Source organism: Roseobacter sp. MH60115, from assembly GCF_015644665.1.
Taxonomy (GTDB): Bacteria; Pseudomonadota; Alphaproteobacteria; order Rhodobacterales; family Rhodobacteraceae; genus Roseobacter.
In genome coordinates, this window is the sequence record NZ_JADOBQ010000006.1 from 228,017 (window position 1) to 281,735 (window position 53,719).

Here is a 53,719-nt window from a genome sequence, read left to right on the forward strand (position 1 = left end):
CTCGGCGTCGATCTCGATGAGCTGCTGATCAGCCAGCCCGATACCGGCGAGCAGGCGCTCGAAATCACCGATACGCTGGTCCGCTCCGGCGCGGTGAACATGGTCATCGTCGATTCCGTGGCCGCGCTGACCCCGAAGTCCGAGCTTGAGGGCGATATGGGCGACAGCTCCGTCGGTGTGCAGGCGCGTCTGATGAGCCAGGCGATGCGCAAGCTGACCGGGTCGATCAGCCGCTCCAACTGCATGGTCATCTTCATCAACCAGATCCGAATGAAAATCGGTGTGATGTTCGGCTCGCCTGAAACCACGACAGGCGGCAACGCCCTGAAATTCTACTCCTCGGTGCGTCTCGACATCCGCCGCATCGGCGCGCTCAAGGACCGCGACGAGGTGGTCGGCAACCACACCCGTGTGAAAGTGGTCAAGAACAAGGTCGCCGCCCCCTTCAAGCAGGTCGAATTCGACATCATGTACGGCGAAGGCATCTCCAAGATGGGCGAACTGCTCGACCTCGGCGTGGCGGCTGGCGTCGTGGACAAATCCGGCTCCTGGTTCAGCTACGGTGACGAGCGGATCGGGCAGGGGCGTGAGAATGCCAAAAGCTTCCTGCGCGAAAACGTGCAGATGGCGCTGGAGATTGAAGACAAGATCCGCGCGGCGCATGGGCTTGATTTCGACATGCCCGCGCATGAACGCAAGGAAGATGACGACATTCTGGAAGCCTGACCTGACCAGACGCGACGGTCCGACAACCGGCGCGACCGTCTCAGAACATTCTCAATCGGGGCGTATCATCACGGTACGCCCCGTTTTCATCCGCAATCGCCCGTGGACAGCCGTCAGCGGGCGGGCTATTTGACGCAAACCGGTAAACACGCTCAAAGGCCCGCCATGCAAACGCTGAACGATATCCGCTCTACCTTCCTGTCCTATTTCGACAAGCAGGGTCACGCGGTTGTACCGTCGAGCCCCTTGGTGCCGCGCAACGACCCCACACTGATGTTCGCGAACTCCGGCATGGTGCAGTTCAAGAACCTCTTTACCGGGGTGGAGACACGTGACTACAAACGCGCCACAACCGCGCAGAAATGCGTGCGCGCGGGCGGCAAACACAACGATCTCGACAACGTCGGCTATACCGCACGCCATCATACCTTCTTTGAAATGCTGGGGAATTTCAGCTTCGGCGACTATTTCAAGGCGGACGCCATCAGGTTCGCCTGGGAGTTGATCACGCGGGATCTCGGGATCGACAAGAACCGGCTCTATGTCACCGTCTACCACACCGATGAGGAAGCGGCGGAGATCTGGAAGAAGATCGGGGTCCCGCAAGACCGCATCATCCGCATCGCAACCAATGACAACTTCTGGATGATGGGGCCAACGGGCCCTTGTGGCCCCTGCACGGAGATTTTCTACGACCACGGGGATCATATCTGGGGGGGACCTCCGGGCAGTCCTGAAGAGGACGGCGACCGGTTTGTGGAAATCTGGAACCTCGTTTTCATGCAATATGAGCAGTTCGAGGACGGCACGCGGCGTGATCTGGCCGCGCAATCCATCGACACGGGCATGGGGATCGAGCGCGTTGCCGCGCTGCTGCAGGGCACCAACGACAATTACGCCACGGATCTCATGCGCAACCTCATCGAGGCCTCGGCCGATGCCACCAGCACCGACCCCGACGGCCCCGGCAAGACCCATCACCGGGTGATTGCCGACCATTTGCGCTCCACCTCTTTCCTCATGGCCGATGGCGTGATGCCGAGCAATGACGGGCGGGGATATGTGCTGCGCCGGATCATGCGTCGCGCCATGCGGCATGCGCATCTGCTGGGGGCAAAAGATCCGCTGATGCACCAGCTGGTGCCCGCGCTCGTCCGTCAGATGGGGGCCGCATACCCCGAGCTTGGTCAGGCGCAGAGCATGATCGAACAGACCCTGCTGCAGGAGGAAACGCGGTTCCGTCAGACATTGGATCGCGGCCTGAAGCTGCTGGATGACGAACTGGCAGGGCTTGCCGAGGGTGCGGATCTGCCCGGTGCTGCGGCGTTCAAGCTTTATGACACCTACGGATTTCCGCTCGATTTGACGCAGGACGCCCTGCGTGAAAAGGGCCGGGCGGTGGACACCGACGGCTTCGATGCCGCGATGGCAGAGCAAAAGGCCAAGGCCCGCGCGGCGTGGGCCGGGTCCGGCGAAGCGGCGGATGCGAGCATCTGGTTCGATCTGGCGGATAAACACGGGGCCACGGATTTCCTCGGCTATGATACCGAGATCGCCGAAGGCGTGGTCCTGGCGATTGTCGAGGACGGCAAGGAGATCGATGCGCTGACAAGCGACAGCCCGGCCTGGGTCATTTTCAACCAGACACCGTTTTATGCAGAGTCCGGCGGGCAGGTTGCGGATCACGGGTATGTTCGCGTCCTGGAGGGCACGCATGAAGCCTCCGAGACCCGGTTTCTGGGGCAGGTCAGCGATGTGCAAAAGCGCGGTGACGGGCTCTTTGCCCATTATGTCTCGGCGGAGGCGGGCACGTTGAAAGCCGGGGACGCCATTCAGCTAGAGGTCATGCACGCCCGCCGCACATCCATTCGGGCCAACCACTCCGCCACACATCTCTTGCACGAAGCGCTGCGCGAGGCGCTGGGAGACCACGTCGCCCAACGCGGCTCACTTAATGCCGAGGACCGGTTGCGGTTTGATTTCAGCCACACCCAGGCCCTGTCGCAGGAAGAGCTGGACCGTGTAGAGACCGACGTGAACCGCTACATCCGCCAGAATGCTCCGGTCGATACGCGGATCATGACACCCGATGACGCGCGGGCGCTTGGCGCGCAGGCGCTCTTTGGCGAGAAATACGGTGATGAGGTGCGGGTGGTCTCCATGGGGCGCAAGGACGGCTCCGGCAAGGGCACCGATGGGGACACCTATTCGCTGGAGCTTTGCGGCGGCACCCATGTGCGCCAGGCCGGCGACATCGGCGCTTTCGTGACCCTGAGCGACAGCGCCAGCAGTGCCGGTGTCCGCCGGATCGAGGCGCTGACCGGGGCGGCGGCCATGAGCTATCTGCGGACGCAGGATCACCGGCTGGCCGAGGTTGCCCTTGATCTAAAGGCGCAGCCTGCCGATGTGCCCGACCGGGTGCGCGGTCTGCTGGAAGAGCGGCGCAGCCTTGCCAATGAGGTTGCCCAATTGCGGCGGGAACTGGCGATGTCCGGCGGCAGCGGAACAGCCGCCCCCGAAGCGCGGGACGTCGCTGGCATTCCCTTTATCGCCCAGGTTCTGTCGGGCGTAACGGGCAAGGATCTGCCCGCGCTGGTCGATCAGTTCAAGGACAAGATCGGGAGCGGCGCGGTCTTGCTGATTGCCGATACCGGTGACAAGGCTGCTGTGGCCGCCGGGGTGACCCAGGATCTGACCGACAAACTCTCAGCCGTGGACATCGTGAAGTCGGTTGTGGTCGAATTGGGCGGCAAGGGCGGCGGCGGACGCCCCGATATGGCCCAGGGCGGCGCACGCGACGTGGCCAATGCAGATGCCGCGATTGCAGCGGCGGAGCAGGTTTTGAAAGGATAGCCCGATGGGAGCACTCTGGATCGCACATGTCACCGTCACCGACGATGAGGCATATGGCAAATACGCAGCGCTTGCGACCGAAGCGATTGCCGCCCACGGCGGTCACTTCATCGCGCGCGGCGGCAGGTTCGTGCAGCTTGAGGGGCAGGCGCGCCCACGCAACGTGGTGGCAAGGTTTCCGTCCGTCGAGGCGGCCGAAAACTGCTATAACTCTCCAGAATATCAACGGGCGCTGAGCCACGCACGCGATGCGTCCGAGCGGGAATTGATGGTCATCGAGACCTCCGAAGACTAAGCTTCCCAAGCCTGACACGAAGTGTCCGCGCGCCTGACCGCCATTCAGACCTCCGACGGTGGGTTTGACGAGCCATGGACAGCGGTGGAGACCAAAGACGCGACGCGCTGCTATATCATCAAGATTGATGACGACGATCTGGCTGAGGATAAGACACCAATGCGGTCTTTGTGCCAGCCTATCGTGATGGGCGGCGCCGTCCGGCCAATGGAAGGCCGGGCAGTTTTTGGGCGGTCGGTATGATACAAACACGGCATCCTCAACGACGTGAACAACTATCGTCGCAGTTCCAAACCGCAGAAAATGCACTCGCCGTACTTCAACAAGAAAGCCAATTCGTTGCTTGATACCCTATAAAACCTTGGCTGATCTGCAGGCCTTGGCTGCCCCGGGCGGTTTCATGGAAAAAAAGATCAGATATGCAGGGCCCATAAGGCACCAAAGACCTCCCCAGCCAGAGCAAAAGCCTTAGAAGATTGCAGTCGAGTAGGCGGAACCTCTCCCCATGCCCTCTCGGAAGAAAGAGGCGACGCAGAGAAGCCGAAGAGGAAGTAACGCTCAGCTGGCCTTGGCCATGCGTTTGCGTTCATGCGGGTCCAGATAGCGTTTGCGCAACCGGATCGCGTTTGGCGTGACCTCGACCAATTCGTCGTCGTCGATATAGGCGATGGCCTCTTCCAGCGACAGCGTCATTGGCGTGGTCAGCCGCACGGCTTCATCCGTGCCCGAAGCCCGCACATTGGTCAGCTTTTTGCCCTTGAGCGGGTTCACTTCCAGATCGTTCTCGCGGCTGTGTTCCCCAATGATCATACCGGTGTAGACATCCGCTTGGGCGCCGATCATCATCTTGCCGCGCTCTTCGAGGTTCCAGAGCGCGTAAGCCACGGAGGAGCCGTTTTCCATCGAGATCAGCACACCGGCACGGCGTCCTGGGATCGAACCCTTATGCGGTGCCCAGCCGTGAAACACGCGGTTCAGCACGCCGGTGCCGCGCGTGTCGGTCAGAAACTCGCCATGATAGCCGATCAGCCCGCGCGACGGCACATGCGCCACGATCCGGGTCTTGCCCGCACCTGCCGGTTTCATCTCCACCAACTCGCCCCGCCGCGCACCGGTGATCTTCTCGATCACAGCGCCGGAATATTCATCATCCACGTCAATCGTGGCTTCTTCGATGGGCTCGTGACGCTGGCCGTCGATGTCCTGAAACAGCACCTGCGGGCGGGAAATGCTGAGCTCGAACCCTTCGCGACGCATGTTCTCGATCAGAACGCCCATCTGCAATTCGCCGCGGCCCGCGACCTCAAAGGCCTCGCCACCCGGCGTATCGCTGATCTTGATCGCGACGTTGGATTCCGCCTCTTTCATCAGGCGTTCGCGGATGACGCGGGACTGCACCTTCTTGCCATCGCGGCCCGCCAGAGGGCTGTCGTTGATGCCAAAGGTCACCGTGATGGTGGGCGGATCGATGGGCTGCGCGGGCAAGGCCTCGGTCACCTGCGGGGCGACGATACTGTCGGCTACGGTGGCCTTGGACATGCCGGCGAGGCTGACGATGTCGCCTGCCTCGGCCAGATCGATGGGTTGCTGCGTCAGGCCACGGAAGGCGAGGATCTTGGTGACGCGGAAGTTCTCCACCAGATCACCGTCCCGTGACAGTGCCTTAACCGTCTCACCGGCCTTGAGCGTGCCGGATTCGACACGGCCCGTTAGGATGCGGCCAATGAAAGGATCCGCCCCAAGGGTCGTTGCCAGCATCCGGAACGGCGCGTCGCGCTGCTCGACCTGCGTCGGGGCAGGGACGTGATCCACCACCAGATCGAACAGGGCGGAGAGATCCTCGCGCGGGCCATCCAGTTCCATATCCGCCCAGCCGTTCCGACCGGAGGCATACATCGCCGGGAAATCCAGCTGATTGTCATCGGCCCCGAGGTTGGCAAAGAGGTCGAAACATTCATCCAGCGCCCGATCCGGCTCCGCATCCGGTTTGTCGACCTTGTTCAGCACCACGATGGGGCGCAACCCCAGCGCCAGCGCCTTGGAGGTCACGAATTTGGTTTGCGGCATCGGGCCTTCGGCAGCATCGACCAGCAGAACAACGCCGTCCACCATGGACAGGATACGCTCCACCTCGCCTCCGAAATCGGCGTGGCCGGGGGTGTCCACGATGTTGATCCGGGTGCCTTTCCATTCAACGGACGTGGCCTTGGCCAGAATGGTGATCCCACGCTCCCGCTCCAGATCATTGCTGTCCATGGCGCGTTCGGTTGTCGCCTGGTTTTCGCGGTAGGTGCCGGATTGCTTGAGCAGTTCGTCCACCAGCGTCGTCTTGCCGTGGTCAACGTGAGCGATGATTGCGATGTTGCGCAGGTCCATGAAAAGAGCCTTTGAAATGGGAAAAAGCACGCATAAGCGTGCAGGTTGGGGGGCGCATACCGCGCTGCGGCGCAGAATGCTAGGGGAAATCGCCGCTGGTTAATGCGACGTTGTGGCGGAAAAGAGATGGATCACGGCGATCCCGCCGATGATCATCGCCAACCCCAGAACGGCGGGCCAGTCAAGCTTTTGGCCGAAGATGACAAAGCCGATGGAAGCGATGCAGACAATGCCAAGCCCCGACCAGATCGCGTAGACCACCCCCACCGGCATGAACCGCAAGGTCAGCGCCAGGAGGTAAAAGGAGATGCCATAGGCCACCACCACGAGCACCGAGGGCCAGAACCTGCTGAACTGGGCGGAGGCCTGCAGCGCCGTCGTCCCGATGGTTTCCATCACAACTGCGGCAGTCAGATAGAGGTAGTGCAGAGGCATGTGAAAATCCTTGCTAGAGAGGAAGTTGCGAGGTGTCCTTGATCTGCTCCATTACGAAACTGGCGGAGACATCCGACAGCGGCACGCGTTTGATCAACGCCTGATAAAGCCGATCATAGTCCGCCATATCGGCCACCCGCGCCCGGATCAGGTAGTCGAGATCTCCCGTCATCCGGTAGACACCGAGGATTTCCGGCATGGCCCGGGTGGCCTTGCGAAAGGTCTCCAGCCAATCGGGCGCATGGGCGTTTGTGCGGATCATGATGAAGACCATCAGCCCGAGACCCACCTTCTCCGGATCCAACACAGTCACGCGCCTGGCAATCACACCCGACTTTTCCAGCGCCTTGATGCGCCGCCAGCAGGCGTTTCGGCTGAGATGCACAGCTTCGCCTAAGGCATCCAGAGGCATGCTGGCATCCTGTTGCAAATGAGTGAGGATTCGGCGGTCTGTTTCATCGATCGTCATCACATATGCACTTTAATGTGGAAAAAATCCCGCAGTCAATTCAAATGACGCAGAGATTTGGGACAAACTCCCCCGATCCATTCGATAGATGTATCGAAACACCAAAGGAGCCCCCATGATCCAGCGCATCTTTCTGTCCCACCCGGCCAGTGTTGACGAGACATTCTTTCAGCACATGCTCTTTGCCCTACGCTTCGCCCTGTCGCTCTTTGCAGCAGCGGCTGCGGCCCTGGTGCATGCCTTCGTGCCCTGTCTCTTCGAGAAAACAGCCAGCCGGATCATCACCCAGCTGCATGCGCGCATCCACAATCGGGGGCACTGATGTGCCGATGGGCCGCCTATCTCGGCGCGCCGATCTTTCTGTCCGAGATTCTGACCGCGCCTGCACATTCGCTGATCATGCAGTCGCGCGCCGCCACGGAATGCAAGACGGCGATCAACGCCGATGGGTTTGGGCTTGCGTGGTATGACAAGCGGCCCGAACCGGGCCTCTACCGCGATGTCTACCCGGCGTGGTCGGACCCCAATCTGGCAGCGCTGGCAGATCAGGTGCAATCGCCGCTCTTTCTCGCCCATGTGCGCGCCTCGACCGGCACGGCCACCAGCCGCAACAATTGCCATCCATTCGTGCAGGGGCGCTGGTCGTTCATGCATAACGGGCAGGTGGGCGGCTTTGATCAGTTTCGCAAATCCGCCGATATGCTGATCGATGATGCCCTTTATTCAGCACGGCGCGGCGCCACGGACAGCGAGGTGCTGTTTCTGATCGCCTGTGGTCTTGGGCTGGACAATGACCCGCGCCGCGCGTTCGAGGCTGCGGTGGGAAAGTTGCAGTGGATAGCGGGGCGCCACGGTTTCGCTGGGCCGCTGATCCGCTGCACGGCCGCGCTCTCGGATGGCGAGACTCTGTACGCAATCCGCTACGCCTCGGATCACCTCGCACCATCGCTTTATTATCAATGGCATGACACCCGACGCGGTTGGGCAGTTGTGTCTGAACCCTATGAAGAAGATGCCAGTGAATGGCACGCTGTGCCTGCGGGGAGTTTCTGCCGTTTCACCAAGGACGCGGTCGAGATTTCAGATTTCGCGCCCCTGCAACCGGCGCAGGCTGCATAAAAAAGGGCCGCGTTTCCGCAGCCCTTTCATGTGGTTCATTGACGAATGCCTCAGCCGGCAAGCGCCTTGTTGAGGTTTTCGTCGACTTTTTCCAGGAAGCCCATGGTGGTCAGCCATTTCTGATCGGGCCCGACCAGCAGGGCAAGGTCCTTGGTCATGAAGCCGCTTTCGACGGTGTCGACGATGACCTTTTCCAGGGTCTCGGCAAAGTTCATCAGCGGCGCGTTGTCGTCCAGTTTCGCGCGGTGCTTGAGGCCACCGGTCCACGCATAGATCGAGGCGATGGAGTTGGTGGAGGTCTCTTCGCCCTTCTGGTGCTGGCGGTAGTGGCGGGTCACGGTGCCGTGCGCCGCTTCGGCCTCGACGGTCTGGCCATCGGGGGTCATCAGCACCGAGGTCATCAGACCCAGCGAGCCAAAGCCCTGCGCCACGGTGTCGGACTGCACGTCACCATCGTAGTTCTTGCAGGCCCAGACGTAGCCGCCGTTCCACTTCATCGCGCAGGCGACCATATCGTCGATCAGGCGGTGCTCGTAGGTGATGCCAGCGGCCTTGAATTTGTCTTCAAATTCAGTTTCGTAGATGTGCTGGAACAACTCCAAGAAACGTCCGTCATACTGCTTGAGAATGGTGTTCTTGGTGGAGAGATACACCGGCCAGCCAAGCGACAGACCATAGTTCATGGACGCGCGGGCGAAGTCGATGATCGACTGGTCGAGGTTGTACATCGCCATCGTCACACCGGCGCCGGGCGCGTCGAAAACTTCCTTTTCGATCTCGGTGCCGTCGTCGCCGACGAACTTGATCGTCAGCTTGCCCTTGCCAGGGAATTTGAAATCGGTGGCGCGGTACTGGTCGCCGAAAGCGTGGCGGCCCACGACGATGGGCTTGGTCCAGCCCGGCACAAGGCGCGGTACATTTTGGCAGATGATCGGCTGGCGGAAAATCACCCCGCCGAGGATGTTGCGGATGGTGCCGTTGGGCGAGCGCCACATCTGTTTCAGGCCAAATTCCTCGACCCGCGCCTCATCGGGCGTGATGGTGGCGCATTTCACGCCGACGCCGTATTCCTTGATCGCGTGCGCCGCGTCCACGGTGATCTGGTCATCGGTCTCGTCGCGTGCCTCAATGCCGAGGTCATAGTATTTCAGGTCCACATCCAGATAAGGCAGAATGAGTTTCTTCTTGATGAAATCCCAGATGATCCGGGTCATTTCATCGCCGTCGAGTTCGACGACGGGGTTGTCCACCTTGATCTTTGTCATGGAGTTCTCCTGCGTAAGGTTCGAGTCAGATTGCGCGCGGTGTAGCGCAGATGGTTGGGGTTTAAAAGGCTGTATACAGATGTATACCGAGTTTACGGCGCGAAAATGCGGCTGACGGACGCCAGCAGTGGCGCTCAGGCGCGCAGACGGTCAAAATAGGCGGCAAGCTTGGGACGCAGCCAGCCCCAGATAACAGGCGCGCCGCGTTGCATCGGCGTGCCCACGCGAGCATCAAGCTGGTCAAGGGTCACGTTATAGTCGCTCCAGGATCCGCCGCCGTTCTCCATATTGGCGAGCGGCGTGGTCAGCCGGTCAATGGCCTTGCCGAACTGCGCATCCGGGGTCTCAGCCGCTTCGAACTCATCCCAAAGCGCCCGGTAGGCCGCTGCCTGATCATCCGGCAACAGGCCAAAGAGACGATCAGCTGCCGCCTGTTCCGCCGCCTCCTGCGCTGCTGCATCCACATCGCCATGGATGGGGGTGTCGCCTGCGTCGATCTCCACCAGATCGTGGATCAACAGCATCTTAAGAACCCGGTCGATGGACACACCGTCGGGTGCATGATCGGCAAGCACAAAGGCATGCAGCATCACGTGCCAGGAGTGTTCGGCGGAATTCTCGAACCGGCTGTTGTCATGCAGACGCGAGGCACGCAGGACGGATTTCAGCCGGTCCGCTTCGTTAAGAAAGGCGACCTGCGCCGCCAGACGCTCACCCATCCTGCGGCGGCTCCAGTTTGCCGGCCATCTCGTCCTTGATTGTCTGCAGCACCTCGCGCGCCCGCTGTTCCGCCCGGCGCACGCGCACGGCAGTCAGATAGGCCTCTTCCATGGTCTGCGACGAGCCGCCGATGGTATCGGCGATCCGCTGCACAAAGGCATCGTCACCCGTTGCGTTGATGATCTTGAGGCTTTCCAGCGCCAGTTCGTCCGCGACGTCTTCGACGATCCCCATGCGGCTACCGCGTCGTCTCTGTCAGGCGGCGCTTCACGTAGGATGTCGTCGTGTCGATCAGCGTATCCAGATGTGGTTCCTCAAAGAAATGCCCGGCACCTTCCACCTGTTCGTGGGTGATGGTGATGCCCTTTTGCTCGTGCAGCTTTGAAACCAGCGATTCCGTATCGCTGGGCGGGGCCACGCGGTCGGCAGTGCCGTTAATGATTAGCCCGGAAGAGGGGCAGGGCGCGAGGAAGGAGAAATCATACATGTTGGCGGGCGGCGCCACGGAGATGAACCCGGTGATTTCAGGCCGGCGCATCAAAAGCTGCATGCCAATCCAGGCGCCAAAGGAAAAACCCGCTACCCAACAGTGTTTGGAATTGTTATTCATCGACTGCAAGTAATCGAGCGCGGATGCCGCGTCAGACAGCTCGCCAATCCCCTGATCATACTCCCCCTGGCTGCGCCCGACACCACGGAAATTGAACCGCAGCACGGTGAAGCCCATGTTGTAGAAGGCGTAATGCATCCGGTGCACGATCACATGGTTCATCGTCCCGCCGAACTGCGGATGCGGGTGCAGGATGATGGCGATCGGCGCATCGCGCTCTTTCTGGGGGTGGTAGCGGCCTTCGAGGCGGCCTTCGGGTCCGGGAAAAATGACCTCGGGCATGGGCGTCCCTGTAACAATGTCTACATGAGCCTTGCGAAATCTTGACGGCTTCGCTCAGGCACTTTAGAACGGTTCTAATTCTCTCGCGCTTCGCGTGTCGGAGTGCGAAATCTGGACTTAGGCATTTAATTGCCCCGCGTCAATCAATTGCAGGCCAGACCGGCCGGGGGAGGGTTCCGCCGTGAAACTATCAACGAAGGGACGCTACGCGATGGTTGCCCTGGCAGACATCGCCCTGCAGCCCGAAGGCAGCCTGATCACGCTGGGCGAAATCGCCGAGCGCCAGTCGATTTCACTGCCCTATCTGGAGCAGCTTTTTGTGAAGCTGCGGCGCGCGGAACTGGTGTCTTCCGTAAGGGGGCCGGGGGGTGGCTACCGGCTGGCGCAGCGCGCATCCGACATCCGGGTCGTGGATGTGCTGTCGGCCGTGGATGAAACGGTCGATGCGATGCACAAGGGGGCAGGCGCCTCGGGCGGGGCCTCGGGCAGCCGGGCGCAATCGTTGACCAACCGGCTCTGGGAGGGGCTTTCCGCCCATGTCTACGTGTTTCTGCACCAGACGCGCCTCTCGGATGTGGTGGCCAACGAGCTGGCGCCGTGCCCGGCGGTGCCGACCCTCTTTGACGTTGTGGATGAATGACCGTTTTGGGGCGTCCGCCGCGCCCCCCCGGTGAAAAAGGATAAGGCATGCGCCGCGTGTATCTGGATCACAATGCAACCGCTCCCCTGCGCCCCGAAGCGCGGGACGCGATGCTTGCGGCCATGGATATCGTCGGCAACCCTTCCTCCGTGCACGCTGAGGGCCGCGCGGCCAAGGCGCTGGTCGAGCGGGCACGGGCGCAGGTGGCTGGGCTCATTGGGTGCGATCCCGGCGACATTGTCTTCACCTCCGGTGCGACAGAGGCGGCCAGCCTCGCCATTCCGGAAGGTGCCACGGTCGCCAGCGCGGGCATCGAACACGATGCCGTTCTCTCCTGGGTTAAGAAGGACGGTGTGGATCTGACCCGCCTGCTGGACGTGGACGAGCATGGCGTGCTGACCGGCACGGCGCAGGGTGACAGTTTTGATGCGTCTATCCAGGACGATGTGGTTGCCCTGCAGGCCGCCAATAGCGAGACCGGCGTGCGGCAAGACACGATGCGCCATGCGCAGAAGCTTTGGGCTCTGGAACGACAGGTGCTGATCCTTATCGATGCGGTGCAGGCTCTGGGCAAAGTCCCATTTTCCTTTGCCAACTCCGGTGCGGATTTCGTGATGGCTTCGGCGCACAAACTGGGCGGCCCAAAGGGTACCGGTGCGCTGGTGGTGAAACACGGGATCGACGTCAAACCACGCATCCGCGGCGGCGGGCAAGAGATGGGGCGGCGCTCCGGCACCGAGAACGTCATCGGCATCGTCGGATTCGGGGCGGCGGCAGAGGCAGCGGCACGGGATGTGGCGGCGGGCAGGTGGGAAGAAATCGAAGAACTTAGAAAGATTCTAGAAAACACCCTTGCAGCTTCGACAAATGCAACTATTTTTGTCGGGAAAGGCGCAAACCGCCTGCCGAACACCTCTTGTTTCGCCACGCCGGGCTGGAAAGGCGAAAGCCAGGTGATCCAGATGGACCTTGCAGGTTTTGCCATCAGCGCAGGGTCTGCCTGTTCCAGCGGCAAGGTGCGCGCAAGCTCTGTTTTGCGTGCCATGGGCTATGATGAAGAGACTGCCAGCAGCGCCATTCGGGTGTCGCTGGGATTGGATACCACTGCCGAGGATGTGCAGCGATTTGCTGAAGTCTGGCTGGCGAAAGAACGTAAATTTCGCGCCCGCGCGGCGTGAGTTTTGGAGGGAAAGATGGCTGCACTGGACCAACCTTTGGACGAAGTACAAGTCAAGGAAGGCGTTGATCAGGAGACCGTGGATGCGGTCCGCGAGGTCGGTGGCAAGTACAAATACGGCTGGTCCACGGACATCGAAATGGAATACGCGCCCAAGGGCCTGTCCCCCGATATCGTGCGCCTGATTTCCGAGAAAAACGAAGAGCCGGCGTGGATGACCGAATGGCGTCTGGCCGCGTATGAACGTTGGCTGCAGAAGAAGGAGCCCAAGTGGGCGATGGTCGATTACCCGGAGATCGATTTTCAGGACCAGTATTATTACGCGCGTCCGAAATCGATGGAGGTCAAGCCCAAGTCGCTGGACGAGGTCGATCCCAAGCTGTTGGAAACTTACAAGAAACTGGGCATTCCGCTGAAGGAGCAAATGATTCTCGCCGGTGTCGAAGGCGCGGAAGAGCTGGGCGACGAACCACGCAAGGTGGCCGTGGATGCGGTGTTCGATTCCGTCTCGGTCGGCACGACGTTTCAGGATGAACTGAAAAAAGCGGGCGTGATCTTCTGCTCGATCTCGGAGGCGATCAAGGAACATCCCGAGCTGGTGAAGAAATACCTCGGCACGGTCGTGCCGGTGAGCGACAATTACTACGCGACGCTCAATTCCGCCGTCTTCTCGGACGGGTCGTTTGTCTATGTACCGCCGGGCGTGCGCTGCCCGATGGAGCTCAGCACCTATTTCCGCATCAATGCGGAGAACACCGGCCAGTTCGAGCGCACGCTGATCATCGCTGACAAGGGCTCCTACGTGAGTTATCTGGAGGGCTGCACCGCGCCGCAGCGCGACATCGCGCAGCTGCACGCGGCGGTCGTCGAGATCATCGTCGAGGAAGACGCGGAGGTGAAGTATTCCACCGTGCAGAACTGGTACCCGGGTGATGAGAACGGCAAGGGCGGCATCTACAACTTCGTGACCAAGCGCGCCGATTGCCGGGGCGACCGGGCCAAGGTGATGTGGACACAGGTCGAGACGGGGTCCGCCGTGACATGGAAGTATCCCAGTTGCATTCTGCGCGGGGACGACACGCAGGGCGAGTTCTATTCGATCGCCATCGCCAACAACATGCAGCAGGCCGACACCGGCACCAAGATGGTGCATCTGGGCAAGCGCACGAAGTCGCGGATCGTCTCGAAGGGTATTTCGGCGGGCAAGGCGCAGAATACATATCGCGGGCTGGTGTCGATGCACCCCAAGGCCAAGGAATCGCGGAACTATACGCAGTGTGACAGCCTGCTGATCGGCGGCGACTGCGGTGCGCATACGGTGCCGTATATCGAGGTGAAGAACAACTCGTCACGCGTTGAGCATGAGGCCACGACCTCAAAAGTGGACGACGATCAGCTGTTCTACTGCCGCTCGCGCGGGATGGACGAGGAGGAGGCCGTGGCACTGGTGGTCAATGGCTTCTGCAAGGATGTGCTGCAGGCGCTGCCGATGGAATTCGCCATGGAAGCGCAGCAGCTGGTCGCAATTTCGTTGGAAGGGTCGGTCGGGTAGTTCCGGCTGTCAAGAGGTGCACGAAGAGAGCAACATAGAGCGACATGCCCGGATCGGGCAGACCTCTGAGCAATTGGCGTCGCGAAATGCTATGTGGAGAATTGCCTTTTACGCGGTCATGGGGGGTATTGCATTCAGGCTCGCGAGCCAATTGTTTCTTCCCTCGCTATCTATATTCGCCACGTTCCTTGGTTTGTTCACGGGAGTGGCCTTGGCCATCGCAATTGAACAAAAGATGAAGCGCGAAGACCTGGAAAAACGCGCAAGACGTGCAGCGGACCTCGCCCGCGAAAGGGACCGTGAAAGGGAAGCCATGATCAAGGCAGCCGAAGCGAATGGTGATTTTGACAGATGGAAGAAAGACCAATGATCCTCGCAGCCACTAACACCATCGAAGGCCACTCGATCACCGCCTATGAGGGCCTCGTCGTCCGTAAGGCCATTATGTGCGCGAATATCTTGCGGGATTTCTTGGTCGCCACTTCAGCCGCGAGGTCGAATTACTAATGGCACCCGGCGCGTCAGACAATGGGCACAACATCCGGGTCCGCTTGGGCAATCCGGGGCGTTTGCTGGCGGAAACGCAACAGCTCACGCTGTTGATCCTTGGACACCTGATCGTATTCCTGCTCTCCATGGGGCATGACGAGATTGTCGCGGAGATGGTTGAAGACGGCTGGTTGTTTGCACAATACGCGGAGCGGTTCGAGGTCGCCATCGGGCTGATCCTGTTCCTGTGCTGGAGCGCGCTGACATGGCGGCTGGTGAGCATTCTGCAACGCGCCGTCGTTCATTCTGAAATCTGCCCGGACTGCCACCAGACGCGGGTTGTTGAGCGGGAAAACCAAACATGATTTTGACAACGACCAACACCGTCGAAGGTCATCCGATCACCGCCTATCACGGCATCGTCGTGGGAGAGGCGATCATGGGGGCGAATATCGTGCGCGATTTCTTTGCCTCCGTGACGGACGTGATCGGCGGCCGGTCCGGGGCCTATGAAAGCAAGCTGAAAGACGCCCGCGACGAAGCCATGTATGAAATCGAGGAACGCGCCGCTGCGCTGGGGGCGAATGCGGTCGTGGGCATCGACCTTGACTACGAGGTGATCGGGGATTCCATGCTGATGGTTTCCGCCTCCGGGACCGCCGTGACCATCACCTAAAAAACAAAGCGTAACACATTGAACAAGAACATCTTCCGCCTGCCGGAGCCGATAGAAGGACGAACGATATGCTGAGCATCAAGAACCTGCACGTGAAATTGGAAGAAGAGGACAAGCAGATCCTCAAGGGTGTCGATCTGGAGATCGAAGCGGGCAAGGTGCACGCGATCATGGGTCCAAATGGGTCGGGCAAATCGACGCTCTCCTATGTGCTCTCCGGCAAGGAGGGTTATGAGGTGACAGACGGGTCGGCGCTGCTCGAAGGCGCGGATGTGCTGGAGATGGAACCCGAAGAGCGCGCCGCTGCCGGTCTGTTCCTGGCGTTCCAATACCCTGTCGAAATCCCGGGAGTGGGCAACATGACCTTCCTGCGCACCGCCGTGAATGCACAGCGCAAGGCGCGTGGTGAAGAAGAAATGTCAGCCGCCGAATTCCTCAAGGCCGTGCGCGCACGCGCCAAGGAGCTGAAAATCGATGCCGATATGCTGAAACGCCCGGTCAATGTTGGCTTCTCCGGGGGTGAGAAGAAACGCAATGAAATCCTGCAGATGGCGATGCTGGAGCCCCGGATGTGCATTCTGGATGAAACCGATTCCGGTCTCGACGTCGATGCGATGAAGCTGGTCGCCGAAGGCGTGAACGCGCTGCGCTCCGAAGGGCGGGGTTTTCTGGTGATCACGCACTATCAGCGCCTGCTGGACCACATCAAGCCGGACGTGGTGCACATCATGGCCGACGGTAAAATCGTCAAATCCGGGGGGCCGGAACTGGCGCTGGAAGTCGAAAATAACGGCTACGGCGATATCCTTGCCGAGGTGGCATGATGGCAGACGCAGCAGAAAAAATCTCCACCACCGACGCGCGTCTTGGGGGTTTGTCCCTGCCTGCCGGGGGCTGGTCCGAGACGGCGCGCAAGGACGCCCTGGCGCGGGTGCAGGCGATGGGTCTGCCGGAGCGTCGGGATGAGTATTGGAAATACACCCGCCCGGACACGCTGACACAGGCGGATGCCGTGCCTGCCGCGCTCTTCGACAATGACGAGGCGCCGATCTTTGGCGAGATGGAGCGGCTGAACATCGTCTTTGTCGACGGTGTGTTCGATGCCGAGGCGTCGGATGATCTGAGCCTTGAGGGCGTCACGATCGACCGGCTGGCCGAGGCCGCAACCGATATCCATTGGGCGCGGGATCTCTATGGCGCGCTGGAGACCAAGGGGCAGGACCCGGTGGCGCGCCCGCTGGCCGCCCTCAATACCGCCTTTGCCACGGACGGAGTGCTCATTCACGTGACGGGCAATCCGTCCAAGCCGATCAACCTGACCTATCATCACCGCTCCGAGACCTCGGACGCGATCCTGCACCATGTGATCCGGCTCGACCCGGGCGCGGAAGTCACTGTGCTGGAAAGCGGCCCGGCAGCGGCGCGGTTCAACAAATGCATGGAAGTGGAGGTGGCCGATGGCGCGACATTCCACCATGTGCGTGCACAGGGCAGGGACCATGAGCGCCGTGCGGCCACGCATATCTTTGCCCGATTGGGGACTGAATCGGTGTTCAAATCCTTCACGCTGACCGCCAATGGCGTGCTCACGCGCAACGAATGCGTGATCGAATTGACCGGCGATGACGCGGTGGCCCACGTGGCGGGGGCCTGTGTCGGCGACGGTGATTTCCACCACGATGACACGGTGTTCATCACCCACGACGCCGTCGGCTGTGAAAGCCGTCAGGTGTTCAAAAAGGTGCTGCGCAATGGCGCGACAGGGGTGTTCCAGGGAAAGATTCTGGTCAAGAAAGACGCCCAGAAAACAGACGGTTACCAGATCAGCCAGTCGCTGCTGCTGGATGACGACAGCCAGTTCCTCGCCAAACCGGAGCTGGAGATCTACGCCGATGACGTGGCCTGTTCGCATGGCAGCACGTCGGGCGCGATCGACGAGGATGCGCTGTTTTACCTGCGGTCCCGCGGCGTGCCGGAAGGCCCCGCAACGGATCTTCTGACGCTGGCCTTCCTTGCGGAAGCGGTGGAGGAAATCGAAAACGAAGACCTGCGCGATGAAATCAATGATCGCCTGGCCGCCTGGTTGGAACGGCATCGAAGCTGATGGCGGTCACGCGCAACATCAGGGCAACCTATCGCAACCCGGGCAAAACACTGCGCGGGTTGCTGGCCCTTGGACAGCGTGAAGACCAGGCTCTGGCCTATCTGATGGCAGGCTGTGTCGTCGTGTTCATCGCACAGCTGCCCCGCCTGGCCCGCGAAGCGCATCTGACGGGCGAAGAATTGGACATGCTCATGGGCGCGTCACTCATGGCGTGGGTCTTCATCGCGCCCTTGTTGCTGTACTGCCTCGCGGCGCTGTCGCATCTTGTCGCCAAGCTGTTTCGGGGGCAGGGCAGCCACTACGGGGCGCGTCTGGCGCTGTTTTGGGCGCTGCTGGCGGCCTCACCTCTGATGTTGCTGAACGGGCTGGTGGCCGGGTTCATCGGACCGGGGCTGGAATTGCAGATCGTTGGCCTTGCATGGCTTGTCATTTTCCTGTGGTTCTGGATCAGTGGGCTGATTGCTGCAGAAGGACGTGCCGCGTGATCTCGACCTTAAACTGGCCGCAACTGGCCCTGCTGACCGTCCGCGCGCCGAAAGAGGCCGCCGCCATCATCATGAGCTGGCAGCTGCCGCGCACGGAACTGTGGATGGCCGCAGCGCTGGTCGCGATCCTCAGCACCTTCATGTCGACCCTGTCGAACGTGCTGCTGCCGGTGCCTGAACCGCTTGCCAGCATGGTGAACAACCCCTTCACCCTTGTCATGATCGTCGCCGGCGGCTTTGTCGTCACCGTGCATGCGCTCTTCTGGACCGGTCGTGCCATGGGCGGATCAGAGGACATGAACGACCTGCTGGCCCTCCTCGTCTGGCTGCAGGTCCTGCGCGCCGTGGCACAGGCGATTATATTGCTCAGCGTCCTGCTGGTGCCTGCGCTGGCAGGCTTTCTCGTCCTGATTGTCGGCATTGCCACGATCTGGATTTTCCTCAATTTCATCAGCGTGGGATTGCAGCTGAACTCGCTTATGAAGGCCGTCTTCGTGCTGCTGGTGGGGGCCGTTGCCATGTCCCTGGGGTTTTCCCTGTTGCTGTCCATGATCGGCGTGAGCGCGCTGGGAGTCCCTGCCAATGTATGATGTCACAAAAATTCGCGCCGATTTTCCGATCCTCAGCCGGGAGGTGAACGGCAAGCCGCTGGTGTACCTGGACAACGGGGCCTCTGCGCAGAAACCGCGGGTGGTCATCGATGCGATCACCAACGCCTATGCCAACGAATACGCCAATGTGCATCGCGGCCTGCATTTCCTGTCGAACCTTGCCACCGACAAATACGAAAGCGTGCGCGGTGTGATTGCCCGGTTCCTGAATGCCGGGTCCGAGGATGAGATCGTGCTGAATTCCGGCACCACCGAAGGCATCAACATGGTGGCCTACGGATGGGCGATGCCGCGGCTGGAAGCGGGAGACGAGATCGTGCTGAGTGTGATGGAGCACCACGCCAACATCGTGCCCTGGCATTTCCTCCGCGAACGCCAGGGCGTGGTGCTGAAATGGGTGGATGTGGACAGCACCGGTTATCTCGACCCGCAGGCGGTGATCGACGCCATTGGACCCAAGACCAAGCTGGTCGCCGTGACACATCTGTCGAACGTGTTGGGCACACGCGTCGACGTAAAGACCATTTGCCAGGAGGCCCATGCGCGCGGCGTTCCCGTGCTCGTCGATGGCAGTCAGGCGGCGGTGCACCAACCGGTCGATGTCAGTGATATCGATTGCGATTTTTATGCGATCACCGGGCACAAACTCTACGGGCCTTCCGGCTCCGGCGCGATCTATGTGAAATCCGAGCGGATGGCCGAAATGCGCCCCTTCATCGGCGGCGGGGACATGATCCGCGAGGTGAGCAAGGAGGGTGTGATCTACAACGACCCGCCGATGAAATTCGAAGCGGGCACGCCGGGCATTGTGCAGACCATCGGGCTTGGCGTTGCTCTGGAATACATGATGGCGCTGGGGATGCAGAACATCGCCGCCTATGAGGACAGCCTGCGCGACTACACGGTGGAAAGGCTTGGCGGCCTCAATTGGTTGCAGGTGCAGGGCACGACACCCGACAAGGGCGCGATCTTCAGCTTCACGATGGATGGGGCAGGGCACGCACATGACATCTCCACCATCCTCGACAAGAAGGGCGTCGCCGTGCGCGCCGGCCAGCATTGTGTCGGTCCGCTGATGGCGCATATGGGCATCCCCGCCAGCTGTCGCGCCTCCTTCGGGCTTTACAACACGCAGGCCGAGGTTGACGTACTGGTGGAGGCGCTGGAACTTGCGCATGATCTCTTTGCCTGATCGCGGACTACTTGGTCGGAGTGCGGGCTGGATGCGCCGAACCCTCGCCACCTTATTTCTCCTGTGGCTGCCGGGCGCCGGGGTTGCGGCCGATATCCAGCCTGTGTCCGGCCTCTGGGCGGGCGAGGTTGTCTTTGACAGCCAGACCGGATGCCCTGCGCAGATGGTCGATAAGATGAAACAGGCGCGGCCAGGCTATGCCGGTCAGCAGATCACCTTTCCCGACCCTTTCGATCCTGCGGTCTTCGACGGCATTGATCTCAACATCACGTGGGAAAAGATCGCGCCCAACGTCTGGGAAGGCATTTTCCGCGATGTCCAGCAGACGGCGATGGGGACATTGACCGTCACATCCAAATCCAACATGACGATCATCGCCCCCGGCCAGATCAATCAGCGCGCGGAACTTACCGTGGAACTGCCGCAAGGCGTGGCAAGCTCGCTGGGCATGGCGACGGCCACATGCGTGGTACGCTCCACTGTCCACCATGAGCGCACAGGTTCCTGAGAAGATGACGTTTTGCCGTTGCGAGGTGGCATTTGTCCCGCTATACCGCGCAAACGGCCCGACATGGTCAGGCACCCGTAGCTCAGCTGGATAGAGCGCTGCCCTCCGAAGGCAGAGGCCAGAGGTTCGAATCCTCTCGGGTGCGCCATTTTTCCCAAAGAGCAACCCAATTGTAGCTCTCGCCATCACGATTGTGGGCGACGGGAGCCGGTCTTGCCCGGTTTCGTCTTTGAAAGGCAGGAGATGACGGGCACACTTCAATCTCAAGGTTCGAATACGGTGGCGGTGCCAGCCGTCCATGGAGGTTGGTGAGGCATCTGGTGCTTGTCCGCTGGTGCGGCGCAACATGTCAAAGGCGGACACGGCGCAACGGCGCGAAATTAACCTCTTCCGCATTGCAAAAGCGCGGGGCGCATCACGCCCTGTCTTATTTCTGGTGTTTTAAAAATCAGATTGTAAAGTAATTCGGGAAACTGGATTCTAGGGTGCAGGGGGCATTGGGGCGAAAATTTGGCGCCCACAGCCACTCATACCGACACCCATAATTGTAAGAAGTACTTTGACAGGAAAGCCTATGCCGTTTTGGAGTGTCTCGAAAGCCGTGGTTGCGGCGGGTTTCTTTTCCATCGGCTGCATGGCGTCCACCGCCGCGTCATCACAGGACTTCAGCCTCGATCAGATGGTCAATGCCTTGCTGCCAGCGCCGGTCGCCACCAGCGACAATCGCGGGGTCAAACCCCTTGCTGCCGCAAATGCCACCTCCGCCACCCAATCCGGCGCTCTGCCGACGGCGCGCCTTGTCGTGGCGTTCGACGGTGACAGCCATCGGCTGACTGTGGAGGGGATGAAAACACTCCGTACGCTGGCCAAGGCGCTGGAGCATCCCGATCTGAAGGGGTCAACGTTTCAGATAATGGCGCATGCCTACACGCCAACGGCACCTGCGTCGGCCTTGCCGGTTTCGGCACGCCGGGCGCAGTCGGTGCTGGACCATCTGAACGGTTTTTACGGTCTGGGCTCCGACATATTTGTGGGCATTCAGGGCGTTGGGGCCACATCCCTGAATTCGGCAAATGCTGCCGACCCGTTGAACCAGCGTATCGAAATCATCAACACCGCGGGCCTGTGAACGCTCCATACCGATGTATTGTAGAAGACAATTCGAAGGGAGACTCCCATGAAGAGATTTAAAACCCGTAGTCTATGGCGCGCTGGCTGTGTTGCGCTGGCCTTGATCCTCGCACCGGTTCAGGTTCTGGCGAACAAAGTGGCGCTGATAATCGGCAACAGCGCTTACGAACACACCTCCCCGCTGAAAAACCCCCGCAATGACGCCGAGGCAATGGCGTCGAAGTTCCGGACGCTCGGGTTTGAAACCATCGAAGGCTATGATCTGACGGCCACGGAAATGGCGCAGATGACGCGAGAGTTCGCACGCTCTGTCTCGGGGACGGAAATCTCCGTTGTCTTCTACGCGGGTCATGCCATTCAGGTTGATGGTGAGAATTATCTCATCCCGATCGATGCCCGGATGGACGACGAGCTGTCGATCGATTTCGAGGCCTTTCCGATCAGCATGATCACAAGGCAATTGTCGCGCACCGACGGGGCCAACCTTCTGATCCTCGATGCGTGTCGTGACAATCCATTCGAGCAACTCACCCTTGGAAGCAGCCGGTCCATCGGCGGCGGTGGGCTGGGCAAAATGGACGTGCGCGACAATGGCACCGGCACCGGTATCGTGTTTGCCACGGCACCCGGTACGGTCGCGCTTGATGGGGAGGGTGATCATTCCCCCTTCACCGAAGCCCTGCTGAAGCACATCGGAACGCCAAACACACCGATTACCACGGTGATCTCCAATGTGACCGGAGAGGTCTACAATGCGACCGGTGAAAAGCAGCGCCCCTGGTTCAATCAGTCCTACACGGCGCCCGTGGAACTCTACAAAACCGCAGCACTGCCCGCGCCGAACGTATCGGCTGGTGCGACAGCTCCGGCAACCGCGCCTGCAGATGGGGCAGCGGCGCTTGAAGAAGAAAAATACATGTTCGAGCTGGCCCGGGGTTCCGGCTACATCGAAGACTATCAGGCGTATCTCGATTTCTATCCAAACGGCCGCTATGCGCGATTTGCGCGGATCGCCATCGAACGGCTGAAGACGGAGGCGGCAGAGGAGGAGAGCGTAAAAGTGGCCGTCGCCCTTCCAGAGACGACAAAGGATGTGGAGTCCCGCTCCGTCGCTCTACCGGCCTACGATCCGACAACCCCCCTCATTCTCTCGGTCACCCAACAGATGCTGCTCGCGCCAGCGAACCAAACCACGGAACAGGCTTTGAACATGGACCGTTCGACACGTCGGGCACTGCAGGCCAGGTTGAACGCCACCGGCAATAATGTGGGGCGCCCGGACGGCTCTTTCGGCCCTAAAACGCGGGCCGGGATCGCGGCCTGGCAGGCATCTGTCGGTCTGCCTCAAACGCAATTTCTGAATTCGATGCAGTTCGATCTGCTGGTCAGCCAGACAGAAGCGACCTACGCCTCTTTCCTGAACGTTCCGGCGGCCTCAAGCGGGTCGGGGAGCAAGCGAAAGACCAGTTCGGGCAGCAACAACATCGGCAACAATATCGTCAAAGGTATCAGCGAAGGCTTCGGTCGGGCGTTCGGCGACAAGGTTTTCGGTAACTGACGCAACGGGACGTTTAACCTGACGGACCGCAAACACCTGACGCGCAGCTGAGCACCGCCACAGTGGCCCAGCACAGGGAATATGCCTGCTGGGCGCACTGTGTTTCTGAAGGTGCGGCAGGGATCGTATGCGGCAATGCTTGCCCGGTGCTGGCAAAGTGTCCCACGACGCACGGTGTGCTGCCCTAGATCGTCCAGTAAGCTTCTGCCGCTCATGGAAACATGATGTGTCTTGCTGCGGCCATGTTCAGACCCAATCACAATTGCCCAACTGACTGCTCGGCCCGCTAGCGCAAAAGCCTCGGACTGCTGGCGGGACCGACTGCCGCTGCATTGGCTGCTGACCGCGGCACAATCGGAGCCCGGATTCGGCGGTCACAGCGCCTCTGGCACCGGTTTTGCCCGGTCATGAGGCAACCCATACCGACGGTACCATTGTGAAGACAACTCGACTCAAACTTTAGAGGACATGGCGCGCCGACCTGGCAGCGAGACCGGCCATTCCCCCAAAAGAAAGTCGTGACCTACCGAATGATGGAGGCCCGCTGTGATGGATGAAAACGACCCCGCTGACGCCTATGCCCAGAAACTAGCGGAAGAACGGATCGCCATTGAAAAACACTGCCACCAGCGGAAAACCGATCCATATGAGCAATTTGAGCAACGCTATTGGCATCATTTGAAATCACTCCGGCGGGTCTCCAAGGGCACAATCGCTTCCAGGACACGCAAGGCTGTGGCGCCGGTCTGGGGCGCGGATCAGCAGGGCCGGTTTGCCCAGCTGCGCGGTCGGCTCAGCGGTGTGCAGTGGCGGCCCACAGGCCCCGGTCGCACTGGCGTGAAAATGCGGATGATGCTGGCGTCTACCGCTCTGGTGCTGGTCGCGGCCATGGCACCCTTCTTTGTGCCCAGCATCAGCGAAGCGGCAGCGCGTGCCTTCGTTCAGATTGCAGCTCCCTTGCCTCCAGAACGTTCAACTGAGATCAAGGACCGACTGACCTGCGCCATGCGTACCCAGGTGCGCGATGCAACCGGGCAGACAGTTGGTTTTCTGCGCGTATCAGACGACTGCGGCCATATCGGTGATCCGGCGCCGAACGATGGTGCGCTGCCACATCCGGGCTTTCGCACCGCCGAGGTCTCGGAAGCGGCGGCGGCAGAATTCTCCCGATTGCTGCAGGTCGTCGAAGGTGCTCACGAGGGCGCCGGAACGGTTCTGGGCGTCAACCTTGCGGGTCTGGCGCGCGGTCTCTTCGGCCATGTCCGCTCCAAAGTCTTTGGCGGCAAATACCCCGGTGGAAGCACCTCGGTGATCAGCGGGCTTGAGGTTCTCTTTGACGGACAAACCAAGAAACCCGACGTGCGCGAGAAGCTGGCAACGCTCTTTGAAGTGGCACAATTGTCTGCGGGTGAACTTGCGGAGAAGGCCAAGCGAGATCGGTTCGTGACATTGACCACGCCTGTCGCGATGGGCCCGCGGGGCAGTGGCTTTGCCTCACCCATCGCCGGCGGTGTGGCACCCTGGGCGATCTTCGGAAAGGAACGGCACGAAGACTTGTCTCTGGGAGAGATGTGCGTGCTGGTTGCCGCCGCCCAGCAGCCACTGCTTTTGTTGCCGGACGACGCTGATCCGGCAATGGCAGCCCGCGTCTTTGCCAACTGGCACAAAGTCGCAAGGAGAGCTTTGGCGCGTTGCCTTGTGCCCCTGGAAGACGCGGGAGAGGACGCCCCTGACGCCTTGGCCTCGGCCCGGAGCTATTTGGAAGCGTTGATCAAAAACACTGCGCCTGCAGGATCGGAACGGCCCTCCACGCCGATAAAGACGACGCAGGCGTTGCCGACAATTGGCGGCGGGATCGAGACGTTGAACCGCACGGTTCCGGGGATCAGACACGTGCTGGCGGATGTACACAGCCTCGGTCATGGCGGCGGTGCAGTAACGCTTCACGTCAGTGCAGAAGGCCAACAAGAGCTCGCACAGGTTATCGACGGCTTTGGTGCGAACTTGCCCAGTGACGAGTGCATCGGGCGCTGTGGCGGAAATCCAACCCTGGATGTGCTTGCAACGGCGGTCCGGATCGATGCAGATGCGCCACCCGTCATTGCCGCGCTCTGGGCCAACAGTCACAACCTGTGGCACGGACCATGGGCGCCGGATGGGCATGGACGCAAATCCCGCGGCACACCGCATCGTCCCGTTGCCAGCCTGGTCAAGGCGCTGGCGGCACCTCGTTTTGTCGCGGATGAGCTGACATCCGTGTGCCGACGCAGCTGGCAAGAACTCCACGATACCACTGCGCCGAAAAAGGGATACGAGAATTGCGCGCAGGATGGTGCGACTATTTCCCTCGCGCGGATGATGGCGATCAGCTCCAACCTCGGCTTCGCAGACGCGATTGCAAAGGTCGGCACCGGTCAGCTTGTCGATTGGTTCTCTCATCTGGGCGCCTTTCCGCAGCAGCAGGACAGTGAAGCCGCCCAACGCAAGGCGATGGCAACGGCAACGGCGTTGCCGATGACACCGGAGGCGGTGATGCGTGCATGGGTTGCCATTCTGCGGGGCAGCTACGGTGAAATCCCGCAAGCGGATTGGCCTCACTTGGTCGCGCGGGACGCGCAGAACGTTCGCGCTCTGCCGGAGCATTACTTTACCGCAACCCATCGCAAAACCTTGCGCTCAGTGCTCGCCGCACCGATCACCAGCCCCTCGGGGACACTGCACACCTTGTCCGCACGTCTGGAAAAGCGCGGCTGCGTGCGTGGCTCCTTCATGGGCAAAACCGGCACAAGCGAGTCGACGGCAAATGAAACGGCCATTCGTGATCGCCTGGTGATGTTTCACGCGGAATGCGGCGGTCATCGGTACGCTGTCTTCGCCATGATCGGACGGCCTGACACGCATACGGCCCTGGAACACGCGTCGAAAAAACACGTTCTCGGCCTGGCCCTGGGCGCGCTCGACGCGGCGCGCACCACCACAGACCTCATCCACGAAATCAACTGAGCCAAGGAGACACGCTTATGTCCGACGCAAAACCCGATAACTTCGCCAAAGCGCTGAACATCGCCTGGTGGACGCTCAACGGCCTCAGTCTGATGGGCACGTTCACGGGCCTGGTCACCATCACCCTGTCGCTGGTGGACCAACCGCTTTTCGCACGCCTTGGGGAAACACCCTCCTGGGCGGCCGCCGTCGCACTGGCCTTTGCTGCAGCCCTCGTGATCCAGATTTTCGTCGGGGGGTTCTGGAGTGTTGCGGCCAGCGCCGATCGCCCCGTTATGGCGCGTCTGCTGTGTCTGCCCTCCGCTGCCGTGGCAAGTCTCGTCTCGGGGATTTTCGCAGCCGCCTTCTGGTCCTTCACCCTCGGGCTCAATGATGGCCTGGAGGACATCGAAAACGACAGGCGTTTTCTGGGTATCCTGCAACCCATCGACGCCTTCGGCGAGCGGATGAACGATGTGCTGCTGACCATGGACGCGCTGAGCGAATTGATGCGGGACAAACAGGCCGAAGAAGTGCGGGGCGTCTCTTGTGATGGTCCCCCGTCCGGTCCCGGCGAAGGACCGCGGTGGCGGATGCGCGTGCGTCTGACGGATGAGGCCGCATCTCAGGCCCAGACGGCACGGGCTCTCTACGACGACGCTTATGACGCGATCCAGCTGCCCAAGAGCGTGGACGACGCCGCCATGGCAGCCGCGTTGAACAATGCGCGTCAGGTCGCCCGCGATACCCGCATCTCCAGCATGCAGAGGTGGATCGAACGCACCGCAAATGACTTCCGCTCGGATTTCAGCGATCCCGACAGCGGCACCTTCGTGTGCAGGGATGCCGAGGCGGTGGCAAAGCTGGACGCGGCGGCAGCGCTGCTATCTGCCGGTATCGACCTGCCAACTCTGCCACCGCGCGCCGCTGAAGTCGGTTTTGCGGAATCCGTCTCCAATTCCGCCGGTCAGGTTTGGGGCGCCCTGGGCCGCTTTGCAGGCCTTGAGGTTGATCGCGATGATGAAGCGCTCGACGCGACACTGCCCGCGTTCTATGCGGCGGGTCTGGTGGAGTCTGCGATCATCCTGCTGACCTTCCTGCGGGCCTATCTGTTCCCGGGGCAGCGCATGTTGTCGAGCCCAAGAACCATGCGCATCCCGCCTGAAGACTATTCGATGGTCGAAGAGGAGCTGGCGCTCTGGAACAGGCTGGCGCGGGACGGGTCTGGTGTGATGTGGTTTCACGTCCCCGAAAACCCGCAGGATCCATCGTTGAGAGATCGCGCCTACCAGATCGCCTACCGCCGACGCATGACCCCGTTGTCCGTGGGGGGCCCAATTGACATCTCCCAGGTCGCCCCACACACGGCACAGGCGCTGTCGAACGCAGCGGACGGGGCATCGCTCTTCACCATCTACCGGGTGCCAAAAAGAGCCGCGACGTGGCGCCGGGAAGCCGCGGCAGCGCTGGAGCAGATTGTCGCGCGGACCGTGTCCAAAGAGCAACCGGCCACGTAAAGCGCCCCCTGATCACTGTAATATCCGGTGATGACATGGTGCACGGGTGCCTCGCGGCGCCCGTGTCTTTTTGCAAACCCAAAAACCCATACCGACCGAACTTACAGTCGCCAAATCCTGTCACCCGGAGAACGTGTTCTGATGTTGTCAAAGTTTGATCTGCACCACCTTGAGCATATTCAGGCCCCTGCAGCCTGCCGTGAAATCGATATGCCAGCCGCCTTGGGTCACGGGTTTTGCACGGCGATCTCACATCAAGCGGGAGGAACATAATGCTCGTACTCAAACTGCCATTTCGCATGATCTTCTGGTGCCTGCGCCGCCTTGCAAGGAACTTTCGCAAAAAGGGCTGGGTCGTTCTGACGGTGATGGTTCTATTCATGTCGCTGGACATGATCTTTCCGGTGTTGGGCGGCAATCTCACGACCATTGCGCTTGTGCTGGGTCCTGCAATGCTGATGGGACTGGCCTTTGGGGTGCTCAAGCGGCTGGACGGCACGATGTCGCAGTTTATCGCGCTGTCGAGCTACATGGCTTTTGCCGGGACCTATGCCCTGTTCCGCGCCTGGTCCAAGGCAATCGACGGATCACTGCCAGATGCATTCGGATCGCTGTCGCGGTGGATTTTCGGGCCCCTCTGGAATGCTGCCGCCGGGTTGTTCGCGGCACTTCTCGGGCAGGGGCAATCGGTACCGATGCCAATCTGGGGTCCCCTCCCATTCTCGCAGCATCTTCTGGCCATGGACCCGCTTTTGACCGGGCTCAGCCTGTTTGTCCTTGCCTGGGCTGCGCGTATCTTTCTCTACGGTGCACGCCGCTATGGGGGGGACACGCGCCGCACGTCCGGCGAGCAGAAAATGGCTGCGAACCGGATGACACCGCCCTGGCGCGCGAACTGGGTGCTGCACGGTGTGGCGGGCAACATCAAAAGGCATCTGCGTGCTCTGGTATCGCGGCCGCGGCTGCCGCCCTCCCATCTGGTGATTGGCTTCGGACCGCCGCCGAAGTGGCGCCCCTGGCTGTGGCCCTGGATGGGGATCAGCTGGCTGGTATCGCGCGTGATGTCGGTGGAGTTTTCGATCTTCGACCTGCGCCAGATGATCGTGGCGGATGCCCGCAACGGGGCGCTGATCCTTGGTGGGGCAGGGGCCGGGAAAACGCTGATCCAGACGGCGTGGTTGACCTATAGCACAGCCAATAAGATCCTGATCGAGACGCAGGGCAATGTTTTCGACAAGGACAAACCTCTGATCGAGGCCGCGGGTCGCAAGCTGCACGTGATTTCATCCGACATCGGTCACGACACGGCCACCATCAACGTGCTCAACAGACTTGATCCCGAAGAACAGGATTTCTGGGACCAGGTCATGCGCCTGAGCGGGCTGATCATTCAGGAACGTGGTGAGCACGGAGCCTTGGAACGCTGCACGCGTGAACTTGTCGCCTGCACGATCGGCAACGTGGTATTCGGTGCGCATCTGGTGGGAGAGGTTCCGCGACTGGACACGGTCTACACCTACCTGACCGATCCGGAGCTTGCCGAGGACCTTCAGTATTGGACCCGGCACGGGCATCCGGCCTTTCGCGAATTGTGCTCGACCCTCGCCGACCGCATCGCAGATCCGGAATTTCAGAACGCTCTGGCCGCGATTTTTTCCAACGAACTGGGCTTTCTCGCTCATCCGATCAAGCGCGCAATGGTGTGCGGAACCGGTGATTATGCCTTTGATCCTGAAGATCTGCTGAACGATCCAAAGCTGGATGTCGCCATCCAGATCTCACAAGCCACGATTGATGTGAGCGGCGCACTTCTGCGGTTGCTGCTTGGCGCTCTCATCGAACCGCGCATTCGCCTATCCGCAGAACAGGTCAGGAAAACGCGTGCCCACGGTGTGACCGTTTGGATTGACGAGTTGAACGCCTTCGCCGGGCCGGTGCCGGGGTCAGGGGCGCGCATGCTGTCGGAGATTGTCGATTTTCACCGGCAAAAGGGGATCCGATGGGTCTTTTCAGCTCAGAACACCCAGCAGATCGAGCGGGGCTGGGGCGAAGGAACCTACGCCAAATGGGCCAACAGCGCGGTCGTCCGCATCTTTGGCAAGGTCGGGGCGGAACCTCAGCTCGATCAGCATGTGACCGAGGTGGCCGGCAAGACATTGCAGGAAAAGATTGAAAAAATTCCAGGCGCCGGTGGCGGCTGGCGGGCCTATCAGATCTCACGCAACGACGTGGATCTGCTGCCCGGCCACGAATTGTCGAAAATGGGTGAAAGCCAAATGATCGCCTTTGTGCGCACGGATCATGCCGGGCTTGTCAAGCTCAAGCTCTGGCGCCCCGGGCACTTCGCCCATCCGATCTACGGGCACCGCTACAGGGCTGCAAAAAACCGGTTCGGCGGTCGGCGTGTTTCGAAAGCCCCTGGCGCCTATGACAATCTGATCGACGATGCGCGTCAGGCGCTTTTGCGGAAATCCGCAGCAGAAGAGCAAAATCAGCCTCCGCGCGCGGATCAAGCGCCGGATGCGAAACCACCGCGCAGCGGCGCGGAAGAACAACCTGAAGAATTTCCAACCAAGCCAGAAGGAGAAGAATGATGGCCAAGGGAATGAAATCGGCACCAACGCGTGCAGCTACCTCCACAGGGTCGAAAACAGTGACCCGTCAGGCGACGAAGACGGTGTCAAAAGCGCCGGCTAAGTCCACCATGACCAATGCGGTCACACGGGGGCAGCTTCAGGGGGCTGCGACAAGCGGGCCCAAGAAACTCGAACCCTCTAACTTTCTGTTCTCCAAGTCCCTCGTGAACAAGGCAAAATCATGGACGCATAAAACCTTTGGCACCACGCGTCGCAAGATCCACAAGGCGCTGGCCGAAGATCCAGCGTTCCTGAAGAGCAAGCATGCGACCAAGGAAAACCTCAAGCGCATGAAGGCAGGCAAAGCTCCTCTGGCGCCCAAAAACGAACAGCTCGGCAAACGCAAGACAATGGAGCTGGATCACATCTGGGAGCGGCGCGACGGTGTGAAGGAGAACAGGGTGGACAACCTGCGGCTCGTCTCCCCACTGAAGCACAAGATGAAGATGATGCGAAAGTTTCATCAGGCAGCGGAGACGGAAATGCCGCGGGATCTGAAGGCAGCTCCTGCCAAGGCCGCCAAGCGGGGCGTCAAGACGCTGTGACTCTCGCGCACTAAAGCCTGTGCGGCCTGTTTCAGCGGGCCGCACATGGACCTGCAGACCTCAAGCAATGGGAGCAAATCAGATGGACTGGAGCATCTTTCCGAATTGGGTGTGGAGCATGGTGCAAGAACCGATCACGCCGATTTTTCTGATCTTCATGACCGGGATACTGGCGAGTGGTCTGTTCCACACTGTCTCCCGATCAACCCTGACAGTGCTGAAAGTGCGCAAGCTGACAAAGCAATTGGAAGATCTGGGCCCGGATTCCAGTGCCGCACAGCGCATCTGGATCCTGGGCGGGGCCATGAAGAGGGCTTTCACCGACGCCGGACTGGGGACGGAAGGCGGTGCACTTGCGGCCACTGCCGTCCCGTTGGAGAGCGGCGGTGGTGCGGTGAAACTTGACGCGGTGAACAGGTTTCTGGATCCTGCGCGGATCACTCAAACCACCCTGCCGATGTCAGCGCGCGTGACCGGCCCCAGCCTCGTGGCTTTGGGTGCTATCGGGACCTTTCTGGGAATCGTCGTGGGGCTGTCGAGCATTCGAACCGGCCTGAATTCGGGCAGCAACGCCGCCTTCCTGGCGGCAATCGGAGAGCTGTTGAACGGGGCTGCTTTGGCCTTCGTCACCTCTCTTTATGGGTTGGCCGCAAATCTCGTCTGCGGCAGTGTTCAACGCCGCGCCCAGCGTCATATCCGGGCATCTGCAGATGCGTTGTATCTCGCTGTTCTCAACCACCTGAACCCGTCATCGGACCAGAGGTTTCTGAACGGTCAATTCTATCATGTGCGACGTGCCCTTGAACAGGTTGCACAGGTTCTCGGATCGGAAACGAGCCCGATTTGCCGAAGGATTGACGCCGCAGCGGCCGCCGGCGCTGCCGACACGAAGCGTATAATCGATGCAATCGACAAAGCGGTGCGGGTTGAGACCCGCGTCCATTGACGGACCGCGTCAGTCAGGAGAAGCCTGAGATGGAAAATGACGAAGCGGATACGCTGGCCTGGAGCTTGATGGATATCATGGCTGCGACCATGTTTGTCTTTGTTTTGCTGCTGGTTCTGTACATTTACCTCTTTCGCGCAAACTACGAAGACTCTCCGGCGGTTGGGCCCTACATGTCCGATTTGGTTGCCCGTCGCTCTATGGTTCTGGACATGCTTTCCAATGAGTTCAGCAAGCGCGGCATCAAGCACGCTTTGGATATTGAACAGGCCGAGATTGCGATTGATGCGAGCGAATTGCTGTTTGCTTCAGGGCGATATGAGCTGGACAGTTCGAGCACCCGCAATGTGGAACGGATTTCGGATGCACTGTTTGACACGTTGAAATGTTTCGCCGCGGCGGGCACCAGACCCTCGAACCGGTGCCCAAAGGGCGTGGACGGCAGCGTGCGGGCGTTGGAAGTTGTGGGACATACGGATAACACTCCGGTGCGAGCAGGATCTATCGCACAAGACAATCTCGATTTATCGGCACGCCGCGCCGCGCATTTGGTTCGGTCCCTTGAACGCAACAGCAACCTGACGCAATTGCGTAACCGTGATCACCAGTCGTTGCTGCTTGTTGTCGGGGCTGGAGCGCGTCGGCCTGCAAAGGCGCATGCCGGACCCGTTGCAGATGAACGTAACCGACGTATTACGATCCGTGTCGCTCTAGAGGCGCCATGGGTCGTGGTTCGGTGAGGCTTTTGTGAGCTCAGCTCAGCTCAGAATACTAGACGCCCCGCAAGACCTGGTTGGTCGGCCGCGGCAGCCTAAGACGATTTAGCCCATTGATGCTTTTTGTACATGGCTTGAAAGTTGCCCCTGCATCGCAAATTAAATGATGGCCAAGTCCCATTTAGAGATGGTGGACGAAGCTATCAATCCATCAATCCAACCAGATCCAGAGCAGGCTGGTAAACTCTGACTATGTTGATGAATCGTGGCTCTTATTGAGAATACATAGCTTATCAAAAGAGATCCAAGTCTCCTGTGGAATCCGGTTTTTCACCAAAATGAGTATGATTCTCGCCCTGGAGCAAGGACTGAGTCGCTTTAAGCTTCAATTTGGCACTAACTTCTTGCAAGTCAGCAGCGCTAAAACGAGATGCTTCCTGTCTGCTCATTAACAGCGTCATGAGAGCCAAATCCTCCAACGATTGCCTCAGGAAATCCAGGCCCTGAAGGTCCGTGATCGTACTTGTATCCGATGTCGTTTTTTCACCGACAGTTCGGCTGACGGTATTCTCAAGTTCAAACACTTGACCGGCCAGCCTGTCGAGGTAAGTTGAAAGTCTTTCAATTATCTTGTTAACAGGTTCTTCCGACCCGATATGAAGAGCCATTTACAAGCGACCCACCACAGCTTCTATGCAGTTGCGCAAACCCGCCTGTTCAAAGGGTTTTTTCAAGTAATTATTCATCCCGAGCTTCTTACCGTGATCAATGATTTGCTGCTCAGCGCGCCCCGTGATCAAAATAAACCCCACGCCTTTGGTTTTTGGCGCGGCGCGCAACTGGTGCAGAAGCTGCAATCCATCCATTTGCGGCATATTGTAGTCCGAAATGACCAAATGAACCGGATGCGTGGCCAATGCTTTCAAGGCGTCAACGCCGTTTTCTGCTGTTGAGACATTTCTTACACCGAAAGCGTCCAATGCCTGGGTTATCAAGCCACGGCTTGTAGACATATCATCCACAACCATAATTCTAATTTGGTCCCGCAATGACATGGCTATTTTCCCTTTGACGCTGACGAAGTCTGGTTGGCTGAGTTCATTGGCCGATAAGTTGTTGGCCCATCTGTTTCGAAACCTGAGGCCTGCGGATCTGCAATCCTCTCGGAATGTCCTAGAAACAAGTACCCGTTCGGGTTTAGTATTTGATGAAAGCGAGGCCAAAGACGATTTTGCGTCTCCGTATCAAAGTAGATGACGACGTTCCTACAGAAAATAACATCCATGCTCTGCTTCATTGGCCACTTTGACAAAAGATTCAATTCGTTGAAGCGAACGAGGTTAAGAAGCTTACTGTTCGCGCAAAAAACTGTTTCTTCCTTCTCTCTCTTACGAGAGAAATACTTCTGGAGTAGTTCTTCTGGAATACCTGAGATCAAACGGTCTGGGTAGGTTGCCGCCTTCGCGAATTGAACCACATTGGCATCGATATCCGTCGCCAAAATACGAATGTCCATTTCATCGATGTCTGGAACTGCTTCCAACAACGACATCGCAATAGAAAGAGCTTCTTGGCCATTTGAGCATCCCGCTGACCAAATTCTTACTCGGTCACCACTCCTCAGTCTTGGTAAAAAATCGTTCACCACACACTTTTGAAGTACGTCGAAGTGATGTTTTTCTCTAAAAAAATGAGAGACATTTGTGGTCAGTGCGGAAATCATGTGCCGTCTTTCGTGCCGACCATCTTCTGAACACACAAAGGCGCTGTAATTCTCGAAATTTGGAATGTCCAACGCCCGCAGCCTATGTCGTAACCGCGATTGAATCATCGACATTTTTTCAGCTGCTAATTGCAAACCACTCTCGCTATAGGCAAGTTGAGCAATCGCTTCGAAACTCTTTGCGTCGATGGCAGTATCTACGGATTGTGTCTTCATCATGCCGCATTGCTTTGTACGGACAGCACGATTGAGCTGAGATCCAGAACGCGGATCATCCTCTCATCGATTAGAGTAATTGCACTTACGACGTTCACAGATGTGCTGGCCTGCATCTCCGGCGGAGGTTGCAGATCGTCCGCTGTCAAAGCAACAATGTCAGAAACAGCGTCGACCAATAAACCGGTCATAACATCATCGTGGTTGACAACAATAATAACATTTCTATCGGTGTGTTTTTGTGGCTTCAGTCCCAGTCTTTCGGATAAGTCCATGACTGGTAAAACTGTGCCGCGTAAATTGATTACGCCCTTCATATAACTTGGCGCATGTGGCAAAGGGGTCGTCTTTGTCCAGCCGCGAATTTCGCGCACTGACATAATATCCAGGGAGTATTCCTGTTCTGCCAACTGGAAGGTCAACAACTCGATTGCCGTGGGGGTTTCTTTTTCGCTCATGCCGTCAGTCCTGTGGATGATTGAGTGGCCGCTGTGCCGGCGACGCCGATTGCGTTGGTGATGATGTCCGACGTATCCAAGATCAACGCGATCTGGCCGTCTCCGAGAATTGTTGCTGCAGCGATACCGGGAGCTCGATAAAAACTGTCATCAAGGCCCTTAATAACCACTTGGCGCTGATCTTGAATGCTATCGATAATCAAAGCCGCACGGCTTCCGTCTTCGTGGGCAATCAGCAGAACAACAGAGCCGTCATAATCTTCAACAGGTTCTCTATACCCAAGCTCTTTTCCAAGATCGAACAAGGGCACGAAACCGCTTCGAACGCGTACTACATTCGCGCCCGGCCGAACCATTTCGACATCCTCATTCGTCAGCGTGAGGGTTTCGATTACGACGTTCAGCGGGAGTACCAGAGTTTCTTCAGCTACTTGCACGACCATTCCGTCCAAAACAGCCAAGGTAAGTGGCAAAGAAATAGAGAATGTCGTGCCGACCCCTGGCGTCGACGCAATCGAAATACGACCGCCAAGTGCTTGAATGGAGGTGCGCACCACATCCATTCCGACACCGCGTCCCGAGAGGTCGGAAACGACAGATGCCGTCGAGAACCCCGGCAGAAACAGAAGATTGTCGATTTCAGTATCGGACAGAGATGCGTCTGCCGGAACCAGACCCTTGTCCATAGCAATTTGAAGGACTTTCGGTCTGTTGATCCCACCACCGTCATCCGAAACCTCGATGACCACTCTTCCTGAGCGATGCGCAGCTGTCAGGTTGACTTGCCCCTGTTCAGACTTGCCGGTGGCAATGCGATCTTCGGAGCTTTCGAGCCCGTGATCAACCGCGTTGCGGATCATATGCGTCAACGGATCAGCCAGTCTTTCGATCACGGTCTTATCGACTTCCGTGCTCTCACCTTCCGTATTCAAGCGCACATCTTTCCCGACGGCAGAAGAAGCCTCACGGACAATCCGTGACATGCGCTGAAAGAGAGATTTCACCGGCTGCGCCCGGATCATCATGACGCTGTCCTGAATATCTCGGGTCAGTCGCTGGAATTCCTCTAGCCCATTCATTGCATCCGAATGCGGCGAGAGGCCGGAGCTTTCAAGGCTTTGAGACAGCATTGCCTGATTGATGACAAGTTCGCCAACCAAGTTTACCAGCCGTTCAATGCGGTCCAGATCCACACGCACAACGGACTTGGCGGCGGCGGCTTGAGATGGCGCCTTGGGTGGTGAAGCCTTTGGCTTGGCAGCACCATCAGGTTGTGAGGCCACCTCTGGTTCGGGCTGCACATCTTTGACAGGTTCATCCACCGGGGCAAGCGGTGGAATTTCCGGTGCGGCATCGACATCCTTCGGCTGATCTTCGGCCTCTGCCTCGGCCACTGATTGGTCGGGCACATCAGGTTCCTCGGCATCACCTGAAGCATCGTTTTTCTCGATACTGAGCGTGCACAAACCTTCTACAAACTCAAAAGCCGCCGAAATCTCTGCTTCGTCCACATCGGTCTTCAATTCGATCGTCCAGGACAAGTAGGATTGCTCTGGAACAAGCGTGTCGAAATCGGGCAGCTCATCCAAATGGCAGGTAACGGTGCATTCGCCTAGCTCATCCAGCGTCCGCAGCATGTGAAAGGGTTCATTGCCGGTTTCAAACAGATCATTGTCCGGTTTGAAGCGGATGATGAAACCCGCGTCAGAAGGGGTAGGCAGATCGTCCAACGGGGGAAGGTCCGGCAAATCAGGCCCGCCGTCCTCCTCGTCGCCGAGGTCAAGGTCGAAGGACAGCGCCGCAGGCTGGAAATCGATCTCTTCCTCTTCTACTTCTTCCTCTGCGGCGCCGGTTTCGCCTAGAAGACCGTCAAGAGAGGCCAGAAGTTTTGCCGTTTCATCTTTGGGCAGATCACCGTCGTCCCGGCTGATCCGCACCAGGTCCGAAAGGTGGTCGGCGCATTGGAAGAATATCTTGCGGGCGTCGCTCTCGGGCGACATTCTGCCCGCGCGCACCTCGTCCAGGACCGTTTCGAACCGGTGGGCAAACCGCACGAGCGCTTCCAACCCGAAAGCACCGGCGCCACCTTTGATGGAATGAACCGCACGAAAGACGACGTTGATCGTTTCGGGGTCTTCATCTCCATCATCCAGCGCCTGCAGCCCATCCTGCAGCGCCTCCAGAAGCTCCTCGCACTCGATGAAGAACGAGGCGCGGATTTCTGCCATGGGATCATTGGACTCTGACATCGGACCCCCTTATCCCGCAACCATCTGCAAAGCCTTGATCAGCTTTGAGGGGTCAAATGGTTTCACAATCCACCCGGTAGCCCCGGCGTCACGTGCGCGCGCTTTCAACTCTGGCGCCGCTTCGGTCGTGAGAACCAGAATAGGCGTGGCGCGATGCTTATCCTGACCGCGCACCGCATCGATAAATCCGAACCCGTCCATACGCGGCATGTTGATGTCGGTAATGATCGCGTCGGGCTCGATACCATCCAGAACCTCGATCCCGTGCACGCCATCATCGGCGGTATGCACGTTGAAACCAGCAGGCAGCAGCGCGAGACGTATCATGTCACGCATGGTGCGGCTGTCGTCCACAGCCAGAATTTCCAATGTCATGTGCGTCCCCTTGCGACAGCTTCTGGTGTCAGGCCCATGACCCGCAGTTGATCGATCACGCGGTCGGAGGCATTGATCAGAGAGACCGAGCGACCGGCCTCAACAGCGCTGGTCGCGGCAGACAGGATAACTTGCAGGCAAAGCGCGCCGAGGTGCTTTACCTCCGACAGATCCAGAACGAGTTCCCCGTCGGAGTGTTCTTTCAACGTGGTCGCCAAAGCGGAGGCTGCGGGCAGGTCGAGCCGGGGAGCGAGTTGGACGGGGGCACTCATCGCGCTCTCCTCAAATTGCAAGGTCTTTGCAGGTGCATCGCTCTCTCCACATCGGCTTCATAATCGAGTGCAGCGGTTGTAGAGCGCAGTCCGTTAAGACGGGGTTACCTGCAAAAAAACTTTTGGGGCATAATACCGCCCCCCGGAAGGACGAACATGGAAACAAGAAACCCCGGCGCTTAAGGCCGGGGTTTCAAACATCTTCCGTGGTGGATTGCGTCACGCGCGACGTCGACGTCCACCACTGCGACCGGCCCGTCCGCGCCCTTCCTGCCCAGGCTTCGGGGCTTCTTTGTTGAAGGCAATCCACTCCCCACCGTGCGGATCGTTGTTGGTCAGGAAATTCGCGGCTCGAATCGCTTCCATTTCCTTGCCGGGGCGCGGCTTGGTGGATCCCAGGCCCGTCAGTTGACAGAAGAGCTCCAGATCTATGTCGTCGGGGAAGACGACACCGGCCGCCGCGAGTTCCAGTTTCTTGGCTTCGATCTTGGCCGCAGGCACGGGCAGGGCGACCGGATTCATGATCGCCGATGTCATGCCGGCCCCCATGGCCATGGGGAGAAAGGCGTTGTTGATGCCGTGGCGGTTGGGCAGACCAAAGGAGATATTGGACGCGCCACAGGTGGTGTTCACCCCAAGCTCTTCACGCAGGCGCCGCACGAGCGTAAAGACCTGGTGCCCCGCGGTGGCCATGGCGCCAATGGGCATGACCAGCGGATCGACGACAATATCATGTGCGGGGATGCCGAAATCAGCAGCCCGTTCCACGATTTTCTTGGCCACGGCGAAACGCACATCGGGGTCTTCGGAAATGCCGGTGTCGTCGTTTGAAATCGCCACCACCGGCACATTGTATTTCTTGACCAGCGGCAACACGATTTCCAGCCGCTCTTCCTCGCCTGTCACGGAATTCAGCAGGGGGCGGCCTTCACAGGCTTCAAGACCGGATTCCAGCGCGCCAGGCACCGAGCTGTCGATACAGAGCGGCACGTCAACAATGGCCTGCACCCGCTCCACCAACTCCTTCATCAGCGGCGGTTCGACGAAGTTGTTGTCTGCATAGCGCGTGTCTTCGGCCATCTTGTTGGTGAAGACCGCCCCGGAGTTCACGTCAAGCACGGTCGCGCCCGCGGCGACTTGCGCAATCGCATCCGCCTCAACGGTCGAGAAATCGCCCGCCTCCAACTCCATCGCCAGCTTCTTCCGGCCCGTGGGATTGATCCGTTCACCAATCACGCAGAAGGGCTGATCAAAGCCGATGATCGCGGTCTTGGTTTTGGATTCGACAATGGTACGGGTCATTCAGATGTCCTTGGATCAGGCGTTTGCAGGGGCGGTGGCGGCACCACCATTGGCGGTGGCCCAGGTGGCATTGGTTTTGATGCCGCCCAATGGGAAGAAATGTACGTTGGTGATGTTGAAGTCCGGGTTGGCCGCCTTGTGGGCTGCCAGTTCGGCCACAACATCGGTGGGCTCATAGGGCAGCAGCAGCTTGGTGACGTCCATCGCGCGTTTCTGCAGCACCTTGAGCGAGGGGCCAACACCACAGGCGATGGCGAATTTGATCAGGGTCTGCAGCTTGGCAGGCCCGGCGATGCCGATGTGCACGGGCAGGGTGATGCCATCCGCCGCCAGATCGTCAGCCCATTTGATGATCGGTTTTGCGTCAAAGGCGAATTGCGTGGCCAGCGCCATCTGCGCGTCCGTGCGGGTCTGAAAGTCGTTCTTCCAGTGCAGCGCAGCGGTGACATTGGTCATGGAGCCATCCGCATCAATGTCCCGGTTGCCCTCGGGGTGACCTGCCACGTGCAGCCGCTCAAAACCGGCTTCGTCGAAAAGCCCGGTCTCCATCAACTGCATGGAGCTGTCAAAGTCGCCGTGTGGCGCGGCAACACCGCCTGCCAGCAGCAACGCCTGTTTGACATCCGCCTCACCCTGATAGCGCGCGATCCAATCGGCCAGCGTCGCCTTGTCCTTGATGATCCGCGCGGGGAAATGCGGCATCACCGGGTAGCCGTCCGCGTTCAGACGCTTGGCCGTGGCGATCATGTCTTCGATGGGCGTGCCTTCGATATGAGCGATATAGACGCGCGTGCCCTCAGGCAGCAGATCGCGGAAATTCTCCACCTTCTCGGCGGTACGCGGCATCACCTCGATGGAATAATCCTGCAGGAATGCCTCAACCTCCGGGCTGGCGGGGGTCTGCGGGGCCGTGTCTTTCTTCTTGAAGTTCAGCAGAGCCATCAGGCGATCCTTTCGGAAAAGAAGGGGGTCGAAAAATCGGGGCAGGGGTCAGGCCCAGCCATCATTGTTGATCAGCGCCTTGATCCGGTCGCGGTCGTATTCCGCATCCAGACGGGCAGCTTCGGCGTCGGCGACGGCATCGGGGTCACCCTCAACAGGGAAGGGGGCGGCCTTGCGCCATTCTGCCAGATAAGCATCGGTATCCTCGGCGCCAACCTTCATGGCCGCCCGGTCAATCGCCTGCTCAAACCGCTCCGGCAGCTGCCGCTTGGAGCCACGACGGCCTTTGCCCACGATCACCTGGGCCGGAATATCGCGCCAATAAACAATCGTGACGTCAGGCATGGCTGATTCCCCCTCACTCTCTTCCCGCCTGTCTATCGGCAGAAAAGCCGATTTCGAGGCCGATTTTCGACAGAACAACATCTGTCCGCGACGCGTAAGGTCTATCGCAAAGGCGCCCGTTTCGCGAGAGGCGGCAGCCGCCATAATCCTCATGAAGACTGTGAGGTCCGCTGTATATACTGTGGGCCCCGCGAAAACAGCGCCCTGGCCAGCGGCGCATACGGACGCTTGCGCCAGCGGTCGGTAGCGACTACTCTTGTCCCAACTCGAAATGAAAGGCGCGAAAGATGGCGCCACAGCGTCCCAAAGGTGCGGGCGCGCTCAAAAAAAAGACGGCTCTGAGCCCCGCGCCAGTTCCGCCCCGATCCGGTGAGCTTTATGCCGCCCTCGATCTGGGCACCAACAGCTGCCGCATGTTGATCGCCCAACCTCAGGGCAATGGTTTCCATGTGGTCGACAGCTTCTCGAAATCCGTGCAACTAGGCGCGGGGCTCGAGAAAACCGGGCGGTTGTCGCGCGGATCCATGACGCGCACCGTTCAGGCATTGCGGATTTGCCAGCAGAAGCTGCGCCGCAACAAAGTGCGCCGCATGCGGCTGGTGGCAACAGAAGCCTGCAGGCGCGCCCTGAACGCCGATGACTTCATCCGCCGCGTGCACCGTGAAACCGGTCTGAAGCTCGACATTATCAAGCCACAGGAAGAGGCGCAGCTGGCGGTGATTTCCTGCGCGCCGCTGGTCAGCCGCAACACCGAAAACCTGCTGGTGGTCGATATCGGGGGCGGCTCCACGGAACTGGTGTGGATCGATCTGACGGAAGTGCCGCGCAGGGACCGGCCCCAGGCCATCATGCGGCTGCACAGCGGGTTCCAGCAGGCGGTCTCCGACCTGCCCGCGGCGCGGGTGGTCGACTGGATTTCCGTGCCTCTGGGCGTGGCTACCTTGCGCGACCAGTTCAACGACGTCGAAGACGACGCGGCCCGCTTTGCCTTGATGAGCTGGTTCTTTGAGGAGAACCTCGCTGATTTCACGCCTTATCACGACACCCAGCCCACAGAGAAGTTCCAGATCGTCGGCACCTCGGGCACGGTCACGACCGTTGCGGCCAGTCACTTGGGGCTCAAGCGCTATGATCGTACCAAGGTGGACGGCCTGCACATGACCACGGAGCAGATCGACCGGGTGATCCGCTCCTATCTGGCGCTGGGGCCTGCAGGGCGACGGGCCGATCCGCGCATCGGGCAGGACCGGCAGGCGCTGATCATGTCGGGCTCGGCCATCCTGCAGGCGCTGATGCGCTGTTGGCCGACGGACAGGCTCTCGGTAGCGGATCGCGGTTTGCGCGAGGGTTTACTCTATGCACAAATGAGCGCAGACGGCGTGTTGGAAGACGGAGAATTCTGATGGCCAAGACCCCAAGCGGCAAGAACACCTCGGGACGCGGGCAACGCGAGCTCAAGGTGAAGGTGAAATCCGCCCGTGGCCGCAAGCTCAGCTCCACCCGCTGGCTGCAGCGCCAGTTGAACGATCCGTACGTCAAACGCGCCAAAGCCGAAGGCTACCGGGGCAGGGCGGCCTTCAAGATCATGGAGTTGGATGACAAGTACCGCTTCCTCGTGCCGGGCGCGCGGGTGGTCGATCTGGGGGCGGCACCGGGCGGCTGGTGTCAGGTCGCCGTCAAACGTGTGAACGCATTGGGCGAGAAATCCGGCAAGGCGGTCGGCACGATCCTCGGGATCGACCTGCAGGAGATGGAACCGATTGCCGGGTGCGACCTCTACCAGCTCGACTTCATGGAGGATGACGCCGATCTCAAGGTCAAGGAATGGCTGGGGGGCAAGGCCGATGTGGTGATGTCCGACATGGCCGCCAGCAGTTCCGGTCACAAGCAGACCGATCACCTGCGCATCATCGCGCTCTGCGAAGCTGCGGCCTATTTTGCCTTCGACGTGCTGGATGAAGGCGGCACCTTTGTGGCCAAGGTGCTGGCCGGTGGGGCGGAGGGTGAGTTGCAAAAGCTGCTCAAGCAGCGATTCTCCAAGGTTGCGAACATAAAGCCACCGGCCTCGCGCGCGGACAGTTCCGAAAAATTCGTTGTGGCGACTGGGTTTCGGGCCGAAGCCTAAAAGCTTTACCGATCCTTAGAGGAGTTCTGGATAGCTTGGGATCAGCACAAGCGCCCTTTGGCGCATCGACCCCAACAAAGGACCTCTCCGATGATCCGTACTCTTGCCTTGTCCATTCCCGTGATCGTGGTCGCCAGCATCGCTGGTGCCGTGGATGCGCCACCTGCCATGAAATCCTTTGTTGAAACAGATGTGATGACCTGGGCGCAATCCGAACAGGTGATCACTGCCATCACGGCGCAAAACGCGCAAACCGCCGGGTCGAGCGCGGCGCAGATCGAGGCCTGGGATACGCAGTGGCGTGCCGAGGTGGGTCAGGACGCCCAGCCTCTGATCAGCGACGTCATGGGGCGCCCGCTGTCCGCCTTCCTGGCCGAACAGGTGGCGGCGTCGGGCGGTCGGATTACCGAGATTTTCGTGATGGACGCCCTGGGGCTGAACGTGGCGGCCAGCGATGTCACTTCCGACTACTGGCAGGGAGATGAGGACAAATATTCCAAAACCTACGGAGCCGGGGCCGGTGCGGTCTTTGTCGACGAGGTGGAATTCGATGAAAGCTCCCAAACCTACCAGGGGCAGGTCTCCATGGCGCTGACGGATCCGGCGACGGGCGAGGTGATCGGCGCGATGACCGTCGGCCTGAACGCCGAGGCCTTCTTTTAACGCCTAGTGCAGGGGCGTTTCCATACGCGCCTGCAAGGATCGCGCAGCCGCGCGTTGTAGCTGAACGGCTTCATTTGCGCTGAGGCGTCGCACGGTGTGGCCCTGAACGCGGGCCACTGTCGCCTCCGCCTGGTTTCTTTGACGGATCAGCTCAAAGAGCCGCGCATGGCGCTTGTCCGTCTTTTCCTGCAAATCTGACATATGACGACCCTGGTTTGCCTTCTGTCCGGATATCTGATCACCGAACTCGGGCACGGGTGGGGCAGAAGTGGGGAGATTCGCGGACATCAAAGGGAGATGTTTCGCGAATTCTTAGGCCCTGGGCCCGAACCGGCCTGTTTTCTCAACCACAGCGTGCGGCAGGTCCGCAATCTGCCCCGATGCCCTACGAAGTCGGTTCGCGAATTGGAATTCCTGCGCTAAAGTGTTGGTATTCAATAAGACGCGGTACGGCAGATACCGACGTCGCGCATGGGGGTGCGAACCATCGAAAGGACTCTCTTTCAATTCATTTGGAAGTACTCGAAGCGTGACCAACTGAAACTTCTGTTGTTCACCAGTACGTTATTCCCGTTCCTCTATTTGACGCTGGAATTGCCCAAACGGATCATCAATGACGCCATTGGCGCGCAGTCCTCTGCGATCCCTGTGGCGGGTATTGAATTCACCCAACTGGGGTTCCTGGCACTGCTTTGCGCGGCATTCCTGCTGTCCGTGCTGCTGCACGGCCTGTTGAAAATGCGGATCAACACCATGAAGGGCATCCTCTCCGAACGGATGCTGCGCCGCCTGCGCTACAGCCTGATTTCCCGCATGCTGCGCTTTCCCAAGGCCTATTTCCGCCGCACGTCGCAGGGGGAGCTGGTGGCCATGATCACCGGCGAGACCGAACCCATGGGCGGCATGATGGGTGATGCCCTGACCCAGCCGGTGCTGCAGGCCGGGCAGATGATCACCATCCTTGTGTTTCTCTTCCTGCAAAGTGTCTGGTTTGGACTGGCCGCCGTCGCCCTGATCCCGCTGCAGGCCTGGCTGATCCCGAAACTGCAGCGTCGGATCAACCTGATGAACAAAGAGCGGATCAAGGAAGTGCGCCAGCTGGCCGCCATGATCGGTGAAAGCGCTGCGGGTGCGGGGGAGCTGCGCGTCCACGGCGGCTGGCGCCACCGGCTGTCGGCGATCAGCCACCGCCTGGGCGTCGTCTTCAACATCCGGTTTCAGATCTATCAGAAGAAATTCTTCATGAAGTTCATCAACAACTTCATCACGCAGCTGACACCCTTCTTTTTCTTCTCGGTGGGCGGCTATCTGGTCATTCAGGGCGCGGTGTCGCTGGGCGCTCTCGTTGCGGCACTGGCCGCCTACAAGGACCTCAGTTCGCCTTGGAAAGAGTTGCTGACCTTCTACAATCAGGCGCAGGACATGAGCCTGCGCTGGGAAACGGTCACCGAAAAATTCTCGCCCTCCGGCGTGATTGATGAAGCGCTGATGACTGGCAGGCCGGACAAGCTGCCCCACCTCGACGGCATCATCGACATGCAGGATGTCACGGTCGTGGATGCCGCCGGCAATGCCGTGCTGGAGAACATCACCGCCCGATTTGCACCGGGATCGATGGTGGCCATCACCGCACCCAGTGTCGAAGACCGGCAGGCGATGTCGGATCTTTTAACGCGCGAGGTCATGCCAGCCAGCGGGACGATCAGCATCGGCGACACAGCGCTCAAGAGCCTGCACCAATCCGTCATTGCCGCCCGGATCGGCCATGCCAGTGCGCGCCCGGTGCTCTTTCGCGGATCGCTGGAAGACAACGTGATGATGTCCCTAAGGTCGCGTCCGACCGGCACAGTGTCTCAAGACGCAGAGCTCAGGGCGCAGGAAGCCGCCGCCGCCGGAAACAGCAGTGATCCGCTGGATGCCGAATGGCTGAACCCGGATCTCGCGGGACTGGCGCAGGCAGGGGAATTGCGGGGCTGGTGGCAGTCTTTGCTGGAAGCGATGGGATCGGGAGAGACGCTCTATCTGCGCGCGCTGGATCAAAAGCTCGACAGCGATGAAAAGATTGATCTGGTAGCCGGATTGGTGGACGTGCGGCCAAGGGTCTGGGAGGCGGTTGTCGCCGCAGGCCTGGACCGGCATGTGTACCGCTTTGACCCCGAGCAGTACAATCCGGCGCTGCCCGTCACCAGCAACCTCTTCTTTGCCACCACACGTCGCGCGCTCAGCCAGCAGGAGCTGGCCGCGCAGACCGATCTTTTTGACCTGTTGCGCAAACTCGGCCTCGAGGAGGGACTGCTCGATCTATCCCGGGATGTCATCGATCTTTTGAACCAGATTTTCGGCACCGATGGCACGGAACATCCGCTGTTCCGCAAATTGGGTCTGGACCCGGAGCTGTTCGAGCGTTCCGTGCAGCTGCTGAGAACGCGCGGGCAGGCGGGCACGCAGACCTTGAGCGATGCCGACAAGGTTTTGTTGATGACGGTACCCGCACAGATTTCAGCCGAGCAGATTGGCCCGGCCTTTTCCGACGCGATGCAGGACCGCATTCTGGAACTGCGCAAAGCCAACGGTCTGAAGGTGCAGGATGAATTACGGGCGCTTTACGTGCCCCTGCGCCCCGACCGGATCGCGCCGGGGCTCACGGTGCTGGAAAACGCGCTTTACGGCAAAATCTCCGACACCGCGGGGGGGCGTGCGGATGAGTTGCGCAAGATCGTTTCGGAGGTGCTGGACGCGGCAGGGCTCCGCGCCAGCGTGACCGAGCTGATTTACGACCTGCCCCTGGCCCTTGGCGGCGCTGACCTTCCGGCAGCCTTCGTCGAACCGCTTGCCATCAGCAGGGCAGCGGTGAAGCGACCGGATATTCTCATTCTGGACAACGTCTTACGGGGAACAGAGGCGCTGGGACGGACCGCGATGGCACGAAATCTGCGCCGGCTCCTGCCCAAGACAACCCTCATCCATCTTGGCGAGGCTTTCGAGGATGTGGATGACTTTGATGATCACATCGAAATCCGCCAGGGGCGCATGGTGTCTGAAAAACAGACCGGAAAAACGGCGGACGACGGCGCTGCAAGCGCGGACCTGCTGCGCAAGCTGCGGGCGCTGGAAACGACGCCGATGTTCTCTGCCTTGAACCGAAAGCAACTCAGGTTGCTGGCCTTCGGCGCACGCTGGTTTTCCGCCTCGCAGGGCGACGTCATTTTCCACAAGAACGATATGCCAACCGACGGCGCCTATATGATCCTGTCCGGCGAAGCGCAGCTCTTTCATCCCGAGGAGGAGCGCGGCGAGACCCAGGTGGCGCTGGTGGGTCCAGGGTCATTGGTCGGGGAGCTTGGCGTGATCCGCAACGAGCCGCGCGCGTTGACCATGCGCGCCAAGACAGAGGTTGAAGCGCTGAGGCTTGGGGCGGAGGAATTTCTCGCCGTTGTCCAAAACGATGCAGCCACGTCCTTCAGGCTGCTTCAGGTGGTTGCGGGATACGCCTCGCAACCTTCAAAATGATCTGCCCAAACGGGGCCACGCGGACGCGCGGGATGAAACGCCATCCGCCGAAGCGTCGGCTCCCTCTGATCATTGCAAAATTGAACTAAAACTCAGGGAAGTTTTACATCACATGCGGCCCCCATTTCCGAACCGTTAACGAAATCCAATGGGCTGCAAGATTAAGATCGCCTGCGCGGGTATGGGCCCGACACTGCCAGGAGGTCTTCATGAAAAAAAGCCCGTTGAAAACTCTGTTGTGCGTGCTCGTGCTTGGGTTCGCGTCCTCCGCCTCGGCAGAACGGCTGACCCTCTACATTGACGCTGACTTTTCGATCTCGAAGCGGGCGGCGGAGGCCATTGAACTGGGCGTCCATACCGCACTGGCGGAGGTTGACCATCAGGTGGCGGGCATTTTGCTTGACGTCGTCCGCAAAGACCACCGCGCCAATTCGAAACGCACCCTGGGCAACCTGCGCGCCTTCCAGAACGACCCTCAGGCGATTGCGATTGTGGGTGGCTCGCTCTCGCCGCCTTATCTGACGAACAGAGAATACATCAACGAGAACGGCATTCTGCTGCTCTTGCCCTGGTCCGCTGCCGGGCCGATCACCCGCGCCGACGAGGGTGATGAGAACTGGATTTTTCGGCTGTCCGTTGACGACACCAAGGCGGGACCGTTCCTGGTGAGCCGTGCCGTGAACAATGCGCATTGCAGCCGCACAGCGCTCTTGCTGATCGATACCGGATGGGGCCGCGCCAACAGCAGCACCATGCAAGAGGCTTTCAATGACGCGGAACAGGATGCGCCGCCGGTCTTCATGTTTTCCGCAGGCCTTGGCACGGCCAGCGCACGGTCAATTGCACAATCGATTGCGACCGTCCGTCCGGACTGCGTAATCATGCTTGCCAGCGCCAGCAGCGGTGCCTTGCTGGTGAATGAACTGCACAACGTCCTGCCCGGGCTAAAAATTATCAGTCACTGGGGCATCCTTGCCGGTGCGTTCGAGACCCAGGTCTCGCCCGACGCACGCATGGGCCTTCGCATTGAGGTTCTGCAAACCTGTGGGCTGGAAGTCGAGAAAAGCGGCGGCGCCGTCCTGGCGCGCGCGCTGGAGGGCGCGAGCCTGCTGGGCAGGCAGTTCAGCAGTTTGTCAGAGGTCCCGTCCTCTACCGGTTTTGTGCACGGCTATGATTTGACAAAGCTGTTCCTCGCCGCGCTGGAGCAGGCGGTGGGTAGCGCTGCGTGGGCAGATGCCCCGATTGAGGCGCGCCGCGACATGGTCCGGCTGGCGCTGGAGAATCTGCCCGCGCCGATTGAGGGGATTCTCAAATCCTATGAAAGACCGTTTCGTCCGTATTCCATGACGGATCGCGACGCGCATGAAGCCCTGGGCGCGCCCGATTTATGCATGGCCACTTTTGCGGAGACAGGTCGCCTGACGCTTGCAGATCCGGCGCATCTGGACCACTGAATGCGAAACATCGGCTCCATAAACAGGGTTTTCTGGCTGTTGATCGGGTGCAGTTTTGCCCTGGCTCTGGCCACTTCGGCGGCGGCCGTCTGGATCACATCGAAACCATTTCTGGTGGAAACACAGCGACAGGCCGTTTTGAGCCAGGCGCAGCGGGTCGCGGCCCGCGTCGACGCAATTCTTGATCCCAGCGAATCCCTGACCGGTTTTCTGAGCTCGGAGCCGACACTTGTGTCCTACATTGTAGGCTACGTCATGAGCGACGATGGATTTGTCGACCGCATCGAAAACACCACTCTTCCGGACGACATATCGGAATTCCTGATCTTTGACTTTTCCGGCACGCCGTTGAGCTTTCACGTCGTGGGCCAGCATAGCCAATCCCTGGACACGATGCAGGCGGCGCGCAGTCTCAGCCTTGAGGTGCTGACGACAAACGAGATGATGACCAGAGTGGTCCAGTCGCATGTGGGCAAGATACCGGACGAGCAGACCATCCTGATCGCCGCGCCCATCCTGCATCGCGGATTTGCAGAAGGCGTTCTGGTGACCGTGGTAGATGTGCCGCTCAAAAATACACCCAAGGCGGACGGTATGGTCACCCTGGGCAAACGAATTGTCCAGTCTCCGGATGTGGCCCACCTGAATACGGGTGATGACAACGCCATTTTGGTCCCCATCGGATCAACCGGGCTGTCGTTGTTGTTCACATCCGAAAGCAATCTCTTCAAAGCCATCGGGCAGGAAATGGTTACCAAAGCCATCCTTGCGGTATCCGCCGCATTGCTGCTGCCCTTTGGTGTTTTTGGCTGGCTTGGCAAGCAAACCATCCTGCGGCCGCATGCCGAGGTCCAGCGTTCCCGGAACAAGCTGCGCGAGCAGCAAAAGGAACTGAGCGAACTCGCCGCGATTGCCCGCAAGGCCGAGGAGGCGATCCTGATCACCGACCTCGACACCAACATCGTGTGGCACAACCCGGCGTTCGAGCGGATCTCAGGCTATACCGCCGGCCAGATCAAGGGACAGACGCCCAGCACGTTGCTGCAAGGCGCAAACACCGATCCCAAGGCCCGCGCCAAAATCCGGGCCGCCCTGATTTCCCATACGCCGGTCACTGTCGAACTGATCAACTATCGCAATGTGACAGAGGAATACTGGGTCCGGTTGAGCATCTCGACGCTGTTCGACGACCTGGGCAAACCCTATGGCTACATGGCTATTTCAAGCGATATCTCCGACCGCAAACGGGACGAGGCAAATCTTTTGGCCACGACTTCGGCCATGGAATGGCAGGCACTGCACGACGAGCTGACAGGCCTGCCAAACCGCAGGTGTTTCAATGTAACCTTCGAGGAACACTGTCGGGCCGAGGAACAAACATCGGCACTGGCCATCATCAGGATCGACCTTGATCACTTCAAGAACGTCAACGACACCATGGGGCACGAGGCCGGAGACCTGGTTCTGTGCGAAGTCGCGCGCATATTGCGTGATGTGACCGCCGGTAAAAATGTTCCGGTGCGCATCGGGGGCGATGAATTCATCGTGCTGCTGGTCGATGACGGCAGTCTGCAGGTCGCGCAGGATCTGGCGGAGACCATCCTGCATAAGGTCTCCCAGCCCATCGAGTATGAAGGCAAGATCATCCGCGTGGGCGCCAGCTTTGGCATCGCGTCTTCCGAATGCATGTTGGTCGAGAGACGCGAGCTTGTCCGCGCGGCTGACGCAGCGCTGTATCTCGCAAAAGAACGCGGTCGGAATCAGGTGGTCGCCTATGGCACAGACGAGCACCGCAAGGTCATCGGTGTCCGCGACACCGCTGAACAAATCCGGTGCGGAATCGAGCGCGGGGAGTTTGAACCCTTCTACCAGCCACAGGTTGATGCGCAAAGCCGTGAGATTGTTGGCGTCGAAGTGCTGGCACGCTGGGTGCATCCTGATCGGGGTGTCTTACTGCCCAGCAGTTTCCTGCGCGTGGCCGATCAGCTGTCGATGCTGGGCACGCTGGACAAGATGATCATGGAAAAGGCGCTCCAGGATGTCTCGACCCTGGAAGAAAGAGGGGTACACCTGCCCAAGATTTCTTTCAACGTGACGGCGAGCCGCTTGTCGGACCCTGATTTACTGGTGGCAATCGACAAGCGGGAATTCCGCAAGACGGCAGTCTCCTTCGAAATACTCGAATCCGTTTTCCTCGATGATCAGCCGGAGTTCCTCGACTTCACCCTAGATCTACTGCGCGAGAAGGGGTTGTCGATCGAAATCGATGACTTTGGATCCGGGCATGCATCGATGATCAGTCTGATGCGGGTGCGTCCGGACGTGCTCAAGATTGATCAGCGTCTTGTCATGGGGGCGCCGGATTCGCGCGTGTGCCAGAACATGGTGCGGTCGATCATTGGGATCGCCGAGTCACTGGAAATCAAGGTGACAGCAGAGGGCGTCGAGACGCGCCAACATGCGGATATGATGCAACGCATGGGCTGCACGATTCTGCAGGGATTTCACTTCTCCGAAGCCTTGCCGTTTGACGACCTGCATTCGTTTTTGACAACCCATCAGGGCGGTCTGCGCAATACCGGTTAGACTGAGATCATCTGCGGATAGAAGCGCGCATTGCCCTCCGGGCAACGGGTGCCCAAGGCGGCATGCACCGCCTTGGGAATTGGTTTCAGTGCGCAAATTTCTTGATCTCACCGGACCGGAGACGTTCCGAGTAAGACCGCAGCTCCTCACGGACAATCGACATCAGGAAATAGAGCGCGGTGATATTCACCACGGCCATCGCAAAGATCGCGGCATCGGAGAAGTCGATCACCGGCCCAAGGCTGGCAGCCGCGCCGATGACGATGAAGACGCAGAAGATGATCTTGAAGATCAGCTCCGAGGTCTTGCCTTCTCCAAAGAGATACGTCCAGCTCTTCAGCCCGTAGTACGACCAGGAAATCATGGTCGAGAACGCGAACAGCACCACGGCAATCGCCAGCACATAGGGGAACCAGCTGATCGAAGCGCCAAAGGCCGCGGATGTCAGGGACACGCCAGAGTTCCCGTCAACAGTCGCAATTGCGGAGCCGTCAAGCATGTAGAGCCCGGTATCCGGATCAATAAGCAACTGGCCGGAGATGGTGATCACCAAGGCGGTCATGGTGCAGATCACCACGGTATCGATCAGGGGTTCCAGCAGAGAGACAAAGCCTTCCGTGATGGGCTCCTTCGTCCGTACCGCCGAGTGTGCAATCGCGGCAGACCCGACACCGGCCTCGTTCGAAAACGCCGCCCGCTTGAAGCCCTGGATCAGCGCGCCGACAAAACCACCCGCAACGCCCAGCCCGGTAAAGGCCCCGGCAAAAATCTGTCCGAACGCCCAGCCAATCTGGTCGTAGTTGACCAGAAGAATGACCAGAGCCGCACCGACGTAGAGGATCCCCATGAACGGCACGACCTTTTCGGTGACATTCGCGATAGACTTAATGCCACCGACGATCACCGCAAAGACGACGCCCGCGAACACCAGCCCGGTGATCCAGCCCGGATAGTCCCCAACGATACCGGCAATCTGCGCATGGGCCTGGTTGGCCTGGAACATATTGCCACCGCCAAGCGCCCCAAGGATACAAAAGACCGAAAACAGGATCGCCAAGGCGCCACCGCCGGGCAAACCACGTTCCTTGAAACCTTTGGAGATGTAGTACATCGGACCACCCGAGACGGTACCGTCCGGATATTCATTGCGGTATTTCACACCCAACGTACATTCCGTGAACTTCGAGGCCATGCCGAGCAGGCCTGCGAGGATCATCCAGAACGTCGCACCAGGGCCGCCAATGCCGACGGCGACCGCGACGCCCGCGATGTTGCCCAGACCAACCGTTCCGGAAAGGGCAGTCGCGAGGGCCTGAAAGTGACTGACCTCACCGGCATCATCCGGATCGGAGTAATCCCCTTTGACCAGCGACACGGCGTGGCTGAAGTAGCGCAGCTGCACGAAGGAAAAATAGATGGTGAAGACCGACGCCGCGACCACCAGCCACAAGACGATCCAGGGAAAGCTGGTGCCGGGCAGGGGGGCAAAGATCAGGTTCACGAAGGGGCCGGTGAATTGCGCAAAGATGGTATTCACCCGCTCGTCCAGCGACATCGCGTCCTGCGCGTGTGCGGGCAGAGCGGCGGCAATTGCCGGTGCTGCCAACAGGGCTTTGTTCAAGATTTTCATGGTAATATCCCCTTATCCAATGACCGTGACCGGCACGGTTGCGCTCATCACGAGGTTCGCGGTCGAGCTGCCGAAAATGCGTTTTGTGATACCGCCTTCGGAAGAGCGACACACGATGATCTGGTGGCCGCCTTCCTTTTCACAGATCGTGTTGAGCGTATGGGCCACATCGCCATGGCGCACGATCCCGGAGGCGGTCATGCCGTTTTTCTTCAGGCCTTCGACGGCCGGATCGACCACGCGCGACATCGCGGTGGATATCTCTTCTTCCCGCCGCTTGTGACGCTGGGCGTTTTCTTCTGCGGTCTGGAACGAGTAGGGCGACCACTCGATCACATATGCGACCAGAAGTTCGCAATCTCCGATCCGTTTCGCCAGATCCGTGGCATAGCTGAGAGCGCGGTCGCCAGACCCCTCCCCATCCAGGCCAATCACCAGTTTGGTTGTCATTGTCTGTCCCTTTTCCCTGTTGGTCGTCTTCTTATTCCGACCATGTTCAACGCATGCGTGTGCTTCGGCAAATGATTAATTCATTCTGCACGCCAAGAGGCACTACATATCGCTCCGCCATATTAGGTAAATTTTGCGGTGATTGGACCTTCATTGGATCAAATTAAAGGAAAAATAGTCTGAATGCAGAGCTATTGAAGGAAGTATGACCATAGGCAAAGGTCACCCAACAGGCGGAATCTGGCTTCCCTTCGCACCACTGATCCTCTTTTGTTCGCGCGTTTTCTGGACACGAGTGAAGTAAATGACGGTTATTGAGGCGATCCGTGATCCAGGAAGTTCTTCCTGGAGATTGCACATCAACCTGTTGGCTGCATCATTGAAAGAGAGTGATCGTCGACCATCTCAGCGCGGCACATCGCAGGGTAAGTCGGTGTCACGACAGCAGAAAAAAAAACACGCGCCTCAATAAAGCGAAGGCATAGGGCCATGTCGTTGACCGACCGTTTTCCCAGTTCTCGATAGCAACCAATACTACCAAGAGCAAACCCTGTCCCAGCTCTCTGTTGCCGCTGATCAGATTGCTGCCTCATCAAGCGCACGGGCGCTAGTAAGCGCGGGCATAGCCGTTCTGACCTATCCCGACGCTGTGCCACTTGCTTGGAGCGTGGCTCCAGTGTCTTAGCCCCGTAGAACTGTGCCACTATTTTGGTGTCACAGGAGGGATGATGGATGGCGCGGAAGCGGTATTCGGATGAAGATGCGTTGAAGCTTTTGCGTGAGATTGACGTGCATTTGCACGAT

53 protein-coding genes and 1 tRNA gene (1 of these 54 only partly in view) are annotated in these 53,719 nt (G+C 59.5%); 34 read left to right on the top strand and 20 right to left on the bottom strand.

Annotation, left to right across the window (positions count from 1 at the left end; all coding sequences use genetic code 11):
* The 4 genes from recA to ISX84_RS19275 form a co-directional block, all read left to right on the top strand.
* On the top strand, window positions 1-726 hold the 3' portion of the coding sequence (gene recA, locus ISX84_RS19260; RefSeq protein WP_195822016.1) for a recombinase RecA. Its footprint begins 354 nt before the window's first position; only the last 726 of its 1,080 coding nucleotides appear in the window; its start codon lies off the left edge, out of view; its stop codon occupies window positions 724-726.
* Between the two features lie 165 nt (window positions 727-891).
* On the top strand, window positions 892-3,579 hold the full coding sequence (alaS, locus tag ISX84_RS19265) for an alanine--tRNA ligase (protein ID WP_195822017.1): 2,688 nt from the start codon (window positions 892-894) through the stop codon (window positions 3,577-3,579).
* 4 nt (window positions 3,580-3,583) lie between these two features.
* Window positions 3,584-3,874: a DUF1330 domain-containing protein gene (locus ISX84_RS19270; RefSeq protein ID WP_195822018.1), complete on the top strand. Its 291-nt coding sequence runs from the start codon at window positions 3,584-3,586 to the stop codon at window positions 3,872-3,874.
* Window positions 3,875-3,895: 21 nt separating this feature from the next.
* Complete coding sequence (locus ISX84_RS19275) at window positions 3,896-4,117, top strand: hypothetical protein (protein ID WP_195822019.1); 222 nt, start codon at window positions 3,896-3,898, stop codon at window positions 4,115-4,117.
* A gap of 315 nt (window positions 4,118-4,432) precedes the next feature.
* On the opposite strand, the gene typA is transcribed toward ISX84_RS19275, so the two are convergent.
* From typA to ISX84_RS19290, 3 genes are all read right to left on the bottom strand, one after another.
* Window positions 4,433-6,250 carry a translational GTPase TypA gene (gene typA, locus ISX84_RS19280; protein WP_195822020.1) on the bottom strand — a complete coding sequence of 606 codons (1,818 nt, stop codon included), beginning with the start codon at window positions 6,248-6,250 and terminating at the stop codon, window positions 4,433-4,435.
* A gap of 99 nt (window positions 6,251-6,349) precedes the next feature.
* Window positions 6,350-6,685 (bottom strand): DMT family transporter, encoded by a 336-nt coding sequence (locus tag ISX84_RS19285; RefSeq protein WP_195822021.1) that lies wholly within the window; start codon window positions 6,683-6,685, stop codon window positions 6,350-6,352.
* Between the two features lie 13 nt (window positions 6,686-6,698).
* On the bottom strand, window positions 6,699-7,154 hold the full coding sequence (locus ISX84_RS19290; protein ID WP_195822022.1) for an Lrp/AsnC family transcriptional regulator: 456 nt from the start codon (window positions 7,152-7,154) through the stop codon (window positions 6,699-6,701).
* A 115-nt stretch (window positions 7,155-7,269) separates the two neighbouring features.
* Between ISX84_RS19290 and ISX84_RS19295 the strand changes: the two genes are divergently transcribed.
* Window positions 7,270-7,476 (top strand): DUF6356 family protein, encoded by a 207-nt coding sequence (locus ISX84_RS19295; protein ID WP_195822023.1) that lies wholly within the window; start codon window positions 7,270-7,272, stop codon window positions 7,474-7,476.
* The gene (locus ISX84_RS19300) at window positions 7,476-8,273 is read left to right on the top strand and encodes a class II glutamine amidotransferase (RefSeq protein ID WP_195822024.1); all 798 of its coding nucleotides are present in this window, start codon (window positions 7,476-7,478) and stop codon (window positions 8,271-8,273) included. Before ISX84_RS19295 ends, ISX84_RS19300 begins: the two co-directional genes overlap by 1 nt.
* A 50-nt stretch (window positions 8,274-8,323) precedes the next feature.
* Here the strand turns inward: ISX84_RS19300 and ISX84_RS19305 are convergent, their stop codons facing one another.
* The 4 genes from ISX84_RS19305 to ISX84_RS19320 all read right to left on the bottom strand — a co-directional run bounded on the left by ISX84_RS19305 (window position 8,324) and on the right by ISX84_RS19320 (window position 11,150).
* A complete protein-coding gene (locus tag ISX84_RS19305) occupies window positions 8,324-9,538 on the bottom strand; it encodes an NADP-dependent isocitrate dehydrogenase (protein WP_195822025.1) in 1,215 nt (404 codons plus the stop codon).
* Between the two features lie 134 nt (window positions 9,539-9,672).
* The gene (locus tag ISX84_RS19310) at window positions 9,673-10,257 is read right to left on the bottom strand and encodes an HD domain-containing protein (RefSeq protein WP_195822026.1); all 585 of its coding nucleotides are present in this window, start codon (window positions 10,255-10,257) and stop codon (window positions 9,673-9,675) included.
* Window positions 10,250-10,492 carry a hypothetical protein gene (locus ISX84_RS19315; RefSeq protein ID WP_195822027.1) on the bottom strand — a complete coding sequence of 81 codons (243 nt, stop codon included), beginning with the start codon at window positions 10,490-10,492 and terminating at the stop codon, window positions 10,250-10,252. Before ISX84_RS19315 ends, ISX84_RS19310 begins: the two co-directional genes overlap by 8 nt.
* Window positions 10,493-10,496: 4 nt before the next feature.
* Window positions 10,497-11,150, bottom strand: coding sequence for an alpha/beta hydrolase (locus tag ISX84_RS19320; protein WP_195822028.1), 654 nt, complete (start codon window positions 11,148-11,150; stop codon window positions 10,497-10,499).
* A 181-nt stretch (window positions 11,151-11,331) separates the two neighbouring features.
* Between ISX84_RS19320 and ISX84_RS19325 the strand changes: the two genes are divergently transcribed.
* The 22 genes from ISX84_RS19325 (at window position 11,332) to ISX84_RS19430 (ending at window position 32,639) form a co-directional block, all read left to right on the top strand.
* Window positions 11,332-11,790 (top strand): Rrf2 family transcriptional regulator, encoded by a 459-nt coding sequence (locus tag ISX84_RS19325; protein WP_195822029.1) that lies wholly within the window; start codon window positions 11,332-11,334, stop codon window positions 11,788-11,790.
* Between the two features lie 47 nt (window positions 11,791-11,837).
* Window positions 11,838-12,968 (top strand): cysteine desulfurase family protein, encoded by a 1,131-nt coding sequence (locus tag ISX84_RS19330; RefSeq protein ID WP_195822030.1) that lies wholly within the window; start codon window positions 11,838-11,840, stop codon window positions 12,966-12,968.
* A 15-nt stretch (window positions 12,969-12,983) separates the two neighbouring features.
* Window positions 12,984-14,519, top strand: coding sequence for a Fe-S cluster assembly protein SufB (gene sufB / locus ISX84_RS19335; protein WP_195822031.1), 1,536 nt, complete (start codon window positions 12,984-12,986; stop codon window positions 14,517-14,519).
* A 211-nt stretch (window positions 14,520-14,730) separates the two neighbouring features.
* Window positions 14,731-14,889, top strand: coding sequence for a hypothetical protein (locus ISX84_RS19340; RefSeq protein WP_195822032.1), 159 nt, complete (start codon window positions 14,731-14,733; stop codon window positions 14,887-14,889).
* The gene (locus ISX84_RS19345) at window positions 14,886-15,026 is read left to right on the top strand and encodes a heavy metal-binding domain-containing protein (RefSeq protein WP_195822033.1); all 141 of its coding nucleotides are present in this window, start codon (window positions 14,886-14,888) and stop codon (window positions 15,024-15,026) included. Before ISX84_RS19340 ends, ISX84_RS19345 begins: the two co-directional genes overlap by 4 nt.
* The gene (locus ISX84_RS19350) at window positions 14,966-15,373 is read left to right on the top strand and encodes a hypothetical protein (protein ID WP_195822088.1); all 408 of its coding nucleotides are present in this window, start codon (window positions 14,966-14,968) and stop codon (window positions 15,371-15,373) included. Before ISX84_RS19345 ends, ISX84_RS19350 begins: the two co-directional genes overlap by 61 nt.
* Window positions 15,370-15,684: a YbjQ family protein gene (locus ISX84_RS19355; protein ID WP_195822034.1), complete on the top strand. Its 315-nt coding sequence runs from the start codon at window positions 15,370-15,372 to the stop codon at window positions 15,682-15,684. Before ISX84_RS19350 ends, ISX84_RS19355 begins: the two co-directional genes overlap by 4 nt.
* Before the next feature lie 68 nt (window positions 15,685-15,752).
* Entirely contained in the window at window positions 15,753-16,508 is a 756-nt protein-coding gene (gene sufC, locus ISX84_RS19360; RefSeq protein ID WP_195822035.1) for a Fe-S cluster assembly ATPase SufC, read from the top strand.
* Window positions 16,508-17,788 carry a Fe-S cluster assembly protein SufD gene (gene sufD, locus ISX84_RS19365; RefSeq protein WP_195822036.1) on the top strand — a complete coding sequence of 427 codons (1,281 nt, stop codon included), beginning with the start codon at window positions 16,508-16,510 and terminating at the stop codon, window positions 17,786-17,788. The genes sufC and sufD overlap by 1 nt, the downstream gene beginning before the upstream one ends.
* Window positions 17,788-18,273, top strand: coding sequence for a YIP1 family protein (locus tag ISX84_RS19370; RefSeq protein WP_195822037.1), 486 nt, complete (start codon window positions 17,788-17,790; stop codon window positions 18,271-18,273). Before sufD ends, ISX84_RS19370 begins: the two co-directional genes overlap by 1 nt.
* The gene (locus ISX84_RS19375; RefSeq protein ID WP_195822038.1) at window positions 18,270-18,863 is read left to right on the top strand and encodes a YIP1 family protein; all 594 of its coding nucleotides are present in this window, start codon (window positions 18,270-18,272) and stop codon (window positions 18,861-18,863) included. The genes ISX84_RS19370 and ISX84_RS19375 overlap by 4 nt, the downstream gene beginning before the upstream one ends.
* Entirely contained in the window at window positions 18,856-20,076 is a 1,221-nt protein-coding gene (locus tag ISX84_RS19380) for a cysteine desulfurase (protein WP_195822039.1), read from the top strand. Before ISX84_RS19375 ends, ISX84_RS19380 begins: the two co-directional genes overlap by 8 nt.
* A gap of 31 nt (window positions 20,077-20,107) precedes the next feature.
* A complete protein-coding gene (locus ISX84_RS19385; protein WP_195822040.1) occupies window positions 20,108-20,584 on the top strand; it encodes a hypothetical protein in 477 nt (158 codons plus the stop codon).
* A 71-nt stretch (window positions 20,585-20,655) separates the two neighbouring features.
* A tRNA-Arg gene (locus tag ISX84_RS19390) sits at window positions 20,656-20,732 on the top strand.
* A gap of 426 nt (window positions 20,733-21,158) precedes the next feature.
* A complete protein-coding gene (locus ISX84_RS19395) occupies window positions 21,159-21,713 on the top strand; it encodes an OmpA family protein (RefSeq protein ID WP_195822041.1) in 555 nt (184 codons plus the stop codon).
* A 48-nt stretch (window positions 21,714-21,761) separates the two neighbouring features.
* Window positions 21,762-23,273 (top strand): caspase family protein, encoded by a 1,512-nt coding sequence (locus ISX84_RS19400; protein ID WP_195822042.1) that lies wholly within the window; start codon window positions 21,762-21,764, stop codon window positions 23,271-23,273.
* A gap of 549 nt (window positions 23,274-23,822) precedes the next feature.
* On the top strand, window positions 23,823-26,276 hold the full coding sequence (locus tag ISX84_RS19405; protein ID WP_195822043.1) for a hypothetical protein: 2,454 nt from the start codon (window positions 23,823-23,825) through the stop codon (window positions 26,274-26,276).
* Window positions 26,277-26,293: 17 nt separating this feature from the next.
* Complete coding sequence (locus tag ISX84_RS19410; RefSeq protein WP_195822044.1) at window positions 26,294-27,772, top strand: hypothetical protein; 1,479 nt, start codon at window positions 26,294-26,296, stop codon at window positions 27,770-27,772.
* 272 nt (window positions 27,773-28,044) lie between these two features.
* A complete protein-coding gene (locus ISX84_RS19415) occupies window positions 28,045-30,366 on the top strand; it encodes a TraM recognition domain-containing protein (protein WP_195822045.1) in 2,322 nt (773 codons plus the stop codon).
* Entirely contained in the window at window positions 30,366-30,953 is a 588-nt protein-coding gene (locus ISX84_RS19420; protein ID WP_195822046.1) for a hypothetical protein, read from the top strand. Before ISX84_RS19415 ends, ISX84_RS19420 begins: the two co-directional genes overlap by 1 nt.
* Before the next feature lie 82 nt (window positions 30,954-31,035).
* On the top strand, window positions 31,036-31,899 hold the full coding sequence (locus ISX84_RS19425; protein ID WP_195822047.1) for a hypothetical protein: 864 nt from the start codon (window positions 31,036-31,038) through the stop codon (window positions 31,897-31,899).
* Window positions 31,900-31,928: 29 nt separating this feature from the next.
* A complete protein-coding gene (locus tag ISX84_RS19430) occupies window positions 31,929-32,639 on the top strand; it encodes an OmpA/MotB family protein (protein ID WP_195822048.1) in 711 nt (236 codons plus the stop codon).
* Between the two features lie 269 nt (window positions 32,640-32,908).
* Here the strand turns inward: ISX84_RS19430 and ISX84_RS19435 are convergent, their stop codons facing one another.
* The 10 genes from ISX84_RS19435 to ISX84_RS19480 all read right to left on the bottom strand — a co-directional run bounded on the left by ISX84_RS19435 (window position 32,909) and on the right by ISX84_RS19480 (window position 40,497).
* Window positions 32,909-33,283, bottom strand: coding sequence for a hypothetical protein (locus tag ISX84_RS19435; protein ID WP_195822049.1), 375 nt, complete (start codon window positions 33,281-33,283; stop codon window positions 32,909-32,911).
* Window positions 33,284-33,670, bottom strand: coding sequence for a response regulator (locus ISX84_RS19440; protein WP_195822050.1), 387 nt, complete (start codon window positions 33,668-33,670; stop codon window positions 33,284-33,286).
* 2 nt (window positions 33,671-33,672) lie between these two features.
* Window positions 33,673-34,557 carry a CheR family methyltransferase gene (locus tag ISX84_RS19445; RefSeq protein ID WP_229884431.1) on the bottom strand — a complete coding sequence of 295 codons (885 nt, stop codon included), beginning with the start codon at window positions 34,555-34,557 and terminating at the stop codon, window positions 33,673-33,675.
* Window positions 34,554-35,012 (bottom strand): chemotaxis protein CheW, encoded by a 459-nt coding sequence (locus ISX84_RS19450; RefSeq protein WP_195822051.1) that lies wholly within the window; start codon window positions 35,010-35,012, stop codon window positions 34,554-34,556. Before ISX84_RS19450 ends, ISX84_RS19445 begins: the two co-directional genes overlap by 4 nt.
* On the bottom strand, window positions 35,009-37,261 hold the full coding sequence (locus ISX84_RS19455) for a chemotaxis protein CheA (RefSeq protein ID WP_195822052.1): 2,253 nt from the start codon (window positions 37,259-37,261) through the stop codon (window positions 35,009-35,011). Before ISX84_RS19455 ends, ISX84_RS19450 begins: the two co-directional genes overlap by 4 nt.
* 9 nt (window positions 37,262-37,270) lie before the next feature.
* Window positions 37,271-37,636, bottom strand: coding sequence for a response regulator (locus ISX84_RS19460; protein ID WP_195822053.1), 366 nt, complete (start codon window positions 37,634-37,636; stop codon window positions 37,271-37,273).
* Complete coding sequence (locus ISX84_RS19465; protein WP_195822054.1) at window positions 37,633-37,908, bottom strand: STAS domain-containing protein; 276 nt, start codon at window positions 37,906-37,908, stop codon at window positions 37,633-37,635. The genes ISX84_RS19460 and ISX84_RS19465 overlap by 4 nt, the downstream gene beginning before the upstream one ends.
* A gap of 219 nt (window positions 37,909-38,127) precedes the next feature.
* Window positions 38,128-39,210 carry a methyltetrahydrofolate cobalamin methyltransferase gene (locus ISX84_RS19470; protein WP_195822055.1) on the bottom strand — a complete coding sequence of 361 codons (1,083 nt, stop codon included), beginning with the start codon at window positions 39,208-39,210 and terminating at the stop codon, window positions 38,128-38,130.
* A 15-nt stretch (window positions 39,211-39,225) separates the two neighbouring features.
* Window positions 39,226-40,152 (bottom strand): methylenetetrahydrofolate reductase, encoded by a 927-nt coding sequence (locus ISX84_RS19475; protein ID WP_195822056.1) that lies wholly within the window; start codon window positions 40,150-40,152, stop codon window positions 39,226-39,228.
* Window positions 40,153-40,200: 48 nt separating this feature from the next.
* Complete coding sequence (locus ISX84_RS19480; protein WP_195822057.1) at window positions 40,201-40,497, bottom strand: virulence factor; 297 nt, start codon at window positions 40,495-40,497, stop codon at window positions 40,201-40,203.
* A gap of 287 nt (window positions 40,498-40,784) precedes the next feature.
* Between ISX84_RS19480 and ISX84_RS19485 the strand changes: the two genes are divergently transcribed.
* From ISX84_RS19485 to ISX84_RS19495, 3 genes are all read left to right on the top strand, one after another.
* The gene (locus ISX84_RS19485) at window positions 40,785-41,900 is read left to right on the top strand and encodes a Ppx/GppA phosphatase family protein (RefSeq protein ID WP_195822058.1); all 1,116 of its coding nucleotides are present in this window, start codon (window positions 40,785-40,787) and stop codon (window positions 41,898-41,900) included.
* The gene (locus tag ISX84_RS19490; RefSeq protein ID WP_195822059.1) at window positions 41,900-42,622 is read left to right on the top strand and encodes an RlmE family RNA methyltransferase; all 723 of its coding nucleotides are present in this window, start codon (window positions 41,900-41,902) and stop codon (window positions 42,620-42,622) included. Before ISX84_RS19485 ends, ISX84_RS19490 begins: the two co-directional genes overlap by 1 nt.
* A 90-nt stretch (window positions 42,623-42,712) precedes the next feature.
* Window positions 42,713-43,285, top strand: coding sequence for a cache domain-containing protein (locus ISX84_RS19495; RefSeq protein ID WP_195822060.1), 573 nt, complete (start codon window positions 42,713-42,715; stop codon window positions 43,283-43,285).
* A 3-nt stretch (window positions 43,286-43,288) separates the two neighbouring features.
* On the opposite strand, the gene ISX84_RS19500 is transcribed toward ISX84_RS19495, so the two are convergent.
* Complete coding sequence (locus tag ISX84_RS19500; protein WP_195822061.1) at window positions 43,289-43,486, bottom strand: hypothetical protein; 198 nt, start codon at window positions 43,484-43,486, stop codon at window positions 43,289-43,291.
* 270 nt (window positions 43,487-43,756) lie between these two features.
* Here ISX84_RS19500 and ISX84_RS19505 point away from each other — a divergent pair, with 270 nt between their 5' ends.
* The 3 genes from ISX84_RS19505 (at window position 43,757) to ISX84_RS19515 (ending at window position 50,835) form a co-directional block, all read left to right on the top strand.
* Window positions 43,757-46,795: an ABC transporter transmembrane domain-containing protein gene (locus ISX84_RS19505; protein WP_195822062.1), complete on the top strand. Its 3,039-nt coding sequence runs from the start codon at window positions 43,757-43,759 to the stop codon at window positions 46,793-46,795.
* Between the two features lie 209 nt (window positions 46,796-47,004).
* Window positions 47,005-48,249 (top strand): ABC transporter substrate-binding protein, encoded by a 1,245-nt coding sequence (locus tag ISX84_RS19510; protein WP_195822063.1) that lies wholly within the window; start codon window positions 47,005-47,007, stop codon window positions 48,247-48,249.
* Window positions 48,250-50,835 carry a putative bifunctional diguanylate cyclase/phosphodiesterase gene (locus ISX84_RS19515; protein ID WP_195822064.1) on the top strand — a complete coding sequence of 862 codons (2,586 nt, stop codon included), beginning with the start codon at window positions 48,250-48,252 and terminating at the stop codon, window positions 50,833-50,835.
* An 85-nt stretch (window positions 50,836-50,920) separates the two neighbouring features.
* On the opposite strand, the gene ISX84_RS19520 is transcribed toward ISX84_RS19515, so the two are convergent.
* Complete coding sequence (locus ISX84_RS19520) at window positions 50,921-52,465, bottom strand: alanine/glycine:cation symporter family protein (protein ID WP_195822065.1); 1,545 nt, start codon at window positions 52,463-52,465, stop codon at window positions 50,921-50,923.
* Window positions 52,466-52,477: 12 nt separating this feature from the next.
* The gene (locus ISX84_RS19525; protein ID WP_195822066.1) at window positions 52,478-52,915 is read right to left on the bottom strand and encodes a universal stress protein; all 438 of its coding nucleotides are present in this window, start codon (window positions 52,913-52,915) and stop codon (window positions 52,478-52,480) included.
* Window positions 52,916-53,719 lie beyond the last annotated feature (804 nt).

Coding starts and splice junctions, on each gene's coding strand:
- alaS (WP_195822017.1), top strand. CDS start 892: ATGCAAACGCTGAACGATATCCGCTCTACCTTCCTGTCCTATTTCGAC.
- ISX84_RS19270 (WP_195822018.1), top strand. CDS start 3,584: ATGGGAGCACTCTGGATCGCACATGTCACCGTCACCGACGATGAGGCA.
- typA (WP_195822020.1), bottom strand. CDS start 6,250: ATGGACCTGCGCAACATCGCAATCATCGCTCACGTTGACCACGGCAAG.
- ISX84_RS19285 (WP_195822021.1), bottom strand. CDS start 6,685: ATGCCTCTGCACTACCTCTATCTGACTGCCGCAGTTGTGATGGAAACC.
- ISX84_RS19290 (WP_195822022.1), bottom strand. CDS start 7,154: ATGACGATCGATGAAACAGACCGCCGAATCCTCACTCATTTGCAACAG.
- ISX84_RS19295 (WP_195822023.1), top strand. CDS start 7,270: ATGATCCAGCGCATCTTTCTGTCCCACCCGGCCAGTGTTGACGAGACA.
- ISX84_RS19300 (WP_195822024.1), top strand. CDS start 7,476: ATGTGCCGATGGGCCGCCTATCTCGGCGCGCCGATCTTTCTGTCCGAG.
- ISX84_RS19305 (WP_195822025.1), bottom strand. CDS start 9,538: ATGACAAAGATCAAGGTGGACAACCCCGTCGTCGAACTCGACGGCGAT.
- ISX84_RS19310 (WP_195822026.1), bottom strand. CDS start 10,257: ATGGGTGAGCGTCTGGCGGCGCAGGTCGCCTTTCTTAACGAAGCGGAC.
- ISX84_RS19315 (WP_195822027.1), bottom strand. CDS start 10,492: ATGGGGATCGTCGAAGACGTCGCGGACGAACTGGCGCTGGAAAGCCTC.
- ISX84_RS19320 (WP_195822028.1), bottom strand. CDS start 11,150: ATGCCCGAGGTCATTTTTCCCGGACCCGAAGGCCGCCTCGAAGGCCGC.
- ISX84_RS19330 (WP_195822030.1), top strand. CDS start 11,838: ATGCGCCGCGTGTATCTGGATCACAATGCAACCGCTCCCCTGCGCCCC.
- sufB (WP_195822031.1), top strand. CDS start 12,984: ATGGCTGCACTGGACCAACCTTTGGACGAAGTACAAGTCAAGGAAGGC.
- ISX84_RS19345 (WP_195822033.1), top strand. CDS start 14,886: ATGATCCTCGCAGCCACTAACACCATCGAAGGCCACTCGATCACCGCC.
- ISX84_RS19355 (WP_195822034.1), top strand. CDS start 15,370: ATGATTTTGACAACGACCAACACCGTCGAAGGTCATCCGATCACCGCC.
- sufC (WP_195822035.1), top strand. CDS start 15,753: ATGCTGAGCATCAAGAACCTGCACGTGAAATTGGAAGAAGAGGACAAG.
- sufD (WP_195822036.1), top strand. CDS start 16,508: ATGGCAGACGCAGCAGAAAAAATCTCCACCACCGACGCGCGTCTTGGG.
- ISX84_RS19370 (WP_195822037.1), top strand. CDS start 17,788: ATGGCGGTCACGCGCAACATCAGGGCAACCTATCGCAACCCGGGCAAA.
- ISX84_RS19380 (WP_195822039.1), top strand. CDS start 18,856: ATGTATGATGTCACAAAAATTCGCGCCGATTTTCCGATCCTCAGCCGG.
- ISX84_RS19385 (WP_195822040.1), top strand. CDS start 20,108: ATGCGCCGAACCCTCGCCACCTTATTTCTCCTGTGGCTGCCGGGCGCC.
- ISX84_RS19395 (WP_195822041.1), top strand. CDS start 21,159: ATGCCGTTTTGGAGTGTCTCGAAAGCCGTGGTTGCGGCGGGTTTCTTT.
- ISX84_RS19400 (WP_195822042.1), top strand. CDS start 21,762: ATGAAGAGATTTAAAACCCGTAGTCTATGGCGCGCTGGCTGTGTTGCG.
- ISX84_RS19405 (WP_195822043.1), top strand. CDS start 23,823: ATGGATGAAAACGACCCCGCTGACGCCTATGCCCAGAAACTAGCGGAA.
- ISX84_RS19410 (WP_195822044.1), top strand. CDS start 26,294: ATGTCCGACGCAAAACCCGATAACTTCGCCAAAGCGCTGAACATCGCC.
- ISX84_RS19415 (WP_195822045.1), top strand. CDS start 28,045: ATGCTCGTACTCAAACTGCCATTTCGCATGATCTTCTGGTGCCTGCGC.
- ISX84_RS19420 (WP_195822046.1), top strand. CDS start 30,366: ATGGCCAAGGGAATGAAATCGGCACCAACGCGTGCAGCTACCTCCACA.
- ISX84_RS19425 (WP_195822047.1), top strand. CDS start 31,036: ATGGACTGGAGCATCTTTCCGAATTGGGTGTGGAGCATGGTGCAAGAA.
- ISX84_RS19430 (WP_195822048.1), top strand. CDS start 31,929: ATGGAAAATGACGAAGCGGATACGCTGGCCTGGAGCTTGATGGATATC.
- ISX84_RS19435 (WP_195822049.1), bottom strand. CDS start 33,283: ATGGCTCTTCATATCGGGTCGGAAGAACCTGTTAACAAGATAATTGAA.
- ISX84_RS19440 (WP_195822050.1), bottom strand. CDS start 33,670: ATGTCATTGCGGGACCAAATTAGAATTATGGTTGTGGATGATATGTCT.
- ISX84_RS19445 (WP_229884431.1), bottom strand. CDS start 34,557: ATGATGAAGACACAATCCGTAGATACTGCCATCGACGCAAAGAGTTTC.
- ISX84_RS19450 (WP_195822051.1), bottom strand. CDS start 35,012: ATGAGCGAAAAAGAAACCCCCACGGCAATCGAGTTGTTGACCTTCCAG.
- ISX84_RS19455 (WP_195822052.1), bottom strand. CDS start 37,261: ATGTCAGAGTCCAATGATCCCATGGCAGAAATCCGCGCCTCGTTCTTC.
- ISX84_RS19460 (WP_195822053.1), bottom strand. CDS start 37,636: ATGACATTGGAAATTCTGGCTGTGGACGACAGCCGCACCATGCGTGAC.
- ISX84_RS19465 (WP_195822054.1), bottom strand. CDS start 37,908: ATGAGTGCCCCCGTCCAACTCGCTCCCCGGCTCGACCTGCCCGCAGCC.
- ISX84_RS19470 (WP_195822055.1), bottom strand. CDS start 39,210: ATGACCCGTACCATTGTCGAATCCAAAACCAAGACCGCGATCATCGGC.
- ISX84_RS19475 (WP_195822056.1), bottom strand. CDS start 40,152: ATGGCTCTGCTGAACTTCAAGAAGAAAGACACGGCCCCGCAGACCCCC.
- ISX84_RS19480 (WP_195822057.1), bottom strand. CDS start 40,497: ATGCCTGACGTCACGATTGTTTATTGGCGCGATATTCCGGCCCAGGTG.
- ISX84_RS19485 (WP_195822058.1), top strand. CDS start 40,785: ATGGCGCCACAGCGTCCCAAAGGTGCGGGCGCGCTCAAAAAAAAGACG.
- ISX84_RS19490 (WP_195822059.1), top strand. CDS start 41,900: ATGGCCAAGACCCCAAGCGGCAAGAACACCTCGGGACGCGGGCAACGC.
- ISX84_RS19495 (WP_195822060.1), top strand. CDS start 42,713: ATGATCCGTACTCTTGCCTTGTCCATTCCCGTGATCGTGGTCGCCAGC.
- ISX84_RS19500 (WP_195822061.1), bottom strand. CDS start 43,486: ATGTCAGATTTGCAGGAAAAGACGGACAAGCGCCATGCGCGGCTCTTT.
- ISX84_RS19505 (WP_195822062.1), top strand. CDS start 43,757: ATGGGGGTGCGAACCATCGAAAGGACTCTCTTTCAATTCATTTGGAAG.
- ISX84_RS19510 (WP_195822063.1), top strand. CDS start 47,005: ATGAAAAAAAGCCCGTTGAAAACTCTGTTGTGCGTGCTCGTGCTTGGG.
- ISX84_RS19515 (WP_195822064.1), top strand. CDS start 48,250: ATGCGAAACATCGGCTCCATAAACAGGGTTTTCTGGCTGTTGATCGGG.
- ISX84_RS19520 (WP_195822065.1), bottom strand. CDS start 52,465: ATGAAAATCTTGAACAAAGCCCTGTTGGCAGCACCGGCAATTGCCGCC.
- ISX84_RS19525 (WP_195822066.1), bottom strand. CDS start 52,915: ATGACAACCAAACTGGTGATTGGCCTGGATGGGGAGGGGTCTGGCGAC.